Raw genomic sequence first — 56,025 nt, forward strand, 5'->3', positions numbered from 1 at the left:
TTCCGGGGTGTGGAGATCCCTAGGAGGAGGGGCCATCGCGAGCCTCGGCAATCCTGGTTGGAGTTGCGATCCGTCAACAGGCAAGATCGAGCAATGGGGAAGTGGCGGTGCATTGGGAAATGACGGCACCAGATGGGAATACTTTCCCAGAGTCATGACTGCCGTCTATAACGCTTCAGTCACAGCGATAAACCTGCCAGATGGAAGCCGTAGAGGCGGAGATATGGCAGCCTATTACCTGTCTACAAACCGCATGTTAGTCGTCAACGATGACTATGCAATTGACGGCTACTACTGGCGGGTGATTGGGTACGTCTCATCATGCACCTGATTGCCAATCCGGGGTGTGGCGCAGCGGAGGTTCCGTTATAGGCGATCCTGACGCTGGTTGGTCTGAGCTCTCTAACGGAATGATTATGAACTGGGGAACCACCCCGGTATTAGGACGGGACGCGAGAGTTAACATCTACTTCGCTCGACCATGCAGAAACAGTTATCCAAGCGTATCCACATCAACAGCACGCGATACCACTGATTCAGCTTCGACAACACATGTCGTACCAGTTGTTGGTCTGAATTATTTCCAAGTTAGAATCTCTGGCGATAGCCAAGCAATACGTTGGACAGCGATGTGCAGTTAGGTTTGCCAATCCGGGGTGTGGCGAGAACTCGGAGGAAATGAGTACACATACTCTATGGGCAGCCAAGGATGGCGCTGCAGTAAGTCATCAAAATTACTTGAGCAGTGGGGCACTGCCAGATACGAATTTGTTTCTACAGCGTCCACCAGCTTTCATGTGCGCTTCTCCGGTGTCTATTCAGTAACTACACAGCATCTTGGTACTGCCGACCAACATTACAGCTTGCCAAACGTAACATCAGATGGGTTTACAACAGTGCGGCACGGAGGCGCCCAGCATCAGTTCTTCTGGTTCGCGATTGGTCGTGGAAACTGCTGATAAAATAAAGGGGCCTAAGGCCCCTTTATTTTTAATTGTCAATTCTTCGCGCATTGGTAGAGGGTACATGGATAGCAGCCACCAACTGCAATACTGAATGCCGTATATCTTGAAAAGCCAACGGGGCAACTGCATGCGCCTGTAAGGGGGTTTTCCAACATAGCAGCCCCCATGTCCCGGGCTATAAAAGTACGACCCTCCCCAAGAGCCTCCAGCACTCGGTGCTGACCACACCCCGGATTGGCAAACCTAACTGCACATCGCTGTCCAACGTATTGCTTGGCTATCGCCAGAGATTCTAACTTGGAAATAATTCAGACCAACAACTGGTACGACATGTGTTGTCGAAGCTGAATCAGTGGTATCGCGTGCTGTTGATGTGGATACGCTTGGATAACTGTTTCTGCATGGTCGAGCGAAGTAGATGTTAACTCTCGCGTCCCGTCCTAATACCGGGGTGGTTCCCCAGTTCATAATCATTCCGTTAGAGAGCTCAGACCAACCAGCGTCAGGATCGCCTATAACGGAACCTCCGCTGCGCCACACCCCGGATTGGCAAAATGAACTTACAGCCGTTTAAACCAGGCGATGCGCTGTGAGCTGGTTGCGACGAGCGATCTGATCATGAAGCAATCGCTTGCTGAAAGGATCGTACTGGTTGATTGGTAGCTATACCAACCCTCTGTGTCCGCTTTAGAAGCTACCTCAACTGCTCCGTTGACCACGATCTCCACGCCCATTGAATCGCGCACGTCGCCCCGTATCTGGGCATATACCAGGGCATTTGTACCGAGGCAGTAATTGGCGTTAAAGCTCAGAGGAGTCCGAGCGCCGACATCAATGCCTCCTCCTGTAGACCACACCCCGGATTGGCAAGATAAGGTGAGGCCAGCAGCGGTGCGGCCTACAAGCCCGTTAGGGCTACACGCGGTGCCCTCTGTTGCGACTCCGCCGAGCTGCAAATACTCGCCGACAGCAGTGCGTCCCTCCGACCGCAACGTGCCCCCGCGAATCTCCCCACCTGAGTAGACGTTTTTGTCACCGTAGGATCTGACCCAGGTCGGGTCATTCATGTACCAGCCACCGTTCCACTTCTGGTTGTACCAGCCAGTATCTCCCGTGGTGCGAAACCACCCTCCAGTTGTCGTCTCGCCGGTTGCACTGATGTTTCCACTTGCTGTAACCGTGGCAGCGGAGACTGTCCCTGCGCTGTTGAGATTGTTCCCGTTCATGTTGATGGCGGTGTTCATGCGATTTACCTCTGGCTTACCAGGAACCGCATTCCGGTAGAGGTAGTCATTGACCAACGCGCCGTCCTCAAGGAATAGAGCGGTGGCGATATGCCCTGCACCCGGAGCCACACCGAAGGAGGCGAGCGGAACTTGCCAGCCGCCGAAGCTGCCTGTCGCGATGCTTGTGTCGGTGCTAGAAATGAAACCGCCTCGTGCGCCCATGTACTGAGCCACTCGCCGGCCATCCAATTCTCGTATCGTTTGGCCACCGGTGCTGACGACCAATGCTTGTAGCTGGTTCGGCTGTGGCTCGATCACGCGTACCGTATAGTCTTGACCAAAGGCGTTTTTGTCTGAAAAACCAGAGGGCAGGTAGTTCGTGGTTTTCAACATTGCGGTAGTTATTGTCGCCGGCGAAGTTGGGCCAGCGATCGCAACAACAGCCGCATAGTTATCCTTCAGATACTTGGCGGCTGCATCGGCAACGATCGTTGCGTGTTCTGCTGCCTGCTTATTCGTGATGTTGTCCAAGTACCGCCCGTACTGCTGCAGCGCAACAGAGCTCGCTACGGCGGCGAGTATCAGCACGAACAGCGCCTCCATCAGGGCCAAGCCGCGTTGCTGCTTTGAAGAAGAAGAGATCTTCATGGTCGGTTCTCCAGACTCTAGTCGTCGTTCCACTGTGCTGAGTTCATTTGAAGCAGGACGTCCTGCATCACATTCTGTGTTTTACCCTGGCGGATCTTTTCGCGAATCCCAGGCGCGTCGGATCCATTAAGAACCAGTGGCTGAACAGTCATTCGGGTGAATACTTTGTCGGCTCGGTGATCGCGGTGAAGCGACTGCCAGATCACCATTCCGAGACCTGTGGCCAGCACCTCGTTAGCGTTCTCGAAACCGGCTCCTGCCAGAGTGACAATGCGATCGAGCGCCTGAGCCACGTTACCCGCATGGAGCGTCGCCAGTATCAGGTGTCCATTGATCGAGGCGGTCAGCGCTTCGCATGCTGTCGCCTGGTCGCGAATCTCCCCCAGGAAAATCAAGTCCGCGCCTGTCCGCATTGCGTGGTACAGGTGCTCTGCGTATCCACCTGTCTTTTTCGAGGCTTGGATCTGCACTACTCGGCCAGGGCCGTGTTCGCCACTCAGCTTGGTTTCCGGCGGATCTTCGATAGCGATCGTAAGCCCACCATGCCTCTGCATCCGGTCTACAACCATTCCCGCTGCGGTTGACGTTTTGCCGTTGGCCATCTCGCCGGCGACGAGAACCAAACCTCGCAGCTCGTGGCTACGCCAGGCATTCAGCACGTGGTCAGGAAATCCGAGGTCATCGAGCTTCCGGATCTGCGCGCTTGATCGGCGGACAAAAAAGACGTCCTGCAGGTTCACATCAGTGACTTTAGTGACACGAAGCATCACGTCTTCCAATGTCACTGAAAATTCTGGCTCTCCGTGTTGCGCATAGGTAGTGCGGCAGCGCTGACGTAACTCAGCAACTTCGTCTTCCCACGCCGCCGGTGCTGGAACACGGGGCGTCGCCGCCCCGTGAAGCCCTTTGACATCGCAGAAAGTCTCGCCAAGAAACAGATCTACGAAATTCGCTTGGGCAATCAAACTCACGAGCTCACGGTCCATGTGATGGTGTTGGTGGTACCGCTGCAGCTCGTGGTCGCAGTGGCTGCAGTCACCTCTCCGGTGAGCGCGGTTCCCGAGTTGATGCGGGTGGTGAACGCCTGGTTTTTCGCTACCTTGGTGGCCAAGGCGACACACGCATCTTGTGGTACCGACTGATAGGTAATGGTGAAAGCAACACCAGCCGATACAACCGTGACCGCACCGTTCCAGGCGTTATAGGGCACGTTTGACGCAACTGTCAGGCCGTTTGGAATACCGTCAGTTGCGAGCAATTGAGGCACGAGGTTTGTTCCCGAAGCACCATAGCCTTGGGAACTCTTCAATGCGCGAGTATTGATAATGAGTTCGGCTACGTTGGTTTGCTCGGTGTTATTGGTTTGCTTGCCGAAGAGTTTGAAACCCATCTGCACAACCACATAAAGAACCAGAGCCGCAACGATGAGATAGAAAAGCACTTCCATCGTGGTTGCGCCGTTTTGCTTGCGGGAGAACGAACGGTTGTTTTTCATAGATTACTCCTAGGTATTACGTGTGGTTAAGTTCTTGCGTTTACGGATTGTTCGAGTGCGGTTTGCATGTCAAATGTCCCGAGGACTACCAAGGCCATGAGTCCAGCCATAAAGCCGGCACTAATGATCAGGCTTAACTTGGCACTGTTCTCAACCTGCCGAATACACTGCTCAAGCCACTCTTGTGAGTAGTTGTTGATCGCGTCCTCGAATCCGTCGCGGGAGGCGAGGATTTTGAGAAATTGAACAGCGCGCTTATCGGGAAAGCGGTGGCCAGCGCGATCCAGTGCTACGCCAAGGTTGCCACCCTGACGGGTGCCATAAATTGCTGCGCTGATCCGCTCGTATAGCCAGGGTTGGGCGCCTTTCCCTAACAGAAGTAACGTGTCATGAAGCGGGATTCCAGCTCTGATCATTACCGAAACATTCAGGAGAAATGTCGATCCGTGAAGAACCCTGTAGGTGGTGTAAATGGGCGCTCGATCAAGCCATATCCGAATCTCACCCGTCAGCCGTGGCAGGCTGTAAAATATCGCGGTTAAAAGAGCTACTAGAGTGATAACTGCATAGATTCCGAAGTTGGACGCCGACCAAGCGATGATATTCAGTGCATAACCAACGCCCTCCCATGTATCAGGATCGCTGAGCTTGGCCATTTTGGGTACGAGAAGAGTGGAGATAACCCAAAGGAGGACACCTGCGATCGAATACAGAAACGCCGGATACAGCGTTGCACTGAGTACGGCAGCGGTAATCCGCTGCTTATACGCAATAGTTCTGATTGCATCTTTTAGTGCTTGTGAAAGCGCGCCTGACTGCTCACCGGCGGCGAGAAGCGTAACCTCTTGATGCGGAGCCCAACGCTTTAAGGCTTGACTCAATTTCTGGCCGTTAGCGAGCGCCTGATAGCACTCCATACAAACAACCGCCAAGGGCTCACCTTTACGCTGTTGGTCATCGCTAAATACATTGAACAGTTCATACAAGGCGTCATCCAACCGAACACCGTTGTCCAGCAGCAATGCGATGGAACGGTACAGTTCGGTACGCTGCCCCGCACCGAACTGCGCACGAGTTACAAACTCGTCAAAGGTTGTCCAAAGACTTTTAAGGTTCATTACTTGGTCTCGCCAATGGTCATGTAATCCTCGTCCAGCGGGCCAACATCACCTTCAACCATGAAAGGATCAATTAGGCCTGCGTTCAGTTGACGAATGGCGTGAGCGTTCTTAGTAATACCGCCCATCTTCTGTACCCAGTACGCTTTTCCTTCCGCTTTGCTCTGCTTGAAAACACGCATGAAGTCAATGTTCGGTATTAGCACCTCTGCAATTACTGTGCGTCCAGAGATACCTTTCCCCTTGCAATGAGTGCAGCCGGGGCCTTTTAAGAATACGGTGTCCGGTGTACAAAACCGGTCTACTCGGTCTTGCAGATCAGGTGTTAGATTTTGACGTCCATCCCGATATGGAACTTTGCACTTTGGACAAAGTACGCGAGTTAGCGACTGGTTGATGAACCCTTTCACCAACGAGGGATCGAGCACAAGCGTTGGATCGACACCCAGATCAAGCAGGCGCTGAACGCTTGAGATAGCATCAACAGTGTGCAAGGTTGTCCAAAGCCCATGGCCAGTCAGCGCCCCTCGGAAGCCTGCCTGGGCAGATTCGAAGTCCCGCATTTCACCAACCATTAAGACATCGGGATCCAAACGTACAGCATTCTTAATAGCTGCTGCCCAATCATCATTTCCGAGCTCGGTTTGGTTGGCTCCGTCGATTTTGTATTCAGGCGGATCTTCAACTGTGAGCAGATGAATGCGTCGTTTGAAATGCTGAAGCAGTTCCTGCAATAAAACTTGCAACGTGACTGATTTGCCCGATCCAGTTACACCAGAAACAACGACAATTCCTTTTTTCTGGTGAATCAGTCGGCGAAGCTGAAGCAACTGCTCGGGAAGATAACCGAGCTCCTCAAGTTGCCGGTGTTGACCGTTATCATAGAGAAGGCGCATTACCATCAGAGGGCCAGACATCATTGGCCTGGTCGCTACACGGGCACCAAATAGGCCGCATTGCTGGACATACTCTTTCTTGAGTCGTGCGTCCTGGCTGACATGGGGCTTAAAGATTTCGTCAGACGCCTCGCACATGGACTGGTAAATGGTGCTTAGAAAAGCCTCACCTTCCTTACGCAGCAGTTGGCCAGCCGGGTCTAGATCACCGTGGATGCGGAATTTGATCTCCAAAGCATTTTCTTCAAGCATGAGGTGCACATCACTTGCTTGAGATTCAGCAGCCTTGGTTGTGATCTGCATGACCAGGCGCTGAAAGTCGCTGGTACCCTGGCTTGAGCGCGCAGCAACAGCGCCTGAGCTTGCGTTTTGGGCAGTACGGTAGAGCCTCTCTATTTCTTCAACACGAACACGTTTAATTGTGAATTCGACGTTGTTGTATTCCAGCCGATCAATGTACGAGAGCACATGCATGTTGTTTGCGTGCGAGTCGGAGACGTAGAGCACCAGGTCTTCTGTCAGGCACAGCATTTTCATGACCTCGGGGCCAGCCTCCCACCGCTGCCCTGGCGCGCTAAGGATCAGCCGCGGAATGATCGGCGAAGGTGTGGCTGTTGCCAGATCGCTGGTTACGTTGAGATTGCTCATGACATGCTCCTAGCGGATCGGTGTTGGCGACATCAGGCCCGGCATACCTGGCAGCGAAGGTGTCGGCTGAATAGAATCTTCGCGACCGCCAGTGGACTGCATTACCTCGATATATTTGCCGTCCTTCAATAAGCGCGCTTTCCCGAGCGACACTGAGTTAACGCGAAAACCGCCGGGAAGAATTTCGCCAGCCCGTGCCTCGACAACGCTGCCGTTGTCGTACATAAACGTTCCATAAAGGTTTTGGCCACTGCCGACCACTCCTCTTAATTGTGGGACGCTATTTCCGGAAGAAACTGGAGCAGCACCTGTTACCGGATCTGTCCCATACTTTGTTGCTTCGGCCTTCTTCTGATCTCGACTCCCTTTTAGCTCCCAATAGATCTTTTGCGCCTGGAGAGCTGAAAGGTCGCCGAAAGTCGGAACATATTCATCGGCCAAGACTGTTTCACCCCGGCCAAAAGCGAAAAGCAGCATAATGAAAACTGCATAAGCTTTATTTCTTTGCATAAATGGCTCCTTTTATGGTCCAGGTAAGTTGCGCCAAGTCATTACGGGTAATGTCGATCTCGGTGATTCGCACACCTCGACCTGGTAAGCCCTGAACAAGGATCTCTGGCGGGATATCGGTATCGAACGAAAAAGTAAATTCAAACCAATCCGGTACAGGTGGGGCCGGAGGTTCGACCGCCGGATCGGCCCCCGGAAGAGGCTCTGGAGCTGGCGGGGGCGTGTAAGGCACCTCGACGAGTTCCGGCTTTATTTGTACTTGCTGCAGGTGGCTGTTAAACGATGCCAGAGCGTCATCAAGAGGACGAAGTTCTTCATCGCCGGCAACGGTCATCTCGATAGGCTCATTGAGAGAAGCCTTGTCCCCACCCTCGGTGAAAGCTGGAGCAAATTCAAACAGGCCCTGTGCTGCCGCAATTAGCTGGTTCACAGTGGAAGATCCAGTCCTTGCGTAACTGATTGCGAAGAGATCCGGCTTGCAATTTGCTGAAATGGCAACCCATCCGCCGAGGGCGAGTGGCTTTTCATGGGATGCCTTACTGCACGATGTAACGAAGTCCCCGACCCCGATCATGGTTGCCCATGGATGTTTCAAAGCCGGCGCCTGCTGTTCCGCCCTGGTCTTCGCGTTCAGCTCCTCCAAACGCTTGGCCTCGAGTTGAGCGGCTAGAATGCGAGCCTCACGCTCAGCGCGCTCAACTGCTAGTTGCCATTGCCATAATCCGAACATCGCGCACGCTAGAACGCCCGCTGCAATCCCAACGCCGATCCATTCTTTTTTGGTCAGGCCAAAAGTTAGAGGCTTGAGTGTGTATTCCTTTTTCAGATTAGAGGGTTTGAGCAAATCCTCGATATCACGCTCAATTCCGCCAAACTCAAGTTCGGCGGGTGCAAAGATATTGTCTTTGAAGTCAGTAGTGCCCCTAGCGAAGATTCGCCGTAGCTGCTTCTGAATAGCGTCCTTATCGCCGATTTTGTCTGCGCCAGGAATGATTGCACCACTGTCGACGGCAACCATCGCATAACGATCATCTGGCAGTTTGAAGGCACCGATCCAGGTATCGCCGAGCTGTCCTGCAAGTGCAGCGGCAAGGGAATACATCCCCTTATAAGCACCGTCGGCCTTGCTCACAAAACCGGCCTGCTTTACTTCGGCGGTATCGCGAATCGCGACAATATCCAAACCTTCTCGTTTGCCAATTTCTTTGGCTTCTTTCATGTAGCCGCGCGGACGCGTCAAGGCCTGCCATAACAGCCCGGAGACAAACCTGTTTCCATTGATGGAGACGATTGTTGCGGCGGGCCTTTTGCGTGGCGCCGGGTCTTGCGCAATTTCGCTGAATACGTCCATTTTTAGCTCTTGATGATCGGTGTGATCAGAACGACGATTACATCGCGAGTGGTATCGCGGGTGGCACCGCCACCGAGAAACATATTCCAGCTACTGCCGGTGCCAGCTTTGGTTCCTTGCTCAGAGGTCTGATCGAAACCGGAAAGAACTAGCGTTTCTCCGGAGCGCATGCGTACGTTTTGACTGAATATGCGGTTATCAATCTCGGGCACTTGGATGCGGTTCTCACCACTGGACTCAGCCCGCAAGCGAATTAGCGAACTGATGTTGATTGAATAACGCAATAGCAACTCATTATTTGGCATAACCAAAGGAAGCAGATCCATATTGAAGCCACTGGTAACTGTTCCAGGTGTAAGCGAAGTAGAAGAACCAACATCCGGGGTGTTAGTAGTCTGGATGGACGCGAGATAGCCGGTTTGCCGTGCAACTTGCACAGGAACTGGCTGCAGGTTGAGTGTGGTCACAGATGGCGAAGTTACGACCGATACTCTGCCCTGCTCGGAAAGAGCCTTAAGTACGGCGGTCGAGCCTGCGAACGAGCCATCCAGAATACCGACCTGTCCGCTTACCGAGTTGTTGGCAGCATCTTGGAAAGTGTTGGCTAGATTGAAGTCCCAGTTCCCGTTTGCAGCTTTGTAGACGAGGTTCCAGTCGATCCCCGCGCTATCTCTGTCAGTAAGCGTCACCGAGTACACTTTTACATTGAGCAGTACCTGCTTGGTGATGTTGGTGTTTTCAGCATCCAGGTACGCACCGATTTGTTCGAGCACCTCTGGCCGGTCGGTAACTGTAATGATCCCGGTAGAGCGAGACAGTGCCATCCGGCCTACTGGGCTCAGCATGGTCTTTACGTTCTGCTCGATGTCGTCTGCGATAGAGGTTTTGAGGCTCAACGTCGTGGACTGGCTGCTTCCGGAGTAACCAGAGATACCCGAGCTTGAGCCCGTGCCACTTCCGCCTGTGCCGGTACCGGCGGTGGATGTGGTACCGGACTGGACGACCGACTGCATGTCAGTTGCAGAGGCGAATGCATAGAAGTTGAAGGTGCGAGTGTCGAGATAAAAGATCGTGATCGAGCGATCCCTGGCGTTGTATTTCCAAGACAGGCCGAGCTGTGCGGTTGCCTGGTTCAAGAGGCCGGTCAGCCGTCCCTGATACTTGAGATCTCGAAGGCGGGTATTCCGTGGCACATTGGTTGAGGACATGCCCGCAGCCTGGACGCCAGAACCACCTGGGAAAAGCCCCGCCATGTCGTTACCAACCGGTGCTGGACCGCCAACTCCCGACGCCTGTGCCTGCCGCGCACCTCCGTCGATGACGTCCGGAGTCACTCGGACTGGCAGCGAACACGCACGAGTGACCACCTGAGCGAAATCCATTACGTCCATTTCTTTATCGAACGTGATAGAGCAATCCAGGTGTGGTGGAATGCCGCCCACGGCAGCAAGCGGTTTCAGGTCAACCAATGGCTCATCTTGGAATTTCACCGAGTCGTTGGGGCGACCTTGCAGCGTTGGGTCGCGCAGCACTTCTGCGTATTTGCTTGCCTCTTCAGCCTTGCTGTCGACTCGGTCGACAGTGCGGTGGACGCGCATAACTTCGCATCCAGCGGTCATGGAGATCAGCAGGAGCGCGACAGTCAGCCTGCCCAGTTTTTCGATTTTCATGCAGACTTCCTCGGTGGAGTGAGTTCCATTACTTTCAAGAGTTTTTGCTGGCGAGAACCTGTCACACGGAACGGGCGTTCTGCGGCGCGGTAATAGGAAAAGATCTTTTGAATGGCTTCTTCAAAAGTGCCCTCGATCCGGATAGGGGCTCTTATGGGGTAGTCCAACCCTTCTGCTTGCCAATCAACGTTCCACCCAGCTTTGGAGACCCACCCTTGGATCGTTTCGCGCAACGTCGAACCGGCCTGGGCAGTCCAGATAGGCAACGGAGCAGCTTTATTATCTGGCTGCGGCTTGGTCATTTTCGGTGGTTCAGCTTCAACAGGAACTGGCTTGCTGACTACGGAGGTTGGCGCCGGTGAGGCCGCGGTGACTGCCGTTTTTGCTGTGTTTGCCCTTGCAGCCGCGGCAGGCTGAGCGGCTGCAGGCCGCGCACTGCTCGTTGCCTTTACAGGCGCTGCAGCTACTGGAGCGGTGGCGTTTTCAGCTGGCTTTGGTTGCAGGGGAGATTTCTTTTCAGCCTCTCCTTTGCTGATTGCCGTTTCCGGAGGCGCAGCGATCGCCTTGGCTTGCTGCGGTGCAAGCTGCTTGGCCGCAGCCGGAACCGGCTTAACTTCAACCTCAACCTTTTTGGGGATCTCTCCGATCTTGATTGTTGGCTTCCATTTGCTCGCATCGGTTTCAAACTCGGCACGACCAATGATCCGTCGCACTCGATCACCTAATGTCAGCTCCTGGCGGGTTCCGGTTACAGTCTGCTGCGCTTCGGTGATAGTGCTCTGACCGATAAGGTCATGCTGAACAAGCGTGGAATAGAGCAGCATGCCGGCATAGTCGCGAGTCAGCCGGTGGAAATTCGCTTCTAGGATGGCTTGGGCTTGCTCTTCGCCTTCCTTCCAGCCTTGCTGGACAGCCTCCTGCCAAACCTTCATTTCAGCGCTATCAACCGGCCGAGCTTCCATAATCGGAAGCTCAACGTCAGTATTGAGGGGCAGGCCGACCAGAAGATAGTCGCGCCAAGATGGTGGAACGCTGACGAAGCGCTCCTGACGTTCAATCTTGTAGACGCGGTCTGCAGTTCGAATTTGGTCAGGTGTAAAAGCTGCTACATCGCGCGCCTCGACGATGACTGGCGGCAACACGCCTGCCTGACTGATCAAGGAAGCGAACTCATACTGAACATCCAGTGCTCGTGCACGATGCTGCAGCCCAACCACAAGCTCACGCGCACGAGATGTCAGCCCCCCACGAAAACCTACTGTGCGCCCCCCCTCCGACAGGAGCTGAGCTCGGATACTGCTAACACCGGTTACAGCCTCTGAAGTCGGGTTCATCAAAGACTCAAGAGACGGAACCTGCCCCATGGGCGTAAAGCGAGGGTCATCAGCAAAGCTACCGCCGGCGGCTTGGGCATGAAGTGAGAGGTGAGCCATGAAGATGGCGAAAGCGAGGCGCTTCATGTCTTTCTCCGTTACGGCTGCGGGCGGTTGTAACGAAGCGTCAGGGCACCGCCTCCGGCGGTGAGAATTGCGCGATAGCCTACCTGGGAGCGGATCTGATCAAGGACTACTGCGAAGGGCTGGTCCTTGACATCCATGTTCAGAGGTAGCGGCAATCTCAGGCCCTCCACTACGAAGCGATAACCGCGCTCGTTAGCGAGTACCTGCACCAGGTTGTACGCATCCCCTTTCCAGATGAACGTAAGAGGCTGCCGCTCATCAGTGATACGAGCCGCGGCTGGCTGCGCTGGCTTGTTCAATGCTGCCGCCCGGTAGAGGTCTGCTTGTGCAGCTTGGATGGTGCGAGCAGAGTCCAGAATCAGCCGATCAATCTCGGTCTGTGCATCGCTTGTTTTCTGGCTTGAAGCGCAGCCAGTCAGCAGCACTGCGCATAGGCCAAGGAGAGGTGAAAGTCGGCGCGAATCCATATAGACCCCCAAATTTTGTATTAAGGGTACTATACGGAATCGGCTTAGGCAATTCTACTGCTATGTGCTGTTTCGTGGCGTTGCGGCCTTCTTAGAAGCCTTAGCCTGCATTTCCGCGTATGCGGCCTGCCGCAGAAGCTCCTGTTCCGGCTGCTTCAACGTCACACTCATTTTGTATTCAGCCATGATTTCAACGGCAAGACGTTGGAAGGCATGCGATCCGGTTAGCTCGAAGGAATTGCCATACTTCTCGACTGCCAGTCGAAGAGCTTGCGCCACGGCGTCTCTATCCATAGATGCACCAGGTGCGAGGTGCACTGTTCGCCCGCGATCGATAAACCGGTCCTGACCCTGAGCGTTACGGTAGTGCACCGCACCATCGCGCCGCACTTTGTAGGTCAGCCCATCTATCGTGCTGATTGCTTTCGGATCGTATGCCTGATCTGCCCGCGCACCGTCGAGCCCAGAATCTTCGTCAAGGCGATCCAGCGCTGTAGCTTTGCGCTTGTCTGCGTAGGCCCAGCCTCTCATTTGGCTAACAGCCGCGTTGTTTCCAGATGCAGCCTGTTCTTCAACCCACTCACGAAACGTCATCGCTTTATTCAACGGGTCTGCCCGGAGCGCTTTTCGCTTTGCCGCGATTTCTGCTTTTAGCTGTTCACGTTCTCGAAGCGTCTCAAAAGCAATGACGCTGTACAGTGCCTTTTTGGCAGCGGTTGAGGCGCCGGAATTCTTGACCGCGCCTCTTCTATCGCGGGCCTTGGCGGCGAGCTCGGCGAACAACTTACGAACATCGTCTTTGTTGAGCTCTTTTCGTACGAACGATTTTTTATAATCGGTGTATTGCTCGCGTAGCGCTTTACGTGCGCTAGCACGTTCCTGGCGGCGCTCCTCGCGTACTTTCGGATCACGCTTAACTGGGCGGTGCTTGTCATAGCCAGCCTGCGGTTCTACAACAATATCGATGGCTGGTTTGAACTCTCCCAGGCGCTTTTCGAGACGCGATCGAGAGAGCCCTTCATGCAAGTCGCTGGCCTTAACTGGTGTCACATCAGGGCTAGACTTCGAATAAATCGCAAAGCCTTGTCCCTTTGGCTCCAGGTAGAGGTCGTACTCAGCAAGAAGGCGATGGACTGCCTGCCACGTAACAGATTCCCGCTTAAGCAGTTTTGCAACTGCCTTGCGCGGCTTATCTCGCACGTAGCTAAACAGGCTCTCAACTCCATCGTGTCGCTCCATATCCGATGCTTTTGAGGGGCGCTTACCTTTGCTGTTCGGAGAAGCACTGGTCCAGTCGATTACGGTTTTCCCATTACGCTCAAATATGGAGTAAACGCCGTCGACACGTTGCCAGTCATTAGCAAGCTCCAGTTCTCGCATAGCGTAGTCGAGCTTGTAATAATCACGCTCAGGGTATACAGCTCGGAATGTCTCCGGATTGACACGATTTACTGCAATATGAACGTGCACATTGTCTGTATCCCGATGTATCGCAAAGACGTATTGGTGGTCATGCATGCCTACCGCGCGCAGGGCATATTCCGCACTCGAGAATGCTTCATCGTCAGTAGGGTTTTCACCGGTCGCCCAGGAGATAACGACGTGATACACCGGGTCGTTTACCCGAGCGTTTTGAGCTGCTACGGCATTCATTTCAGCACTGGCTGTTTCTAGCGAGATACAGGTGTGCTGACAGACGATCCCCGTCGGCGTCGTTATACGCTGCGGGGTGTCGCCCAGCAGGCTAGCTAAATCTATGGACTCTCGGTCAGAGCTTGCTGCATCTCGTCCATCTCTTCGTTCAGAGGCTTCAGCATTAAACGCAAGGTTGGCTCTACGGGTTCTGGCTCTCGCTTGAAAGTCTCTATCAGTTTCTGGAGCTTGTCGGAGATAAGAAGCTGCTGCTCGTAGATTGTGTTTAATGCGGGCAAGGCGTCGCTTAGCTTCAGTTCCATCGTTTATGTCTCCAACCGACTCGCCAGCGTCGTGGCTATGTCGGACATGTTTTGCTGCATCGGGAGCAGCAGACCTTCCAATACTTTCAAGACGGATTCGGACGGCATCTGCATCAAGAGAATCAACTCGTCCAACTGCGCGCAGATGGTCAGCTGCTGTTCTGAGATTGACTCCAACAGTCCTAAGAACGTCGATGCTTCTTCGTTGGTCGCTTGTACTGAGCTCATCGCTCACCTCGTGGCTATCAGGGTCTTTGTTTGTGATGTACTCGACCAGATCCTTGAAGGAAGAGTCACCATCGCTCCGCTTGTCCGGGATCTTGGCAATCATTGTCCGTCGATCCTTGCGATCGCCTTCTGGATCTCAACCAGGATCTGCGCGTACTCCTTCGAGAGAACGCCCCTCCCCTCATTGAACAGATGCTTTTGTAAGCCGCCGAGCTTTCTGAGCTCATTGACCAGGTGCTTGTCGGCTTTGCTCGTGACTCTCTTGTTGAGGCCAAGCGCCCTCAAGAACGCAGGTGCGGTTAGACCGGCGTCCAGCGCCTGCTCCTCAATGGTTTCCTTCTCCTCGGGAGAAACGCGAACCATGATGTGCTTGGTCTTAACTCTTGTTTCGCTACTACTCATATACGGTCTCAAGGGGTCTCGGGGCTTGCCCTGAGCAGGGTCGGTAGGAGGGTGTAGGGAGTGAAACGACTGGAATCCCTCCGGTTGCTAGGCCGCCATTTATGGCGGTATAGCAAACCCTACCTTGTCCCGCCTTTTAAAAGCACTGCTGTCAAATCATAGGCCTTGTGTGTTGACTGGGCAACGTTAAAAGCTAGAATGCAAAAAAAATGAATCATGGGTGGATCGAATGTCGATCACGCTGGAAAGCATAGAAAAGCTTCAGGAATCGCTTCGCGAGCTTCCTGAGGTAGAAGACAAAAGCAGAGAGCTCAACAAGCAAGAAGCGGTAGCGCTTCTTGTTGATGAGGTAGAGCAGCTGAAGAAAAAAGGCTATTCACTGGAAAAAATTGCCGAGCTGCTGACTGAGGGTGGCCTGGAGATAAAGCCTCCGACGCTTAAAAGCTATCTCTCGAAGGCGAGGGCTGGTCGAAAGGCGAAACGGAGTGTTAAGCCTAAGGTTGCACGTAAACAGGCAATGCCTTCTGCAGGAAAAGAAGCATCATCGAAGAGCCATGTAAACCAAACCGGAGTGCTCTCAGGCAAGATTTCTGATAATCATCAGGGGAAAGCCTCGGAGAACAATCCAGGTGAAAATCTATCAAAGCGGAGCGACACGATTTCGCCAGGCCGCTTTGTACCGAAAGAAGACAGTCCAGAAATCTGAGAGGCTAAAAAATGAACGAATCCATTATCGTCGTTGGGGGAAGCAAAGGCGGTGTCGGTAAAAGCGCGGTTAGCATCGGTGTGATTGATACGTTGAGACACAACGGCAAGGACGTGCTGTTGATTGAATCCGACACCTCCAATCCCGATGTTTGGAAAATGTACAAGGATGAGGTCACGTCAGCCCTGATTGACCTTGACGATGCAAACGGCTGGATCGATCTGATCAACGTCTGCGATGAGCACAGAGACAAGGTGGTGGTGGTCAATACCGCAGCCAGAAACAATAAAGGCGTTGTTGCCTATGGCGAAACACTTAATTCTACTCTTGATGAGCTCAACCGTAAGTTGATTACCCTGTGGGTTATTAACCGTCAGCGTGACAGCCTCGAACTGCTGAAAGAGTATATGGATTCGTTATCCGGCTCGATGGTTCATGTTGTGCGGAATAGCTATTTCGGAGATGAACCAAAATTTGAGCTCTATAACAACTCGAAAATTCGGAAAACCGTCGAAGACTCAGATGGTCTTTCTGTAACCTATCCTGATCTTGCAGATCGTGTCAGCGATGATCTCTATAGTAAGCGGCTGTCGATAGATGCAGCTATGAAAGAGCTACCTATCGGTAACCGCGCTGAGCTAACCCGCTGGAGAAACGAAGTTCGAAAGGTTCTTGGGGCTGTTTTAGATGTCTGATCTTGAAAGTGCGTTTGAAAAACTGTTGGGCAGACAACCTTCCGAAAGGGAGGTTGAAAGCTTATATAGGGTCAAGAATGCACTGGGCATCCGCGACAATGATTCGCTGTGGATGGTTCTCATGGCGCTGGAGTCCTACGACACGTTATACAGAAAATATCCGTCGATGATTTCAAGCCAGGTGGACAATGTTCTATCTGAATTCCGCCTTACAGCGTCTGCTGTGGCGGATGCGGAGTCGAAGAAAGCCCTTTCGACTCTGGCTAATGCTGTCAGCAATATCAGCGACAATATCGCTAAGAAGACTGTTGATACTCAACGTCTTCTTGCGATGGGCTTCTTCATGTTCTGCATGATCATGTTCGGTGCTCTTTGTACCTTTGTGGGTTATGTCCTTGGTAGCGGAAACATGCCGTTTTGGGCAAAATATGATTCGTCGTCCTCCCCGGCAATTATTATCCTCACTGCTATTGCACAAACCCCCGCCGGGCTCATTGCTTCACTCGCAGGCGGGATTACTTCGACAGCAATAATCTTCAGACTCAGAAACAACCTAAGATCGTCGGGTAGTAAAGCCGCGGTCGTCGCGAGCATTGTTCTTTTAGGTCTTTCTGCTGCTCTGCTTGCCCCTTTACTTTACTGATTTCATATAGGCCTATTCGGTTAGGTCTAGCCCTCTCTAAATCCATAAAGGGCGGCACATCCGGCCCGCCCTCCCCTCCCCCAACTTCGCGTATCCACTGGCTTCTATAGTCCGGCGGCGGTACCGGCCAGGCCGGCGCGGCGGTCGAGCTGCTGCCGGCCCGCCCCCTCCCCCCGGTGCGGTGCTGGATCCTGGGCGCGATCGACGTCGACCAGGTGCTGTTGATCGGCGCCGGCGGCGCGGATCTGGTTGTGGAGTTCCTGCAGGGCGCGGTGGCCATCACCAGGTGCTGACGCTGCGCGCGTGCTCGAGGCTGTCCGCCGGCGGCGGTACCGGCCAGGCCGGCGCGGCGGTGGAGCTGCTGCCAGCCCTCCCCCGGGCGCGGTGCTGGATCCTCGGTGTGCTCGACGTCGACCAGGTGCTGTTGATCGGCGCTGGCGGCGCGGATCTGGTTGTGGAGTTCCTGCAGGGCGCGGTGGCCATCACCAGGTGCTGACGCTGCGCGCGTGCTCGAGGCTGTTCGCCGGCGTCGGTACCGGCCAGGCCAGCGAGGTGGTGGAGCTGCTACAGGCCTCCCCTGGGCGCGGAGACGGATCCTCGGTGTGCTCGATGTCGGCCAGGTGCTGTTGCTGATCGGCGTCGGCGGCGCGGATCTGGTTGTGGAGCTCCTGCAGGGCACGATGGTCATCACCAGGTGCTGACGCTGCGCGCGTGCTCGATGCTGCCCGCCGGCGGCGTTACCGGCTAGGCCGGCGCGGTGGTGGAGCTGCTGCAGGCCTACCCCTCTCCCCCAGGCGCGGAGACGGATCCTCGGTGTGCTCGATGTCGGCCAGGTGCTGTTGCTGATCGGCGTCGGCGGCGCGGATCTGGTTGTGCAGCTCCTGCAGGGCACGATGGCCATCACCAGGTGCTGACGCTGCGCGCATGCTCGAGGCTGCTCGCCGGCGTCGGTACCGGCCAGGCCAGCGCGGTGGTGGAGCTGCTACAGGCCTCCCCCCCTCCCCTGGGCGCGGTGCTGGATCCTGGGCGTAGGTAAGTTCGTAGAGAGGAGGATCGTGCAAAATGTAATCAACTGATAGCAGGTCCCGGAGCCTAGTGCTTGGGCGAACCTTTCAACAAAGTTATCCACTGTTACTGTGGATATCTGTAGAGCCTCGTTCGGTCTGAGTTACCAAGCCCGTACCGGTTTTCCTACCTGGACTCGTAAAATGCGCAAGGAGCTTCCTTGGGGGGGACTCCTATCCGTGGCGGTCGCGGCTGTCGTCTTTGCAGTATTGGCGCGCGTCGGTGTCTTCGTCCCAGCTTGCCAGCGGCGTTTCGCACTCAGAGCAAAATGCACGCTTGCCGGCTTTGTGACGCAAGCCGTCATACATGCCGCTGTTGTCGGTCGTGAAGCCGTCAAAGCGGCGATGATAGACCCCCTTGCCGGCGTAGGCCTGCATGACATAGAACGTCTCACTACCACAGTGCGGGCATGCGGTAAGGGTATGGATGGGGGGCAGCTTGGCCATAATGATGCGGGTTCCTTTCGTTATGCGCAGTCGGCTGGCCTGGCTTGCGGCGGCGGGAACATCGCCAGGCCGGCGGCGGTCGGCTCGTTTTGTTCGTCGATCAGTCCGCGACAGCGCAGGGCAATCAGGGTCTGCACTCTCGCGCCGTACTCAGAGCGGCCGGAACACCCGTGGTCGTGCGGTTTGCCAGCGCAGATACCTTGCAGCACCCAACGCATATTCGGGGTCAGACGGGCGGATTTCTTGGTCGTACTCATAGCAGGGCTGGTTCCTTTCAGTTCGTGACGGTCACGGCTGCCGCCTCGGCGGCCTGCTTGCGCTTGTACTCCAGCACCGCCCGGTCGCGCACGCGGGACAGGTCGGCGTGCTGCTCCAGGCGGCCACCATCCGCCGGCTGGTAATTCCACCAGCTCACCGGGTAGCACTTGGCGAAACTGGCGCGCCCCATCAGCACACCATTTACAGTCACGGGCCGGTCATAGCCGGTACGGGTGCGGCCTACGATGGCCTTGGGTTCGGTCTGGCTCATAGCGGGGCGGGTACCTGAGACGCCTCAACTCGGGCGTTCACAGCCGCTAAGTCCTCAGGTAGGGAGACGCCGGCGATCTTCAGAAGTGTGGCAGCAGTGGACTTCGTACCGTCGGTAGTCTTCTGCATCTTCCCGAGCACCACGCAACGGTTTTCCCACATAGCGTCGCCTTTGCTCGTTTCTACAGCAGCAAGGCGCTGCATGGAATGCCACCGGGCGCGGCTCGGATCGATGACTTTCGCATCGCGGTCGATTGGCGTCAGGTAGGTGCCTGCGAACAGCGCTTCCCGACCAAAAATTCCCAGCGCCTCCAAGAACACCGCATGACCAATGACCATGATTTCTCGCACATCTGCCGCGGGAATCCCGCCACTGATCATGTGTGCCCATTGAGGCAGATGTTTTCCGCACTCGTCCAAAAATTGGCGTACCAATCCGGCGATACCCTGCAGGCGTGTTTCATCGACCTGGCCGATGGTTCGCTCGCTGACCCCTGTGAGAAGGGTGACGAACTTCTTGAATGCCACCAGACTCCACAGTTTGTACGAGCGCTGCCCGGGCGTAGCGTTCTCGAAGTCGATGCGCTTCTTGATGCTGGGCATTTCGTTGAGCAGCTGCTGGATCCAGGCGTTGTAGGGGTTGCGATGGTCATACAGCGCGTTGATAGCAGACGACGGTTTGACGGCCTTGCTGTTGATGTCGGCGAAAATCTGCTGCGAGCGCTTGAGGCCCTGGTCAAAATGAATTTGAACCGGCGCCGTCTCGTTCTGGAGCGTGGAGTCGCCCTTGAGAGCCAGCTCGATCGCGTAGCGACGATGTTGGCCATCATTGATCAGCATGGTTGCGCTCATCGGGATATGGAGCATGCCGAGCTGAGGGATTCCCTCGAACGGCTCGAAGGCCATTGCAATGTCTACGCTTGCAGTCAGCGCTGGCAGGACGTATTCGTCCCTGTTGGCCAGCATGTATTCGCTGATGTCCTCGGCACGCTTCTTGTTGAGGGCACGTTGCGCCCTAAGCTCTGCCGGTACCGCCTCTTCCTCATCGAAAACGAAAAGTTTGGCGAGTATCGGGTAGGGAATCTGGGCCAAGTAGAACTCGCCCCGTGCCTGCACGCCGCGAACTGCTGGAACGGAGAAGCATGGCTCGTTGCGGATCAGGTCTATCGCCTTTTGCGCTTCGTACCCACGCGCCCGCAAGTGTGCAGCCTCCTGTTGCTGAAGCACCCGCTCCTGATGCTCTTCGCGAACCTCTTGCTCATAACGCTCGCGCAGCTCTTCCAGAGTGAGTCCTTCTTGCTGCAGGTAATAGCCGGCTTCATCGGCCATCCGGTCAGGCTTGCCCGTGAGCTCCATCGAAAGAATTGCCGCCATCAGTCGCTTGCAAAAGGCCCGACGTTGTTCCCGGTCGTAGTCATCAATCAGATGCTCAGCGATCTCGCCCTTGCGAAGCGCATTTTCAGAATGCACGGCGATGAACGCGCTCTCGCTATGAATAGCGCGCTTGCGCTTGTTCAACTTGTCCCGGGCATTCATGGCAGCAACCATGTCGCGGTGGACTGACACGACCTCGCCCCGCGAAAGGGATTTATCCAGGAAACAGGCTTCGCGGGCTATTACTGCATCGTACATAGAGCACCTCGGATTTTCGATGTTTCAAGACTACGCACACACAGGAGTAAGTACGTACGCACGTACGCGATTACATAACCGCCACGCACAATAATTATATACGTACGTACGTAAGTACGTAAACACATAATTACGCCAGAACCATGCATCTGCCGAACTATTGCTGCTTAGCGCAAACCTACGTATATCGCCGACACTTCGGCAGGCCTGGAGCCCTGTCCAATATCGGATCAACTAGACCTAGACCTAGGCCCAGGCACCCGCTCCCCTATCTCCCACATAACGCAACGGACGCGCCTTGCGCTGAAGGACGTATATCGCCGACACATGCCCGGTCACGTAACTACGTAGGTACGTAATTAAATAGGTCTGTACTTAACGCTCATGTAGTTCTGCGGCTCTGAGCCTCAGCCCCTGCGTTTGGCCACAAACCAAGCTGTATGTATGTACGTAACCATTGGGTCAAGGGTCTGCCCGGAAGCCGCATGCGGAGCGGATCCAGCTTGCTGGAGAGCACCGAACGGGTGAGGACAGAAGCGAAGCGCGCCCTTGTACCAGGAGCTTGAGAAGTAAGGCTCCGCCAGCGGTTCAGGGGTTTTGCTTTTCCCCCTGGGCCGTTGGGGACAGAGGCCGACTCGCTCCCTTCCCTAGGAAGGGCGGGGGGATGGGAGTGTCGGCGATATACGAAACGGGCACGTTTACCCCTGGTAGTCCACGTCGAACAGGCCGAGCCTGCCCTTGCAGGGAATGAACGGCAGTGGCTTGGCGTTGGCCAGTTCGAAGCCGTACTTGCCAAAGAACCATAGCGACGGGCTTTCGTCGATACAGCCTGTGACAGTGGCCTGGCCGACGATGCCGCCGCGCTCGAGGGCGTCGAAGGCAGGCAGGGTGATTGCCGCCTTACTGCACAGGCTGGCGGCATCTTCATACTCGGCACGGGTCATACCCTCGGCAGCGTGGATCAGCAGGGGGCCACGGTAGGACGTGGCCCAAGAACGGTTTTCCAGCGGCTTATGCCCGCGGACGATAAGCCAGGCCTAGGGCTGGCGAATGCTCAATGCCTTCATGCTGTCAGCTCCTGCTGCAGGCGGCTCATGCTGATCGCCATTGCCAGCGGCTGGCACCATACGGGCATGGCGTTGAGGGTGAAGGTTTCGCCCATTTCGGAGAGCATCAGCGTGCTGAGCATGACGTCGGCGATTGCCTTGCCGGCCTTTCGAGGTACGGCGTTGCCGATACGCTCTCGCCAGGCGCCGTCGTTGTTGCCGTGCAAAATGAACGGCTTGCCGACCAGTTCCAGGGCGCCGGTTTCGTCGTTGGGCTGCCAGATGTCCTCAGGGTCGAACATAGATTGCAGTGCGGCCAGTTCCAGGGTGGTGAAAGGCCGGTTCCAGGTATCGTGCATACTGCGGATGACACAGGTAACACGGTCATTCGCTGCCGGAAGGCGCGTGTCAGCGACCGACCAGCGGCCATTATCGTGACGCGCGCTGGCGGATACAGCGCCGGCCGAACTGTACCAGTTCACCACGCCATAGTGCCCGCCGGTAAGGTATGAGTCGCCCTTCTTGCGATTGAGTACACGCGGGTCGGCCACCGACTGCCAGCCTCCTTGCACGCCCTTACCGCCGGCGATGATTGTGCCGGCTGCGCGGTCGAAGGGTACAACGCGATAGTTACCTGAGTGGCGATTCCAGTCCGGGCGCGGGTCCGCCACACTGAACGGGCCCTGTCCGGGACTGCGCTGTCCAGTTACTACACCGGAATGGCGATCCCAGGGAATCACGCCGTACTGCGCGTATTCCGCTTTGCTGACTGGGCGCGGGTCGGCGACAGAGAAGGCGCCATTGGTCGGGCCGCTGCGGCCTGCGATGGTACCGGTGCTTTCGTCCCAGCCATGCACCCCCAAGTACCCCGCTTGGTACTCCGGCACGATGATCAGATCACGCAGATAACCGTCCTCGATCGCCAGGCGGTTGAGAGAGCGCCAGTCCTTACCCGGTTCGACCAGGGCGAGACGTACCCAGGTTTTCCAGTGCAAAGCGGGTACCCGGTGCATCGGCCCCGCGAGGTCGATATCGCCCGGCATCGGCATGCGGCCAAGGATCTCGCCGACCCCACGCAGATTGTGTGTCTGCGGCTGGTAGAGGAAGGCCGGCACGCGTTCGACATGTCGGGCGACCAGCAAGAAGCGTGGCCGGCTCTGCGCCAGGCCGGCGATCTTGCCGCAGTCGTGGACGGTCTCTTCCACGGCGTAGCCGTAGTGGCGGAAAAGACCGACGATCTGATCGAGGAGGTAGCGGCCCCGGGAGGCAAGGCGCGGGACGTTCTCGAAAACGATCAGCTTGACCGGGTTATGCGCCCAGGCTTCCAGCATTAGCCAGACGCAACGGAGCGTCAGCTCGTTGAGGGCCATGTACTTCGGTGTCACGCTCATGGACTCGGGAAGCAAGCCAGAGGCACCCTTGCAAGGGCTGCTGATGAAGACCGCGTCAGGATCCTCACCGCCAGCGGCGCGGCGGATATCGTCGAGGCCCGCCTCTTTCCAGTCGGCAGGTGGTTGTTCACCGTGGAAGGCGATGTACTGCTCGCGTGTGAACAGATCCAACATTGTGCCCTTGGTGCCAGTGAGTTGTTCGAAGTCCGCTAGACCGGCTTGATCGATGTCGACGCCTCCGATGCAGCGCCAGTTACCGATCATGTTGGCAATCTGCAGAACGCTGTCATTGAAACCGGCCGCACCCGAGCCCAGGCCACAGCAGAAGCCGAAGTGTTTGTAGGTTCGCTTGATGCTTAGCCCTGTTGGGCTCCCATTACTGATCATCGAATGCTCCTAGACGTTTTATTTCTACCTGGTAGCCGCCAGGTACTTAAATACAGGCGTAGCTAAGTACGTACGTACATAACTACGCAGAAAGAAACTTATAAAGCCCTTCACGGAAGCACTTGGGGCAAGCCGCGATGGCCTCTTCGATCTGCCAGCGGGCGAGCCGCTTGATCTCGACAAGCGGAAGGGAAGCGATCTGGGAATATTTGCAGTGCATTGTTCAACCCTCCAACCCAGCGGAATGCTGGTAAAGGGAATTCTATACGTAGCTACGTACGTACGTAAACACGTAATTAAATATTTACAGCCTTTGGCGCGCCTGGTGCGCTTAGGGGAGCACCCCGGTATGCACGTGAGTTCACCGCCGTCGGCGGTACCGGCCAGGCCGGGCGGCGGTGGAGTTGCTGCGGGCCTGCGCTCGGGCGCGGAGTTAGATCCTCGGTGTGCTCGAGGTCGACCAGGAGCTGTTGCTGCCGATCGGCGCCGGCGGCGCGGATCTGGTTGTGGAGTTCCTGCAGGGCGAGGTGGCCATCACCAGGTGCTGGAGTTGGTGGGTGCGTATATCGGCGACGTTGTACGTCGGTGTCTGGGTGGGATTGTTGGTCAAGGGTCTGCCCGGAAGCCGCAGCGGAGCGGAACCAGCTTGCTGGAGAGCACCGAACGGGTGAGGACAGAAGCGAAGCGCGCCCTTGTACCAGGAGCTTGAGAAGTAAGGCTCCGCCAGCGGTTCAGGGGGTTTGCTTTTCCCCCTGGGCCGTTGGGGACAGAGGCCGACTCGCTCCCTTCCTTAGGAAGGGCGGGGGGATGGAATCATAAAAGGCCGCTGCTGCGGCCTTTTGTGTATTTACGTACGTAGGTACGTAATTAGGTACTTACGCGCGTTTGTCCAGCTTCTTGAAGTAGGCCTCAAGCGCCTCGTCGATCAGGTCTGACTCAGTGACCTTACGACCTTCAAGCTTGCTTCGGCTGAACGATTCATCCCTCAGGCGAGCGTTGTAGGTCTTCCGGATCCGAATAGTCTTGTTCTCGCGCTCGGTGGAATTACCAGGCGTAGCAACAGGGGTTGGCTGCGGTGCGGGCGCAGGAGTCGGCTCAACAGCGCCTTCTGCACCGCCACCACGGAACTCGTCGAGAGACGGCTTCGCTTTCATTTCTTCACCTCTTCGTAGAACGCCTTCATCTCAGCAATGGCCTGATGGTCCTTCGCAATCTCTTCAATCGTGCGACCTTCGCCAATCGCCCGGCGGAAAACAACGCGCTCACACACTCTCGCGTCTAAAACCGTTAGAGAAGACTCTTCAAGGTACTTGAGCATGTCCTTGATATCTTTCGTGCGAGGATCAATACGCGTCAGTAGCACCTTTACCTTCAGCTTGGGGTTGTAGTCCTTGGCCAGGTCGACCACTTCAAGCAGATCCGTCATTGCGGCAGCATCGAGCCCTGAAGCACCAACAGGAATGACCGCAACATCAGCGAGGAGAAGGGCGTTCCGAAGCCCTGGGGCATCCCGGCCACCAGCATCGACGACTGTATTCTGATAGTTACCAACGAGCTCCTTGCCCTCGTCAAAAATGGCTTTGCCCCGAAGGCAGATAGTCGTTGGCATGGGGCGCCCTTTTGCTTCCTCACACTCCCGCCGCCAAGCAGCCCAGGTCGCAGCACTTTCTTGAGGGTCACCATCAATCAGCAATGATGGGCCTTCTGCAGCAAGGTCGCAGGCTAAATGAATGGCGGTCGTGGATTTGCCAACCCCACCTTTGGTGTTAACGATTGCATAAACAGTCATCTCATGCCCCTTACATACCGGCGTACGTACGTATTTACGTAAATAATGAATTAAGTAGGCTAGGAAAGCAACCAAAAGGCATGTACCGCAACCTTGTCTTTGCCTACGCCAAGCTCGTCTGCAATAGATCGCTTTGCCTTTGACAAAAGCCGATCCTCAACCTGAATCTCGGTTAACCCGCTCACATCTAGCTGAACCAACTGCTCCCGCGGCTCAGGCCGCTCTGCCGTCATGTCCACATAGAGAACCATGTAACGCCGTTGCATTATGTACCCTCGCAATTAAATACGCACGTACCTACGTACTTACGTAATTACGTAATTACTACCAAGATTCACCGGCGTGTTCGCGTTCGAGCAATGCTTTCAGGTGCTCGATCGCGTCCTGGTTGTTACGGATGGCGTAATCCGGGAAAGCTGTTTTCCCGCTCTCGCCACGCTTGATCAGGTCTTCAATGTGGTCGAGTTCGAACCCCATCGAGGTAAGAGTCTCTTTGTCGCCATTGGCTACGGCCTGATTGGCGTCAAGCATCATTTGCTGCGCATCGGTCAGCCGACGAATTTCGTACTCAAGTTGACGGATCCGCGCAGGATCCGGCTTCTTAGGCGGATTGAACATGCGAACGCTCCTAGACGGTTTTTCGTTACAACGAGCCTTGGTAGCCGCCAAGGCATCGTTGGTTTTCCTGAGAGGAAACCGGATTATAGTCATACTACATACTTACGTAAATACATACATACGTATAACGGCGCGATATTGTCGGCGAAAGACGTCCCTGCGAACGGCACCCTGAGCAGCGCTCAACGGCGCCTCTACGCACCGCTTCGTCGGCGCCTAGAAAAAGACGAATTCCTAACGAACGCCTCGCTACGCAAGGGAATGGAATCCGTGATGCTTGTTCAGAAGGGGAGGGGACAGAAATAGCGCGGGTGTCGGTGAAATACGCTGAGCGTCAAGCCGGCGCAGTGCGCTCGAGCTTTTCGTACCATGCATAGCCATCGGGCATTTTTGAAAGCTCCTCCATGAGTGCCTTGTTATTGCGGGTATAGAAAACGACTCGTTGAACCTTCTTATTGCTGCTATCAAGCGCAATACGGTAATCGGGTAGGGAGTCGCGCTTGATGATGCTGCGTACCTCTGATCGAAAACGTCTCAGATCCTGGGTAGAACCGGTTTTCTGACGAAGGATCTCGATATCGCATTTCCACAGTGCCTTTTCACCAGTGTGCTTTCGCGCAAGTTCGTAGAGGCGACGCTCGAGCGCTTGGCCGAGCTCGAAGTAGCGGCGGTCGATGGTCAGCACTTCGTAATGGATCAGAGCGTTGTACAACCATTCAGAGATTGTGACGCTGACCTCAAGAGCACCTTTCCCGTTGGCCGTGTGTCGATCAATTTCATAGTCATCGATCAGGCCAAATCCGCGCACCTGCTCAACACCCCCTGTTTGGATGTTGGTCTCCAGGTTGGTGCCCTTGAGCCGTCTGAGCATGTCGACTACCAGGTAATAGGAATTTCCACCAGGCGACCGACAGGTACCGGTGAGGAATCTGTAGATATCAACCTTAACCTTTCTGGCAATCGGCAAGCCTGACTGGCGAGCTTCAATTAGCTGTGAGCCAATGAATAGAAGCAGATCCTTGTCGAAAACCGTTGCAGCGCCAACAACTGACGGGGTGATTCGGATTCGCTTTTTGGTCGAGGGGTTCACGTATTCCCGAATCTCTGTATCGTGCTTCTTCGAAAGGGAGAAGATCGGAAACTCCATGCTCGCAAGGTCGTCCTTCACCGGCCATTGCGTGATGTTGGCCTGGAAAAGCTCGGTCTGCTCGTACGGCTGAGTTCCTTTTTTTGAGCTGGTCACCAACTCCCCCTCTTCGCAATTTTGCGTGGTTTTCGCTTGACGTTTGGCGGCGCTACCTGCCGGCGCTTGCTGGATTTCTAGGTCAAACGGTATCATGTTCAAGCCCATTAATGCTCCTAGACGGACAGTGCTGGGTAGAAGCCCGGATCGGTAGCCGCCGTCCGGGCTTCGTCGTTTCTGATGGATGCATATTAGGTGCGTTACGTATATACGTAAAGCCGTAATTACGTAGTTATTTGATGTTGGTCAAGGGTCTGCCCGGAAGCCGCAGCGGAGCGGAACCAGCTTGCTGGAGAGCACCGAACGGGTGAGGACAGAAGCGAAGCGCGCCCTTGTACCAGGAGCTTGAGAAGTAAGGCTCCGCCAGCGGTTCAGGGGGTTTTGCTTTTCCCCCTGGGCCGTTGGGGACAGAGGCCGACTCGCTCCCTTCCTCAGGAAGGGCGGGGGGATGGTGACAGGCAACGCTCAGGTTCCAGGCTAGCCGCGGCGTTCAGCTACCGGTATACCTGATTACTCGCTTTTGCTTTTCAAAGCTGTTGTTGCAGTCATTGTCACGTCCATACCTGCACCCTTGAACCACTCCGGTTCCTCATCCTGCTCTCTTAGTAGTTAAAAGATTCTTCTTTGTTAAGAAGAAGTTAATACGCGCGCGCGTGTTAACCGGTAAGGAATATGGCTCAAGCCCTTGATACAAGAGGCTTTGTGCTTCCTCGTTGTCGGCAATATACGAAACGGCCGTCGGCAATAGACGAGAAACCGTCGGTGATAGACGACGATGGATGTCGGCGATGTCCAACGTCAGGCAAGCCTTATAGACAGCTTATCCACACCTGTCGGCGATATACGCGGGGGAGCGCGAGTTGTCGGTGATATACGTTACTGCGCGCTGGCGTACGTCCATAGCCGCCGGCGCTTGATTCTGAGCAAAAAACACACAAAACCCCCGTTGTAAGCGGGTTTTACCGAATCGCAGGTCGATCCTAAGCGTCGGTGAAATACGAAACGCCATTCAGAATGTCGGCGAAATACGTCACCGATTGAACTGCCCAGATTCTGTATCGCTGCCAGCCCGACAAACCGGCCGCTCTTTGGAACTCCCTCTGAGCTTCCGCAAGCGGGGGCTCTGCCGTCTTGTCGTTTTTCGCATCATGGTTATAATACGGAAAAATGACCATGGAGGCTCTATGAGCAGCGATCCTATTCGGCATGATCCAGGTGCCGGCACATCACGCGACGCAGAGGTGGTTGACGCCATCCTACGTGAGGTCGTGGCAAAGCTACACAGAACTGCTGATGCCGTAGATCCAGCGGTACGCGACGAGCAACAGCGCCGGAAGATTGCCCTGATCGCTGCGTCGTCTGTGAAGCTCAATTACATCCTTTCAGTAGCTGTAGTCATTCTCGTGGCACTGGCCAGCGTGCTGGGCTGGTTTGCGGTTCATCCGGATCGCCAGTATTTCGCTTCAGACAACGGCCGGATCTTCCCGATGATTCCTTTATCCGAGCCGTATCGGAAGCCAGGGGATGTCATCCAGTTCGCGAAGGACACCCTCAGTCGCTCATTCACGATGGACTTTCAGAACTGGCGACAGCAACTCGAGGACACCCGGGCACGCTACACAAGGCCTGGCTTTAAGTCATACATCGAAGCGTTGCAAACGTCAGGCGTTCTCGAAACCGTCAGACAACGACGAATGAACATGTCTATCACCGCCGGCACCGGCGTACTGGTGAAGGACGGCGTCGAGAACGGGGCGTTCATCTGGATGGTTGAGGTTCCGATCGAGGTCAAGCTGACCGGCCAGGCTAATGAGCTCCCCGCTCAACGCTTCATGGCCACCGTCCGCGTTGAACGCATTCCAACACTGGACTCCATTGAGGGTATCGGTGTTGGCCAACTTGTCACGCGACCGCTGTAGGTGAATTCGATGAAGCTCTTTCTTGCACTGGTTCCCATCGCAGTGATGTTTTTCACTACAGGTGCGTCAGCCGAAAATTCCGGACAAAACGTTGCTGCAGCCAGCTCCTCTCAGGCACAACAGCCGCTGGAATGGGTGCCGATATCGAGTGGTGGAAGTTCTGCAGCTCCTACTGCACAGCAGCAGATACAGACTGCTTTTCCCGCTTCGGCGTATGGGGCTCAGAACTACCCTGTGCAACAGCAGACACCCCCTGGCTATTTCCCGGCAGCTCCAGGTGCTCAGACAATCGCCCCAGCCCCCGGCATGGCCGTTCACGACGACGGTACCAGAGGATTGTTTCCGCCAGGCCAGCTTTCAGCGTTCGAGGTTGCCAAAAGTCAGGTATCGCCATTCAAACCCGATGAAATCCGAGATCTGGCAGTAACCTTTGACGAGTCGCGAGAGGCAAAGGCCTATAAGCCTGTTCGAGCTCTCCCACGAATCAGTAGCGTATCGGTCGACCTGGCTCCCGGATCTTCTATGCCAGTTGCTCGGATGCTGCCTGGTACGCCGAGCTCACTCATATTTATCGACGCTACAGGCGCTCCCTGGCCTCTTGCGGCTCCGCCACGCATTTCGGATGCTCGGGTTTTCTTCCCTGAGTGGCTGAAAGGCACTCACGTCGTTGTCGTTTCTGCGTTGTCTCCTTATGAGAGCGGCACCTTAACCGTGTTCCTCCAGGGATTGCCGACACCAGTAGTCGTTCAACTCTCCACCGGTGAAGAAGGCACAAAGGAATCAACTCGCGACGTTGATGTTCGCCTTGATATACGAGTTCCTGGCCGCGGGCCTAACGCCAAGGCTCCAGTTGTTGGCCCAGGTAAAATCGAACTCTACGACGATACGCTGCAAGCCTTCCTTGATGGGTTGCCGCCCATGGAGGCAAAGCCTATCAAGGCCATTGGATCGGTACCGGCTGGGACAAAGGTTTATCAGCTATCCAATGAGCTTTATGTCCGTACGACTTACGACCTCAAGTCACCATTCGATCAAACAAGCTCAAGTGCTAACGGCACCCGTGTTTATCGAATGCCTCTTACCCCTTATGTCACTTTTTCGGACATGGGCAGATCCGTAACTGTCCAGCTTGATATTTTTTGAGGATCGGCAATGAGCGGTGAAATGCAAGCTGATGTAGGGAGAAACTGGATTGCTATTGCTGCAGTTGTCAGCGTAGTTCTCATCGGTGTGGGGTACGTTGCTTGGACGTATTTCGCGGACGACACAACTCCAAAGAAAAGTGTTGTCGCCGTCAACACATCTGCTCAGGGAAGTAGCTCAAAAGAAAGTGAGCACTATCAAAAAGTATTGAAGGAGTACAACAGCGAGAATGCAGAGAAAGCGCAGGGGCAAGGGCAAACCTATGTTTCTGTTATCTCTACTCGGGCCCAACCAGTAGAGGAGGTAAAACCAACTGCTCCGGTGCAGCAGCAGCCCCCGGCGCCGCAGGTTGTCTATGTTAACCAGGGCAATCAGCAGCAGAATCGTCAAGAGGTGACGGAGCAAGAGCGGGCTAGGCAAAAGCTTATTGAGGATCAGGCCAAAGCACTTCTGGCCAACTGGGTGGCACCGCAACATTCTGCCGCGACTGTGGCGGCGGATATGGATGCTTTTGCAATGTCCATTAATGTTCCACAGCCATCTAGCACACTACCTGCTAGCGCCGCCGATGTAAGCCCCAGCGAGCGAACTTCGGAAAAACCTGTTGTTAAGATTATTGAAGACTACGCGCGGATCGCTGCGTTGTTGGAAACCAATATAGACACGGATGAAAACTCGCTGGTTGTAGCGTTCGTTCCCAGCGGCCCTTATCAGGGTCTCACTGTCTATGCGACTGGCTATAAGCGTCTCAATGAAAGCGTCGACATGACTTTCACTGCCATGAAATGGAAAGGAAAGTCATACAACATTACAGCTAAAGCGATAGACAAGGACTCGCTAAGAAGCGCTCTATCCGGCGAAGTCAATAATCGCTATTTCACCCGCATCATTCTCCCGGCAATCGCTGCAGGCATTGGTAAGACCGGTCAGTTGTATGAACAGTCAAACTCCCAAAACATCATTACCCCCCAGGGCGGCGTGATTCAGACCTATCCGTCTACTCCAGATGGAACTGCTGTGCTGGGCAGCATGATCGGTGGGGCAGGGGAGCAGGCCGGGAAGGTCTTGGCGCAGGACGCTGCGCAAATTCCGCCCAAACAAGTGCTCATCCCGTCGAAGGAAACGATTGGTATCCAGTTTATCGGCCCAGTCTTGTCCTCCGATGAGATCGCCCCTGGGGCCGCGGCTGCCTTAAGCGGTGCTCGCGCGGCGGAAGACGCACCACAGCAGCAATAGGCCCCTGGCTGCTTGCAGTCAGGGGCTTCCCTGTGACGGCCAAGGTGGCTATTCTTCTCTTTAATTCTGTATAATTGCCACTATACGAAATGGGCGCGTTATGAACGAATCGACACCAGCACCTGACATCTTTGATATGACGCAGGGCGAGTCCCAACTGGACAAAGAGCCGGAGCGTGAGTCGCTCTCGGCTGACGTCGATCAGCGTCCGTCAAAAGAGAACAAGCCGAGCGGGATGAAAGATCTCATCGTCAAAGGCGTGCTCTGTGCAGCGGTAGTTGTGGGCGGGGTGCTGATTTTTATGCCCGACCTTTTAGGCGGTTCGGGCCCGGCAAGGCCCTCGACGTTGCAGACGACTTTCTCTCCAGCGGAGGCGATGAAAAGCGCCTCGGAGCATGCTGCCGAAGCATCTCATAGCACTGTAGACACTCGGAGCGATGGTCATAACGTCCCCAACAGCGATGTTGATGCTTTGCTCGGTACCGTGCCTAACCCGTTAGAGAGCGTTTCCGCTGCGCGATCGGCAACAGCTTCCCAGCCACCTGCCGTCGAGGTTGATCTGAGCGAAGACCGCAAGCAGCTCCTTGCCATGATTAGCGAGTTGAAGGCTACAGCGGCAGACTCCAACAGTCGGCTCGCTTTGTTAGAGGCCGCCGTTCTGTCTAATCAACGTCGCCTTGAAGAGGCAATTAAAGTTGGCAGCGCGCCGGCTAGTTCAAAAAAGGTTGTGACTCCGCTCTATAAGCGTTATCGCCAGGGCTCCAATCGCGGCCATTCGTCCGCAGTCCTACATGAATACAAACTGAACACAATTTATCCGGGTATGGCTTGGGTTCAGAAGAGCGGGGAGGTTTACCTCATTCAGGTCGGTGACCGGCTAGGCGAGTTGAATGTATTAGGTATTGACGTGGCTGGCCGAGCCGTTCGCACTAACCGTGGCCTGATCAGGTAGGGAAGCATATATGGATTTGGCTTCGATGATTGTCCATTTTGCGAACGATTTTTCGGTTGCATTATGGCGTTTACTTTGGGCGCTTGGCGGGCTGGTCGGGGTCATCTATGTGGCCAGCGCGATACTACGGCTTCAACGTTCTGTGCGTATTCCCGGGGGCCCTCCGGTGACATTCGGGGATATTGTGCCGCTGATGCTGGTTGGCGGACTTATGGCCAACCTCTCGAGCTTTATTAACGCAACCTGGAATACCATCGGCACCGGGACCGTAACTTATGGGCCCATTGCTTATGAGGGGGCTGCTGATTTTGGGCGATTTGCAGCTGCTATCAACGCGGTTTTAACACTTGCAAGTGTCTTTGGCGGTGTTTTCTTTTTTAAAGGCGTAATGCTGTTAAAAAAAGCAGCAATGGACGGTCAGTCTAATCAAGGCGCCGATGACTCTGTCTGGCGCGCACTTACCCACATGATATTCGGTGCGCTGCTAGTTCAGATACCTGACGCAATCGAAGCGTTCAGGGTCTCTTTCAACCTCTTCTGGTAAACGATCTCAAGGGAGATAATCATGGCGTTCAAGATCAATCCGATCGAGGCGGTAGGGAACCTGGGCCGTCAGGTTCTGGTTCGTGCTCAGGTGTATATCGATCAGTACACGGTAGACCCTCGTGAAAAACGGATCATGTTGGCAACCGCTGCCATTACTTCCGGCGCACTGTTCTTCAGTACAGCTGCAAGTGCCGACGGTGGTTGGGCAGGTATGGTCAACACCGGTGCCAACCAGGCCGATTCCATCAAGAATAACTTTGGCAAGTTTCTTGCCCTGGCGGGGCTTGTTTCTGGGTCCGTAGGTGGATGGAACTGGTACAAAAAGGGCTCCGAAGGCGACCGAAGCGATATCAAGCCGAAACAGATCTTCGGCCCCATTGTCGCCGGCGCCGCACTCGGCAGTATCAGTTTCATTCTGATGCGTACTGGCGAGACCGTGGGCATTTCTGCATCCGAATACGGCCAAGTGCCCAACTAATCCAGGGGGGTGGCGGTCTTCGGGCCGCCACGAACTATGACTAACGACCGCGATTATACCGATCCAGCTTCTGTTGACCTTGAAAAGGTGCAACCGCTACCAGGGCTTGGTAGCGGCCTCGAACAGGCCCCTTTTCCATCCCTGTTTTTCTCTACGAAAAGCAGGGTTTGGGGTGATAAATCAGGTAAGTCGTGGGAGCCCGATGTAAAGGAATTTAAGTCCGGAGGACTAAAAGAAAAGACGTTGAGTCGAGAGGGTTACCGCTGCATGTTCTGCGGTTTTCACTCCTCTCATAATCAGGTTCATAACGTCTCGGATAATCACCAGGATGTTCGGGAAGTTAATTTGAAAGCCGTTGATGTGATCTGTCACGGCTGGAACCATCTTGGGGAGCTGAATGACGGCGAAGCTGTCATTGCATATCTTCCTGGTGTATCGCCTCAAGATATCAATCATCTTCAGCGTACTCTCATGGTAGCGCTGCAAATCGGTGACAAAGGGCAACAAGCGGATGCGAAGAAGTTGCTCAATTGGCTCGGATCGCACATGACCTATGCAAAGAATGCATGGGGTACATGTTCGCCTGCAGTCTTCGCGCAGGCTTTGCTTCGGCAAGATGGCTCTGAGAAAGAACGTCGAGAGGCTGTATTTGAAGACTTGGCCGTAGTCTTCAATCCAGGGCCGATGAATAAAGTCGCTGCGCTTTGGGCGCGTGAATATCAAGTTTCGTATCCCTCTACGAAGTGGAGGGAAGTATTCCATGGCGTGATTAATCCGCCGGCATAGGGAGGGCGTATGGCTCTAACAAAGATTCTCGATAGCCTTCTCGATGCTACTGAGGCGGCCTTTGCGTATATCTCTAAGTATATGGTCGGAAAAGATCTTGCCGGCTATTGTGAGCTGGCTACGGCTATTGGCCTCACGGATGACGATATTGCTCGAAATCCCGCGCTTAAAGACCCTTATACGCTCGTTGCTAACGACGGCTCTCTGCTTACTGTATTTGATGTTCAGGGGACGTATCAGATCCTTTCTGAAAAAGATTTCGATAAGCTGATCGATAACCTCCGGGTCAAGATGAACGGCTACATGCGTGAGCCGGGTCATACCTTTTCTGTTTCCTTCGAGCGGGATCCAGATCGTGCATTGGACGAGCTCATGCGTTTAGCTGAGCCGCAGATCAATGCCGCCCGCCGGATTGGTTTGAAGTCCGAAGACCTGATACTCGACCGCGTTAAACGTAACGCGCCACTTGTCGCCTGGGAGCAGAACCTGTTGGTTGTATACACGCATCCAAGCGCGATCGGCACCGATCTAGAGCGTGAGCGCAAAGAGCGTGCACTAGACGCGGAAAAGTTCGAATTACCCCGGATTGAGTTTGGCCAGTCTCCAGCTCTCGTATTGATGACTCTCAAGTATCGTCACGACACCATGATCGAGAGAGTTCTGAAAGACTTTGAAAGCTGTGGCGGGGAGGGTAGGGGAGGCATTCTTCTCAAACAGCTCAGCGCGCATGAGGCCGTCAAACGTGTGCGCATCATGGTCAATCGCGAAAGAACATCGCAAAAGTTCAGGCCTGTTCTACCAGGTGATCGGTTCCAACCCCGGGGCCGAGAGGACGCTAAGGATCTTTCTGACCTTACAGCTCCTTCGGTCAATTATCAGATCGTTACGAATGACGTTGACGTACAGCATTCTCTAGTCAAGACCGACGAACTGTGGCACGGCAACCTGTCGATGGAGCTCGGCCCTCAAGAGCCACAACTGTTCTCCTACCTGTTCAATACAGTGTCACGAGAGATTCCTTGGCGACTGAAGATCGACCTTACACCTGGAGGTCTTTCGGAGACTCGTGGTCGCCAGATGATGCTCAGCTTCGTAGGAATGATCGGCAGCAACAATCAGATCCGCCAGTCTTTCCTGGATCTGCAAGAGCGCAGCAAAACCGACCCAATATGCTGTATGAAAATTACAGCTTCTACCTGGTCTCCCAGCGAGCGCGAAACAAAGCGGCGAATGGCTGCTCTTGAAAAGGCCATCCAGGCGTGGGGGATATGTGGCGTCACGTCGACGCATGGCGATCCGGTTGCCGGCTGGGCTTCAACAATCCCAGGGTTCACGCTGAAGAATCCTGCCAACCGAATGGTGCCGCCGTTACCCGACGCGTTGCGCATGATGCCTTTCCAGCGACCAGCTACGCCCTGGGGTGAGGGTTCGTTTGTTGTTAGAACGCCTGATGGAAAGATCTATTCGATTCAGCTCGGCAGTTCTCTGCAAGACACATGGATCGAGGCACTATCTGCGCCACCAGGCTCTGGTAAGTCTGTCCTGCTCAACACGATGAATAGTGCAACTGTTCATCGACCAGGCAACGCGCGGTTGCCGTTGATGACCATTATCGACGTTGGCCCATCATCGTCTGGCCTTATTAAACTGCTTCAAAGCGCATTGCCCGAGAATCGCAAGCATGAAGCCATATACATGCGGCTGCAAAACACTCCCGAGTTCGCGGTTAACCCCTGCGATACCCAGCTTGGCGCGCGCTACCCAACAGCTCGTGAAAAGGAATTTCTTGCCGATTTCCTGACGTTGTTTTGTACCAATGCTGCCAAGCGCGAGGCACCTGAGGACTGTGCTCGTGTCGTGGATAAGTTGATCGATCTTGCTTATGAGGCCAGGGCGACGCGCTCCGCTCTTCGATATGAAGAACATGTTGAGCCTGTTGTGGACAAGACTCTTCGCGAGGCAGGTCTTTTTGATCTTCACGAGCCGGACTGGTGGAGCGAAGCCACTTGGTGGGAAGTCACCGATATCCTGTTCGCAGCAGGTTTTGTCGCTGAAGCGGCCATGGCGCAGCGCCAGGCGGTCCCTGTGTTCTCTGACTTCGACGCATTCCTGAACGATGAGTCGGTGCGTGAGCTCTATGGTAAGGCAAATATCCCCGGTGGAGAGCCTGTACTCTCGTATATGGCGCGTTGTTTCAGTGTCGCGTCATCCAAATACTCATTGTTCACCGGGCGTACCCGCTTCCAATTGAGTAGCGAAACCCGAATCGTCGCTATCGACCTCAACGACGTAATTGGCGCTCAAACGGCAGAAGGCAGCCTTAAAACCGCAATCATGTATATGTTTGCAAGGCAAATGGCGGCAAAAAACTACTTCCTTAGGGAGGAAGTAGTTCTGCCAGTCTGTCCTGAGCTTTATCACGAGTATCACAAGAAGCGCATCGCTGACGTTCAAGACGAAAAGAAAACCATTGCTTATGACGAGTTCCATAACACCAATGGGCAAGAGTCATTTGTACAGACATGCATTAAGGACGCGAGGGAAGGGCGTAAGTGGGGCATTAGAGTCGTGCTTGTCTCGCAGTATCTCGCAGACTTCCCAATGCCAATTCTAAATGCGGCAACTGCTGTCTATGTCATGCGCGGCGGTAATACCGCAGATGAGAAAGTTCTTCGCGAAGTTTTCGAAGTTTCCGAAGAGGCCATAACCAGATTGCAGCGTGAAGCAACTGGCCCTGATCCTCGACTGGGCGGTAATTTCCTTGCATTGTTCAAGACCAAAGTCGGATACATCGTCCAGATGCTTACCAACACTGTCGGGCCTATTGAGCTTTGGGCTTTCTCAACCACGTTGGAAGACGTTGCTCTTCGGAATCGGCTCTACGCCAAGATCGGTGATTATGCAGCCCGTCAAGTTCTGGCCGAGAAATTCCCTACTGGATCTGCTCTCGCAACAATCGAGCACATGAAGAGCCAGGCAACTGAACGGGACGAGATGTCGGCGGTTGATGTTTTGGCCCACCGGCTAGCAGAAGGATATCTCAACAAAATTGCGGAAGGCGTGGAGGTCATCGCATGAAAAGGTCACCGCTAACTATTGCCTTTCTTTTGGCCGGGCTCTCGATGAGCTCGTCTGCCCATGCCGGCGGATGGCCCGTTTATGACGCGTTGGTTCATCAAGGCGTTCTAATGGTGAACATGTCCGTACAAGCAGTAACGGCTGCAGTGAACGGCACCACCGGTGCTGTGAATGCGATGAACCAGAACCTGGCGAGGATCCTCAATGACATCGGAACTGCGGTCAACGAGAATGGCCAGAAAGTCGCGAGCACCATTGAGGCCGACGGAAAATCCACGCGAGAGTACATTACCGAGCAGGAACGGCAGCGCAGGCTGGAGGATGCAAGGCAGCGTTATTACGTTGGCTCGAATATCTGTAGTGAATCCGCATCCGGCGGTGCTTATGAGATTGCCGGGTCGGCGCAATCCACTAAAGGCTCTATGCGTCCTGGCGGTGCGCGTGTAAGCAATAAGCAGATTGCTCAAGCGATTAACACGCCTCCTGTAAGTCCTGAGATTGATACCTCACGAGCAGCGAAGATCCATGCTCAGTTTTGCGATGCTGATGACTATGCGTCCTATGGCGGGTCACAGGCTTGTCCAGGTATTTCGCAATCGATGCCTGGAGCTGACAAGCGAGTAGACTCGGTGTTAGCCGGCGCGGGGCCAAATGGCAAAACTCCAGATCTCACATTCAACCAGGAGCAAACAGATGCCGCTCTGATGTATGTGCAGAACTCGGCACGACGCTCAATTGCACCGCAACTTAAGCGTGGTGAAGCCGACACCGTTGCTGGTAGTCAGTATGTCGGCCTGATGAATCAATATAACGCCGTAATATCGGCTGCTGCGGATCCACAAGAGCAACGGATCGCTAATAGCCAGCCTAGTGAAGCTACCAAGGAGCTCATCAAGGAGGCTGTTATCTCTCCAGCCGCCAAGGCCTATTTTGACCAGGTTGCATCTCAAGAAGCCCGTAGAACTGGGATGATGTCGGCTCGAGAATTTGAGTCATTCGAGGTTGGTAGGCGGTATGCGAACACCGAATATCAGGCGGATCTACAGGCCATGAGCGGTGACAACCTGCTTCGTGAACAAATCCGAATCACCAGTCTGCAGAACTGGCTCATGTTGGGTATCAAAGATCAGCTAGAGAAGGCGAACATTATTAACGGGCTAACCCTTGCAAGCTCCGCACGTACTGAGTTCGAGCCTGTATTAGCAGCCAAATATAGAGCAGTATCCGGGCGCATGGGGGGGCAGTAATGGACACTAGTTCCTTTTTTAAAAAGATTGGTAAGGGTAGTTGGCTAGTTCTTTGGCGGGTCATTCTACCGTTTAGCGCGATCCGCCAGAGCGTAAAGCTTGCAAAGAAAGAGGTTGATCGTAACAAAGAGAATCTCGTCTACCTGAGAGACCTAAAGAACCAAGCTTTCAAAACGCTCAAATCACCTGAGAATAATCCGACCGAGAATGAGGCTAATGATACGCAACAGGTGGAGGTGGGCTTTGAAGAGGCAATGCGTAGTCGTTCGGAAGGCGCGCTTCCCGTGCCACAACTATACCGGCTGTTTCTGATAAAGAAGCGCTGGGCACTCGCTGCTGCATTGTTTTTTGCTGTTATATCAATTGTCGGTGTAGTCGGTGGCTTTGCGACCGCTCAATATAAAAATGTCATATTAGGTGCAGTGTCTCTTTTCGTAACTCTTCCCGGGTTTTTTCTTGTTGCGCTGGGTGCGCAGTTTAGAATGTGGCAGTTGAGTACAAGGCGCCTTTCAAAGTCTGAGAAAGGCGGTTTTAACGATTTCATTTGCGAGACTCCACATTGGATATCCATGACCCTAAATCCGGAGATCTCTAACCAAGTAGGTAAGCATCATGATGAATCGTAAGCTTGCAGCCTGGTTTGTTGGGATCTGGGCGTGGGGGATTTCCATGTCTGTATGGGCGAACAGCTCAACGACTCTGGGTGAAATCTCCGAAGCGGCCAAGCGGTCTGGCGATAAGTCCCGCGAGGCCTTGGTCGCCATCTACGGTAACGTCGTGAACAACCCTCTGGCGACAGGTGGGGGAGGCGGGGGCGACACGATCCTTGCGAGCGTGTTCCAAGTCACCAACGGTGCCCTGCTGGTCGTTGGCGCGATCTTCGCCATTTACATGATGTTCAAGAAGCTTACACAGACAGCTCATGACGGCACGATCTTCGACCGCCAGCGCAATATGTTGTGGGATCCCATTCGTTTGGTATGGGGTCTTGCTGCCCTGGTACCCACAGCAAATGGTTGGGCGCTTTCCCAGCTCCTGATGCTGTGGGCGGCCTCGCTCATGGGCGTGGGCATCGCGAATCTCGGCGTGGACGCTTCGGTTGAAGCGTTTAGCGACGGAGAATCCATGGTTGTTCAGCCTGTTATGCCCAGTACAGTGAGTCTTGCTCGCAGCGTTTTCGAAATGAACCTGTGCATGCATTCAATCAACGCTGGCCTGGCGCAGGCCGAGGCGAGTGGAGCGCTGATCACCCAGGACGGCTACATCCAGCAGGCTCCTACCAGCTCGGGTTTTGCGCTCAAGAATGCCAGTTTTCTGTGTGGCGGCGCCGACATTAACACTGACCTGGAGCCTCAGCCCCAGTCCACGAACTTCTTTAGCGGTACGATCGATGTTTCGGAGCTGCGCCAAGCGCACCTCAACGCTTTGCAACAGATGCAGGGATCCCTCAATAGCGCTGCCCAGAGTTTCGTGGTTGGAGTGCTTCAGAAACAGGCCGGGGGCGGCTCCGTTCCAGATGCTGAGATGGCTATCCAAACAGCCGCTCAGCAGTACGAGAACACGATCAGTTCAACCGCGGCTACAAAACAGGGAAACATCGCTAGGTTGGCCAACCAGCTTGCAAGCTCTATCAAGGAAGGAGGATGGCTCACCCTCGGTGCGTGGTACCAGACGTTCGCTCAGGCCAACACCAAGCTATCTGATGCAGTAGCGGCGAAGGCTTCCGTTTATGGCATGTCTGCCCAGGGCGATCCCGCCATGCTCTCCGTGTTCAAGGTCACCAGTGAGGCCTTCCAGGCTCAGCAGAACAACAGCTCGTACACGCCCACGCTCGGCAGCAGTAGTGCTGGCGATTATTCAAAGGGGGCTGCGGGCGCCGACTCCAGCAAGGTGATTGGCAGCATCTTCAACGCACCTGGCCAGCGCATCGTGAACTACCTGATCGATGTGAATGCCGGCGGGGAAGGGCGAGGACAGGTAAATCCCCTGATCAAGATGAAGAACCTGGGCGACTACACAATGACCGCTGGAGAAACTGCTCTCGGCGCCTACATCGCCGCCAAGGTGCTGATGAAGGCCAAGGACGGACTTTCTGTAGCTGGTATTGCCGCTCGCATTGGCAATGCGCTTACCTCGATCGGCGATGCGCTTGAGGGCGCTTTAGAGGCTATGTCGCCTTTCCTGGTAATGGCGATCGTTGCGTTGTTCATTCTAGGAGGCACGCTTTCGACCTACATCCCGATGGTTCCTTTCATAGTCTGGTTTGGGGCGGCGGTGAACTGGTTAGTTGTTGTCGGCGAAGCCATCATCGCTGCGCCACTGTGGGCAATTACGCACTTGGGGGGGGAAGGTGACGGCATGGGCGCCCGGGCAGGCCATGGCTATATCTTCCTGCTCAACGTCATGGTGAGGCCTATTTTGATGGTGATCGGCTTCTTCCTCGGCGGTGCCGGAGTAATCGCAGGCGGTACTCTGCTGAACCAGCTCTTTGGCATTGCCCTGGCTAACGCGCAATTCGATTCGGTCACAGGGCTCGTGAGCATCATCTTTTACCTGTCGATCTATTGCTCGATGTGCCTGAACCTTGTTCACAGCAGCTTCAACCTGATCTTCATCGTTCCTGACCAGGTCATTAACTGGGTTGGTGGGCATGCGTCCGCGACTATGGGGCGTGAGGACAACGATAAGTTGAGGAATGCAATCAATGTCTTCGGCGCGAAGCTGGAGCACATGAATCGTGGCGGCAAGCCGGGAGGCAAACCAGGCGGGCAGGGGGCGGAAGGCGACGGTATGCGCGCGTAAGCCATAGAAGGGCCAGCCTGCTGCTGGCCCTTTCTCTATAGGCCTTTGCGCTGTCATTATCACGTGCTAGTATTGCCTCAAGAGTCCGTATAATGGCTATGATACAAAAGAAACACCCCGCACGAGGAATTCTCATGAACACGCTTTGGTATCTGTTGCGCACGTTTTACGCACTGGGCCTGGTTCCAGTGATTCCGCTTTTCGTTGTCTGCGCCATGAACTATTCCAGGGATCCGGAGGTGTCCGGGTTTGTGCTGGTTGGCTCCTCTGCCTACTTCGTCCTTGGCTATCTGATGTTTTCGTGGTTGCCGGCACAATTCAAATCACGGCTTCTCCGCTCCGTTCGGCGTGTTGCGCCTGATTTCAAGCCGACCTTCGAGACGTTCTCTGTTTTGCTCAACCGCTACGTTGGAGTTGATCGCGCTGCGGGCAAGGTTCTCTTTATCGATCTGGAGGCCGGCGTTGAAGCGGTGCTTGATGTTCCGGAAGTTCGCTCTTGGGAAGTCGAGACATTCAAGCGTGAACCCGCGTTGTTGAGGATGTCTACGAAGGTTCCTGAACTTCCACTGATTGGGTTCCGTTTTAACAGGCGTGAATCGGACGTTCTTATGGCGCAACTGGGGGCCACGTTCGGCTGAGGATGATGCTGATGAAATACCTCGTACCCTTTTTCTTTGTGCTCGGCCTCGGCCTCGCTGGCTGTGATCCTGAATCACCTCAAAAGCCCTTGGCGAATGAAAACCCATCGAAACCGGGGCCGGCTGCAGCGCCTGATGCTATTGCAGACCGTAGCGTCAGCTTGGATCGCTATTCCGATCTGAACGCGGAGCCTCATGGCCTTGCCCTGACGTATGTCCTGACCGCTTGGGATAAGCAACTGGAGGTGCTCGATGATGACCAGCTGCTGTCTCGTCTATCGCCGACATTTCATAACGAGGCTGACGCATTCAAGCGCAGATCGCTTGCCGAGACTGAGCGGCCAAAGGTCGAGAAGAAGCTGGAGACCTACGGCGCCCAGCAGTATTTCAAGTTGCCGGTAGGCGGTCAGCTTAGCGATACCTTCGCGCTGAACGCTTTGTCGATTGGTGCATATGATTTTGAGCGCCGCGGATTCCCCATAGCGAGTTACGGGGCTTCCTGTTGGTCAGCTTCGCTCCGTAATCCCCAAGGGGCTTATCTCAAGATCGAGCAGGGCTCGGTCGACTGCCTTCTGCCCGTAGAAGATGAGGCCGAGGCGCAGGCAATCGAATCGGCCAGAGCTAGCGGCGGATTGAAGGTGAGGGGAGATCTGTACATTTTCGTCAGGTCCGTCGCCGGTGGTACCGCGCATGCGATACCCGTTCACGCGCGTATCGAATTGGTTGACGTTCGCACCGAAACGCTGCTGGGCACTGTAGTGCTTTGAAGTTCACAGATCCTGATTTCCCTGAGGTGGCACATGGCAACTGAAATTCGTCCCGAACTGGCTGCTCGTATAGCCGAGATGGATGCTATCACCGATCGTTATCGGGATCTGGATTCATACGACGAACCCAGCATTTATGCTCGCAAGCAGACCATGTCCCAGGTCTACGGCGATTTCGACCGTATTGCCGAAGGCGTTGTGGATGAGCGGAATATTCGCTATCTCGCGGACGATCACGTTCGGTTGCTCGAACAGTTGCCTGGCAAGCCAGAACAGCAAGAGCTCGCTTATTACATCGGCAACGCGATGAGCTCGAACGGCGAGTACAAGCAAGCAGTTGAGCAACGTGCTGCAGCGCTCGCATCCAGCTTTGGCTGGGCGCTACCGGGGGAACAGTTTCAACTGACCATCGACGCAGCTTCGTTCATTCATGAGCGGAACATGCTCGCGAAGGAAGACCGGAAGGCTGCGGATGCCGCTTCTATGGGGTTGCTGGATGGTCTCGATGAGGATGATCCTCGTTTTGCCGAATTCGAAGCTGCGTATTTAGCTGGCGACGCAGGTAAGCCAATGCCCGCTGGCACAGCGTCGGATGCTGAGCTGTTGAAGGCTTACGAAGACGGTCTACTCGACCATTCGTGCGAATTGCATATTGCTCGTGACATTGATCACGAAGAAGTTCCCGAATCCGCTTGGGCCAATCTAAAGGATCTCAAGGCTGAGGTGTCCGACGCGTTTAAAGAGCTCCTACGGGACAGCCAGCCGGCAGACCAGGATCCTGAGCTTTTGGCGTTAGCAAGCAAGATCGAGAAAGGAGCCGGGCTTGCGGGAATCCGCGAGCGTGCTGAGGCTTTTAATGGATCGGTCTCTCTCCTCGGTCTGGCTGCTGCGAGGCAAACCATAACCCTCGACGTTGCTCGAGATTGGGTTGCAGCGGATGTTCGTGATTTCGGAGGAATCGACGAGCCATCGCAGATCAACGAAGCCGCGACGGTGATGTTGATCAATGCCGGCAAGGTTGGTTTATACGGCCAAGAACTAAAATCGTCCGAGCCGGCCCTGTCTGCTGAGCTCAAGGAGCTGGCCGCGCCACTTGACCAGGTGTCTTCAATTGCGCAGCGCTACCAGGCTCAAGGTAAGCCATCGTCAGCTGGAGAGGCCAAGATCCGAGCGAATGAAGATGCGCTGGAGATCGTTCTTGGTTGTGATGTCAGCGACCAAGGGTTGGCTGTCGTTTCCCGGAACATGAACAACAAGGACTACCGGGAGAGTTTCAAGGAAACGGTTGCCGAGTTTATTGCCCTCAACGAGGACGGTCCATTCTACGATGCTGAGCGCTTCTGGGCGGCTCAGCGGATCATCCAGGTCTCGGAACGCAAAGAATATCTGCGCCAGGGTGGTGAACCGGAGCTTTCTGACTGGGCAATTCTCCTGGCGGAAGTGCTGCAGAAACAGCGCAGACCGCTCAGCGGGGCCGAGTTCAAAGAGCTTGTAACTGCCCTAGAAGGTGCGGCTCGTGATGCCAATACGCAGAAGGCTGAGATTCACCAGGTTGTCGGCCTACTGGCGAAAGTACATGGTTCCTCTGGCGAGTCCCTGTTTCGCGACAATGAGCTGCGCGGGGCCTATCGGGATGGCTTGCGCGAGCAAAGCGGTGCCGAGCCGCAATTGCTCAGAGCGCCATCCGCAGACGTGGCCCAGGACGTTAAGAAGAAATCGGCGCCGGCGATGCGCGCCTGACTGGTGGTGTTTGCCTCGACCTGACAAATCTGCCTAACGGCACCCAATAGAACCAGGCTATCAAATAGCCTGGCGTGATACGCATAATGTATCTTATGTTAAATCGCGATAAGCAGTGCATTTTTAATAGCAATAGGAAATAACCGCCTCGCGCTGACACCGAACGGCTCAGGCCATTCAGCACAGGAGTAATTTTGATGGGGACGCCACCACCCTTCCGGCTCGTTGAGCTGAACAATTCGGCTGTACCGCCGAATATGACGGTTTCGTCACCCGAGCGGATCTATACAGCGCTGTCAGCTCTTCAACGCCAAGCGCGTTCCGCCTCGGAACTGATAGGCCACATGCGGGAGGCTAAGCACAGTGATCGGCTTGATGTGATCAGCGAAGCCTTTGAGCGCCTTGAAGGTTCTCAGTCAGTGATCCGCACCATGCCTCGCGAGTGTTTTGTAGTGATCGAGGCCGCCAGGATGCTCGGCAAACCGATCCCGGACGTCACGGTGCAAGACCTGGTTTTTACCGGGCTCATCGCCCTGGAGATTCATGCGTGGCCTCTTTTCGATAATGAGATGTTCAGGCCATAAGTACGTACGTATGTAATTTTTGTTGGTCAAGGGTCTGCCCGGAAGCCGCATGCGGAGCGGATCCAGCTTTGCTGGAGAGCACCGAACGGGTGAGGACAGAAGCGAAGCGCGCCCTTGCACCAGGAGCTTGAGAAGTAAGGCTCCGCCAGCGGTTCAGGGGGTTTGCTTTTCCCCCTGGGCCGTTGGGGACAGAGGCCGACTCGCTCCCTTCCCTAGGAAGGGCGGGGGGATGGGATTCAACAAACGAAGGTGGGAATCATGGTGCAGGAAACGAATACCTATAAATGCGGGCAGTGTCACTTCGAGTTTCAAGATGGGGCAAAGGTATGCCAGGGCTGTAATGGCGATATCGTCTACGGGGCCACTGAGCATGAAATCAGCGAAGCCGGCAAGACCGGTGCGATCCTCTGGGGAGTTGGGACGATCCTGTTGTTTTACCTTCTCCCAGCACTCCTCAACGACTGGTTCGAGCTCGACCTCGAGGCAGGCTTCGGCTTCGGCCTCTGGCCGTTCGCGTTCGCTGGAGGTGCCGCCATGGTCGGCTACGTCACCAGTGCGGCCAAAGCAACCTCGAAGCTTGCGGGCCAATGCCGCACTTTCCGGCGGTGAGGTAGACCACACATGATGCTGAGCAGCCAGCAGGCCGAAAAAGATCGGCTCAAATCGAACCGCACGTACTTCGAAGATGGCTGCGCCTGCATCCATACCACAAAAACATTGGTGCCCTGCCCCTCCAGCGTGCCGGATGCCGAAGCCGTGCGCTTCTATGAGCTGAACTGCAGGTGCACGCGCAACTACGTCAGAGGTAGCCAGTCAATGAATGACGATCGCCGCGCCGAGTTGGAATATGCCTTCCAGTGGGGCTCCGAATCCGTTGGGCAGGGCCTGGACTTGGATCAGGCCGTAGCGCTGCCCGAAGTACAGGCACGTATCGGCCAAGACGAAGAAGCCCTGGAAGAATTTTACGCGGGTTGGCGTGCTAACTCCTCGGCGCGCTATAGCGAGTACGAGGCCTGGATACCTCTCAACAAGCCCGATGCGGTTAAGGCTCGTCTCGAAGCGCTGCAGGGTTATAACCGGGAGAGCTTCTCGTTGGCGATCATGACCGAGATCGCCAATGGCAACTCGATCCTCAAGTCAGCATTCCCTGAATACGCTCATGCAGATCCTGCAACGTCGTTTACTTGGCCGAAGGCTGAGTAGGAGACGTCCATGACAACAGAACAGATCAAAAGTGACTTGGGGCCAAGCTGGTCCAAGGTTCTGGCAGAGGTTGAACTTTGGGCGGCTCAGATGGCCGAGCTAGCACGCTCAAAAATGACCGGAAATATCAGCGCGACCGTTTGGGCTTACCGTCTTCACCGCACAGAGTATTTGGCCATTGATATGACCGGCCAGGACGGTGGCGGTATGTCCATCACTCTGGCCACAGGCGCTGATCGTACCGACTACAGCTTTGAAGACCTGCAGACCACTTGCTTTGAAGTGCCCGACATGGTGGAGGCGCTGACCATGGCTTCTCGCTTTCTCCATGCTGCTGACGCAACGATTTCGTTATCGGTTCACTGATCAGGGAAACCAACATGATCGACGTATTTATCCGCGCCAACACAGCTGTAGCCGACATTGCAAAGGCTCTGTCTGGCTTTGACTGTAACCGAGTCCAAATACGCAATGGCGGGCCCACCGAGATCTGGCAGCGTACAGCGGAGGGATGGGTAAAAGACCAACCAGGAATGACCCTGTACGAAGACCTTTCGGCAAATTACATCGAGCTTTATGGCTATGTGACCCAATGTGGTCTGACGGAGCCTATCAACGCCCCATCACTCAGACTTTCTGGAGGCGAAGCCGAGGAGTGGCTGATGTCCATGGAGCGCCACCGATACCTCGTTGAGGATGGTATCGGCTGCTCCGTAAACGCGGATGTTGATGGGCGTATCATTAAATGCGCAGTCGTGACATTTGCTCTGTCAGAGTTCAAGCAGCGGGCCATCAAGCCAGGTACTGAATTGAACGACAGAATATTGCTCTGGGCTGATGACATGCTGAGGGCCGGTGCCGATGCTATCGACGTGTGTATAGCAAAGCGTAACTGATCTGGAAAATCTGATGGCTATACATGAATTGAAATTCTCGCTGAGCACTCCAAGGCTATTTGCTATCGCTTTTGGCTTGGGTCTCTGTCTCGGCGCACCTCTCGGCATTGCATTTATGGCTCTGTCAGGCTCTGAGAAGGTCGGCTTTGGCTTGTTCGCGGATGACGAAACCGTGTGTGTGAATGGAGTTGCGTATGCACCTCGTAAAGGCGAGTGGGGATCCCCTTGGAATGGAGTTTACGAGCCGGTTCAGAAAGCACAGCCCTCCCTGTTGGGCGAAGACGGCAAACGGATTCTCCGGCCGGTAATACCAACCCCCTGCAAAATCGCACGCGGATAGGAAAACGCCCGTGCCTAGCGAAGAACACAACACACTCACCGTTCTAGGCGCGAGATGGCTCAAGCGCAACGGCTTCGCCGTGGTGGCAACGGAGCTCACGTGCATCGGCAGCCGAGAGCAGCCAGACGTTATCGGTTTCCGTAGCTCTTGCTCGGCAATCATCGAGGTCAAAGTGAGCCGGGCGGACTTTTTCGCCGATCGGAAAAAGCCTGAGCGCGCGCGGGGGGGCTTGGGCATTTACCGCTTTTACCTGTGCCCCGAAGGCCTGATTAATCCGGAAGAGGTGCCGCTTCGCTGGGGGCTGCTGTATGCGAAGGGACGCAGCGTTGAACCTATCGTCAAACCAAGCGGCAATCTGTGGCCGTCTCTATCGATGCATCCAGAGCTGGCTGTGATCGCCGACGATTGGGTCGCCTTCCAACATACGCCTGACTATTCAGCCGAAAGACAGGCTCTGTTTTCGATTGCGCGCCGGCTTAGTGGCGGTCGCACTTAGGAATAGGTAATCAGTCATGCTTCGCGCGCCGATGTTACATGCTCACAGTTTTCACCAGCACGCTGTAGACGAAACCGGCATGCCGAATATGGACTACGAGATGTTCTACCAACAGGGCATTAGCTGCTACTGCTGGGGGCTTCCAACGCCGTATATCCGCCGGGCATTGCGTGCAGTCTGCAAGCGTTATGCACAACGTTTCGGCCCAATCGCGTTCTGGCAGTTGCGCGCTTTTGCATATGGGCTTCGAGGCTGGAATGATGGAGGACAACGGCAGCGATTCGTCAACACTGACTATCGCTGGCCATTACCTCCGGATATAGCTTGGGAGGTAGTCGTGTGCCTTTACCCCGATGGTATGTGTGACCTCGATTTTGTGCATCCAGTAAGTCGCCGCTTCTGGTCCGAAGACAACGGTTTTCTTGAACTGCCATCGTATGACCGGTCAATGCTCGGTGGCTGGTGGTTTGAAGAAATGGGCTTTGAGGTGATGCAGATGCAACCTGCTATGCAGGTACGCGTTACTGAAGAAACTGAAAAGCCATCTCACTTAGCCATTGTGCGGCGAAAGCTCCAGTAACTTGCGGAAGCCGCTGGCGAAGTGCGGGTTGAAGCTGTGCTAGTCTGAGCTCGTCGAATCGATCGGGAACGAGCATGACGAAAGATGAGCTACGTGCAGAGCTGGAGCGCCAGAAACAACGTTTTGAGGCGGTCTATGGCGGTGAGGTTGTCACTTATGCGCCACAGCCTGAGCCGGAGCGGAAGCCGTGGAGGAAGCGCCCTAGCCTGCTGGATGAGGCCTTCCAGGAGGAGCTCCGCAAAGAGCGGAAGCGCCAGGCGGAATGTTCCTGATCCAAGCGCCCCGCCATACGATCAACGGCCAGCATCTTCGTTCTTTGACCACTCCAGCACATCGGTATTGAGGCTGCTGGTCACCTTCTTTTTCCCGGCTTTTCCCTCGGTGCGCTCGACGTCGACCAGGTGCTGTTGCTGATCGGCGCCGGCGCAGGCGGCGCGGAACTGGTTGGTGAAGCCCTGCAGGGCGCGGTGGCCATCACTAGGTGCTGACGCTGCATGCGTGCTCGAGGCTGTCCGCCGGCGGCGTTGCCGGCTAGGCCGGCTTGGAGGTGGAGCTGCTGCAGACCCGCCCCTTTCCTGGGCGCGGAGCTGGATCCTCGATCTGCTCGACGTCGACCAGGTGCTGTTGCCGATCGGCGCCGGCGGCGCGGATCTGGTTGTGGAGCTCCTGCAGGGCGCGGTGGCCATCACCAGGTGCTGATGCTGTGCGCGTGCTCGAGGCTGTCCGCCGGCGGCGTTGCCGGCCAGGCCGGGGCGGTGGTGAAGCTGCCGCAGGCCCTCCCCCGGGCGCGGAGTTGGATCCTCGGTGCGCTCGAGGGCGACCAGGGGCGGTTGCTGCTGATCGGCGCCGGCGATGCGGATCTGCGCGCGCTTTCTGCCGGTGCCAGATGTACTATTTTTTCGGGACACTGGGCTTCTTTGCGGCGGCGGGCTTGGGGCCTGCAGCTCCGCCCGTTTTCTTTAGCGCGGCCTCAAGAGCTTTAACCTGGGCCAGCGCTGCATTTTCTCGTCCTGTGGCCTCGGCGGCGGCGCGCTCAGCGGCCCTCACATCATCCCGAAGGTTTTTCAACTCAGCTTTCGCTTGTTTCAATTGTTCCGCATTGGATTCGAGCTGGGCAGTGGCTGTAGCCAATTTATCAGTGGTCTGACGAAGCTCGCCACGCAGCCTCAACGCGACTTCTGCGTCTTCGACGTGCTGCCTTTCTGCTTGAGCCATAGCACCTCTGGCCTGGGCTTCATTTTCGCGCGCAGCCTGTTCGGCGCGGCGACTAGAGGCAACCTGTTCCTTAAGCTCCTCCTCACGTTTTGCGAAATCCGTCGCTGCTTCCCTTGCTGACTTCTCTGATGCAGCTAGCTGTGCTTGCAGTTGAGCCATCTCAACGTGCTGTCTTTGCTTCGCCGATTCTGCATCGGCGAGCTGCTGCTGCAGCTCAAGCACTCGAGCCTGAGCCTCATCGAATTGCCGCTCTAGATCTTCTACCGTCTGTGACGCGTCAGCCAATTCCCTTTCAGCCTGCTCGCGTTGCTCGCCCGCGGCGCGAACAACCTCCCCTACTCGCCTTTCCGCTGCTTTGACTGCCCGATCATTTAGGTCCGTGGCCAGAGTCGAAAGGCGTTCAGTTAGAGCCTGTGTAACCTGCGAGAGTTGTTCCGCCACCTCAACTGGAAGCTCAGCAACAGGTTCTGCTGACACCACTGACTGGCTTGCCAGGTGCTGCTCCCAAACCTGCTTAAGTCGGGTTGGGTTTCCACCACCAACTTTCTGACGTAAGGCAAAGCCTGTGACGTTGCGGCCGGACGCCTGCAGAGCTTGGCCTGCTTCAATGATCTCTTCGGCTGTGAATTCTGCAGGGCGCATAGGTGTTGCTCCAGTGAATGTAATGCAGAGACCTTAGCTCAACCGGATCAAATAAACAAATAAATAAATAAACGAACTAACAAATAAATAAAGCCCTGCCCTATGCACGGTGATTGCATGATGCAAGTCTATGAGCCAGAAGCTGCAGCTTGGGGCCCGGCATGGTGCCACGCGGGCCTTTGCGAACCGACCAAAAAGCATCATTTTTGTTGCGCAGGCATCAGAAATGTTGCATACTGCTCCTGTCGAAACGAACAAGGACTACACATGAAGTACAGCGAGTTTCGGCGGTGGTTGAAGGCTCAAGGCGTCAGCTTCGAGCCAGCTAAGGGAAGCCACTTCAAGGCATACTTTGGTGACCGCCAGACCATCGTCCCCGACCATGGATCCAAGGAAATTGGCGAAGGGTTGAGGAAGAAGATTCTGAAAGACCTGGGGCTCAAGGAATGAGCCTCAGGGTTTCCCAGCGAGGTGACGAGGTGAACCATGTTTGATTACCCAGTAATCGTGCACCAGGAAGATGGCTGCGTGTGGATCAGCTCTGACGATGTGCCGGAGCTGAACAGCGCCGGTGACAACGAGGCCGAGGCGTTGCTGGATGCGGTGGACGGGCTGGAGTCGGCCCTGTCTCTCTACGTTGACCAACGCCGCGCGGTACCGCTGCCTTCGCCGGCAAAGCCTGGCCAGCCCGTGGTGCGCCTGCCCGCGCTGACTGCCGCCAAGGTCGCGCTGTGGAACGCAATGTGTGCCCAAGGTGTTGGCAAGGCCGAGATGGCGCGCCGGTTGGGTGTAAATCGCCCGCAGGTGGATCGGCTGGTGGATCTGCTTCACCGCTCGAAGATTGAACAGGTGGAGCATGCCCTCGCCATCCTGGGGCAACGGCTGGAGATCTCGGTGATCGCAGCCTAGTGCCTGAAAGTATGAAGCCCGCCACCAGGCGGGCTTTTTCATTGCTGAACAAGCGTACCGTTTCCGGGCGCGGTGGCCATCACCAGGTGCTGACGCTGCGCGCGTGCTCGAGGCTGTTCGCCGGCGGCGGTACCGGCCAGGCCGGCGCGGCGGTGGAGCTGCTGCAGGCCTGCCCCCTCCCCTGGATGCGGTGCTGGACCCTCGGCGCGATCGAGGTCGACCAGGTGCTGTTGCTGCCGATCGGCGCCGGCGGCGCGGATCTGGTTGTGGAGTTCCTGCAGGGCGAGGTGGTCATCACCAGGTGCTGGAGTTGGTGGGTGCGTATATCGGCGACGTTGGACGTTGGACGTCGGTGTCTGGGTGGGGTTGTTGGTCAAGGGTCTGCCCGGAAGCCGCAGCGGAGCGGAACCAGCTTGCTGGAGAGCACCGAACGGGTGAGGACAGAAGCGAAGCGCGCCCTTGCACCAGGAGCTTGAGAAGTAAGGCTCCGCCAGCGGTTCAGGGGGTTTGCTTTTCCCCCTGGGCCGTTGGGGACAGAGGCCGACTCGCTCCCTTCCCTAGGAAGGGCGGGGGGATGGGAACAAGCCGGTGGCAGTCGTAACAATGGCTATCATTTAGCGCATGCGCTGCGCGGTCCTGTTTTTCGGTGCTACTGATACAGCAGGATCAGCATGTACTTCGGCAGGAGCGTCTAGGGTGATCCGAATATTCGGATTTAGTCGACAGGTTGCTTCTTGTATCGATCCCCAGTGTCTATATGGCACAGTTCCTACGTTCAGCGGTCGTTCGCTGAACTCCAGATCCGCCGGATGAGCAACAACTTTGAAGTGCTGCCAATCTTCCTGATTCATAAGCAAGGCAACAAGATCCGGTCTTTGCATTATTACTACATGGGGTTTGAACACGCCCAATGTATCAGGGTCGGTTCCTTCTTGTATTAAACGCTCGCGCAATACGTCTTGAACATCCTCGGCCATAGACTTTGATAACCTTTGAAAGGTTATAAAGTCATGATTGTTGATATCCTCCGGCTTCATCATTAGTGGATTTTGCTTTTGATCTAGCTTTACTAGGAAATCAATGACAGTAAAGTCCATGCGATGCTCATTCGCATAACTGCGCGCCGCCATAAAAGCTTCCTGCTTACTTTGGTATCCATATAATGCAGAAAAAGCCCCAGGTATGGGGCTTTTGGTCTTTAGGCCACAGTCCTTTAATGCAATCGTTTTCGGTGCGTTTCCCTGATAAAAATAAACAGTCGATAGCTCGATAATATGTTCATTCTTCTCGTTCGGGTTCGCCGCTTTCACCATTTTTAGTCCAACCCTGAATCAGAACTTTTTCAACGCCTTGGTGGTCCGCTACCGAACTCACCGCGTTGCGCATGAAGGTGTGACTCTGCTTTGAAGTCATGTTCAGTCTGCGCACAGCTTCGATCCATCGTATTACCGGTCGGCCTGGCTTGCCGTCATGCTTGATGAGTCGGTAAGCCGATGAGGCTGATCTGCCTGTAAGTGTGGCGAAAACTTCCAAATCCTGGGGGTTATCAGAATCAAATCCCAGAAATTCAAAAAAATCCTTGACGCTAGGTGGAACGCGAACGGGCGATGACTCCGGGTGGTTCCGGTAGGCATATAAACAAAGCGCCACTGCCGGATCCGTGATCGGCTGTGTTGAGCGCTCGGGGCTCGTCAGCTCCTCCCACTTTGCCTTCTGCAGCCCGAAGGCGTCAGCAGCAGCGACCTTTGAAAGGCCATTTTCCAGCCGCCAGCGCTCCAAGTCGGTACCGCAGATAGGCTCAAGGGGCTTTTTCGTCATGTCCACACTCTTCTGTTAGTCGAATAGTAGCAAAGAAGCATCACTTGGTCTGGCGCGCGATGAAATTCCCTCAACAGCAGGGCTCACGCGCACCTTCACAAGCGCCGATTTTTTGCATAGTATACACAATACAAAAGACGGTAAGCACGCAAACAACACCGCCTTCGACCCCTTTGCTCAGCTGTAGTTCAGGACGGATGGGCAAGGACGCAGGCAGCGTAATCACCACGCTACATAAGGGAATGGCCATGAGCGCAGAGTCAGACGCACAAATGCAGCATTTCGTAAGCGCTGTCTACAGTCAAAACGACGCGAGCGGCGCCGATGTGAGCCAGGTTGCGCTGGCTAGCATCGAGTCGAGATCGATTAGCTTCTCTCGCTGGAAGGAATCGGCCGATGAAGCGGGAGAACCAGGTGTAATCCCAGAGCGGTTGCTGCGTCACTGGGTCGATGCCGATATCGCCAGTTTCCGCAGCTTGGAAGGTGATGTTGATGCTGAGATTGCGGCGGACAACATCGCTGCAAACTATCGGCTTTACGACGAATACTGCAAGGAAATGCAAGCCCTCGCAGGGGATGTAGCCGCGCGAGTAGACGAGCTGAATGCCGCGAGCCGCCGGCGCGGGATTGAGCAGGATCGGGTTTCAGCAAGAGACCTGGTCGCGCGCTTACGCGACACCGAGTCTCAAAGGAACCTACCGGCAGATACATCGGATTTGGATGGTTTCACCGGAGGCGGTTCGAGTGCTACCGACTCGCCGGTTGAGCCGATTGTTGTTCGCCAGATCCTCGAGAGCATCACCTATAAGACCCAGGTTGATGGCAGTGTCATGTACCTAGTGCACGAGCGCCCTGCCTTTACTGACCACGGTCGTCACATTCTCTTAGATAAAAAAGCACTGCTCGATGATGAAGCAATTCTCGCGGCGGTGTTGCTTGCAAAGGAAAAGTACGGCGGTGCCTTTTCTCTGACAGGCTCGGAGGAGTTCAAGCGCAGGGCGCTCGAAGTGATCGCTAAGAACAATATCGAGGTCAAGCTCAAAAGCCCCGCACAAGAAATGATGCTGCGAGAAGTTGCAGAGAAGTACCCGGATTACAAGTTCAAACCCAAAATGCCAATGGAGCTGCAGGCGACGAGCGAAGCTGAGCCCGTCGATCAGCCCCTCGAAAGCGCGAGTGCAACAGCGCAGTCCGAAAGCGAGAGCACAACAGCCAGCAAAGCTCTTCGCAGCTACGCGGGGCGTGTACTGTCCCATGGCGCGGCTAATTATAACAATGATCCAGACGAGAACATGAGCTACTTCGTGAAACTCGAAACGGATGAAGGCGAGGAAACAGTTTGGGGGGTCGACCTCAAACGGGCGATGTCTGAAACCGTTGCCGGCGTAGGTGACATCGTTGCGCTTGAGTTCCAGGGCAAGCAGCCAGTTACAGTTACCGGTCCTGATCGCGACGAGACAGGCAAGATTATCGGTACGAAGCAGATCGAAACGAGCCGCAATACCTGGGCGGTATCGATAACACAGAAGTGCCAGGCAAGTGATGATTCGTCCACTTCTGACTCAACGACTATTCACAGCTCCGATAGCGTTGAGGACATACGTCCAGTTAAAGCGATTCATTGGTGGGAAACTCAATCCTCGATAATCAATGAGCATGTCGCAGATTCCAATGAGCGTTCGCTGCTGCTTCAAGAACTTGGTGAAAAGCCAAGTGAAGATGCTGTGTATTGGTTCGACTCTGCTGGCAATTACGTAGAGAACCCAAGTATCGACGCATTGCGTTCTTATGAACATAAGCAGTTCAACAAACAACTTCATAGTCAGGAGGCGAGCCAACCAGATACCCGCGAAGTAGAGGCAATTGATTCAGCAATCAATCACATGAGGGACTACAGCATGTCTGATACCGAGAACAAACATCCGGTGCTTCGCGGGGTAGCGAAAGACCCCGAGACTGGCGAGTTTGAAACCAGCGTTTTGCTTTTCAAAGGCAAGGGCGATTACCTGCAGGGCTTTATCAAAGTCGACGGCGTAAAGCAGCAAGTGTTGGCTCATCTGAACGAGCGCAAACCCGACGAATCCACCGGTGAGATCAAACCCAACTTCATCAAGCTTTCCAAGGCTGTTGGCCAGGGCGACGACACCCAATGGCAAGAACTCGGCTTCGGCAATGCCGTGAACAAGCGAAACGATGGCAAACAAGTCTACTTCGACGAGGTGCTGTTCAACGTCGATGGTAAGACCATCGGCGCGCGGGTGGGCAAGTTCGTTGACGAAGAAATGCATCGCAAGCTGGGCTTCCTGGAAGAGCGGATCGCGCGCCCCGAGAAGGACAAGGCTCCTGCAGAAGGCACTCAAGACCCAAAGCAGAAGGCGCCGGCGGCAACTCCGGAGCAGGCCGCTCCGGTGGAAACAGCCGGCGCCCGCGCACCGCGAAAGCCTAGGGCTGCCCGCGCTTAAAAACGTCGTTCTTAACTCTCAGGTACCCGTCATGAAAAAATCAATCTGTAGCGTACTTCTCCTAGTGCTCTTTCTGGCCGTAGATGCTCAAGCGGCTACTTGCCGTGCAGGCGAAGCGGCAGTACGCGGCAGTCAGACGGGATACGAAGAGGACAAGACCGCCGCCAACGAAACGTCGGAGAAGGAGCTCTCCTTCTCCGACGCCCTGGAGCAATGTGTCGGTGGTATCAGTGGCGCGCAAACGTCGCCTTCTTTCGGCGGGGGCGGTGGACTCAGCGACATGCTCGATCAGCTGGTCAACAGGGTTTGCCGTATCGCCA

Annotated in this window: 57 protein-coding genes (1 of these 57 only partly in view); 32 read left to right on the top strand and 25 right to left on the bottom strand. The window is 55.1% G+C overall.

The window, feature by feature from the left end:
- Positions 1 to 1,525 precede the first annotated feature (1,525 nt).
- From pilV to mobA, 12 genes are read right to left on the bottom strand one after another with little or no spacing between them, the layout of a single operon-like run.
- The gene (gene pilV / locus KCX70_RS22815; RefSeq protein ID WP_212620446.1) at positions 1,526 to 2,839 is read right to left on the bottom strand and encodes a shufflon system plasmid conjugative transfer pilus tip adhesin PilV; all 1,314 of its coding nucleotides are present in this window, start codon (positions 2,837 to 2,839) and stop codon (positions 1,526 to 1,528) included.
- 17 nt (positions 2,840 to 2,856) lie between these two features.
- Positions 2,857 to 3,810 (bottom strand): ATPase, T2SS/T4P/T4SS family, encoded by a 954-nt coding sequence (locus KCX70_RS22820; protein WP_249121759.1) that lies wholly within the window; start codon positions 3,808 to 3,810, stop codon positions 2,857 to 2,859.
- A complete protein-coding gene (locus KCX70_RS22825; protein ID WP_195883075.1) occupies positions 3,807 to 4,334 on the bottom strand; it encodes a type 4 pilus major pilin in 528 nt (175 codons plus the stop codon). Before KCX70_RS22825 ends, KCX70_RS22820 begins: the two co-directional genes overlap by 4 nt.
- 26 nt (positions 4,335 to 4,360) lie before the next feature.
- Positions 4,361 to 5,452: a type II secretion system F family protein gene (locus KCX70_RS22830; RefSeq protein ID WP_208218873.1), complete on the bottom strand. Its 1,092-nt coding sequence runs from the start codon at positions 5,450 to 5,452 to the stop codon at positions 4,361 to 4,363.
- Positions 5,452 to 6,996, bottom strand: coding sequence for a GspE/PulE family protein (locus KCX70_RS22835; protein ID WP_212620448.1), 1,545 nt, complete (start codon positions 6,994 to 6,996; stop codon positions 5,452 to 5,454). The genes KCX70_RS22830 and KCX70_RS22835 overlap by 1 nt, the downstream gene beginning before the upstream one ends.
- Before the next feature lie 9 nt (positions 6,997 to 7,005).
- Entirely contained in the window at positions 7,006 to 7,506 is a 501-nt protein-coding gene (gene pilP, locus KCX70_RS22840) for a type IV pilus biogenesis protein PilP (RefSeq protein ID WP_212620449.1), read from the bottom strand.
- The gene (gene pilO2, locus KCX70_RS22845; RefSeq protein ID WP_212620450.1) at positions 7,493 to 8,857 is read right to left on the bottom strand and encodes a type 4b pilus protein PilO2; all 1,365 of its coding nucleotides are present in this window, start codon (positions 8,855 to 8,857) and stop codon (positions 7,493 to 7,495) included. Before pilO2 ends, pilP begins: the two co-directional genes overlap by 14 nt.
- A gap of 2 nt (positions 8,858 to 8,859) precedes the next feature.
- Entirely contained in the window at positions 8,860 to 10,527 is a 1,668-nt protein-coding gene (locus KCX70_RS22850; protein ID WP_212620451.1) for a PilN family type IVB pilus formation outer membrane protein, read from the bottom strand.
- Positions 10,524 to 11,987, bottom strand: a complete 1,464-nt coding sequence (locus tag KCX70_RS22855; RefSeq protein ID WP_212620452.1) for a type IV secretory system conjugative DNA transfer family protein — start codon at positions 11,985 to 11,987, stop codon at positions 10,524 to 10,526. Before KCX70_RS22855 ends, KCX70_RS22850 begins: the two co-directional genes overlap by 4 nt.
- 11 nt (positions 11,988 to 11,998) lie before the next feature.
- On the bottom strand, positions 11,999 to 12,454 hold the full coding sequence (locus KCX70_RS22860) for a DotD/TraH family lipoprotein (RefSeq protein ID WP_212620453.1): 456 nt from the start codon (positions 12,452 to 12,454) through the stop codon (positions 11,999 to 12,001).
- Positions 12,455 to 12,514: 60 nt separating this feature from the next.
- Positions 12,515 to 14,740, bottom strand: coding sequence for a TraI/MobA(P) family conjugative relaxase (gene traI, locus KCX70_RS22865; RefSeq protein ID WP_212620454.1), 2,226 nt, complete (start codon positions 14,738 to 14,740; stop codon positions 12,515 to 12,517).
- A complete protein-coding gene (mobA, locus tag KCX70_RS22870; RefSeq protein ID WP_212620455.1) occupies positions 14,737 to 15,039 on the bottom strand; it encodes a plasmid mobilization protein MobA in 303 nt (100 codons plus the stop codon). Before mobA ends, traI begins: the two co-directional genes overlap by 4 nt.
- Positions 15,040 to 15,268: 229 nt before the next feature.
- Between mobA and KCX70_RS22875 the strand changes: the two genes are divergently transcribed.
- From KCX70_RS22875 to KCX70_RS22890, 4 genes are all read left to right on the top strand, one after another.
- Positions 15,269 to 15,745: a hypothetical protein gene (locus KCX70_RS22875; RefSeq protein WP_212620456.1), complete on the top strand. Its 477-nt coding sequence runs from the start codon at positions 15,269 to 15,271 to the stop codon at positions 15,743 to 15,745.
- Between the two features lie 11 nt (positions 15,746 to 15,756).
- On the top strand, positions 15,757 to 16,440 hold the full coding sequence (locus KCX70_RS22880) for a P-loop NTPase (RefSeq protein ID WP_088193973.1): 684 nt from the start codon (positions 15,757 to 15,759) through the stop codon (positions 16,438 to 16,440).
- Positions 16,433 to 17,083, top strand: a complete 651-nt coding sequence (locus KCX70_RS22885) for a hypothetical protein (protein WP_088193972.1) — start codon at positions 16,433 to 16,435, stop codon at positions 17,081 to 17,083. Before KCX70_RS22880 ends, KCX70_RS22885 begins: the two co-directional genes overlap by 8 nt.
- A gap of 286 nt (positions 17,084 to 17,369) precedes the next feature.
- Positions 17,370 to 17,579: a hypothetical protein gene (locus KCX70_RS22890; RefSeq protein ID WP_212620457.1), complete on the top strand. Its 210-nt coding sequence runs from the start codon at positions 17,370 to 17,372 to the stop codon at positions 17,577 to 17,579.
- Between the two features lie 742 nt (positions 17,580 to 18,321).
- Here the strand turns inward: KCX70_RS22890 and KCX70_RS22895 are convergent.
- The 6 genes from KCX70_RS22895 to KCX70_RS22920 all read right to left on the bottom strand — a co-directional run bounded on the left by KCX70_RS22895 (position 18,322) and on the right by KCX70_RS22920 (position 23,578).
- Positions 18,322 to 18,594 carry a hypothetical protein gene (locus tag KCX70_RS22895; protein WP_212620458.1) on the bottom strand — a complete coding sequence of 91 codons (273 nt, stop codon included), beginning with the start codon at positions 18,592 to 18,594 and terminating at the stop codon, positions 18,322 to 18,324.
- Between the two features lie 20 nt (positions 18,595 to 18,614).
- Positions 18,615 to 18,851 carry a hypothetical protein gene (locus tag KCX70_RS22900; RefSeq protein WP_212620459.1) on the bottom strand — a complete coding sequence of 79 codons (237 nt, stop codon included), beginning with the start codon at positions 18,849 to 18,851 and terminating at the stop codon, positions 18,615 to 18,617.
- Positions 18,852 to 18,868: 17 nt separating this feature from the next.
- Positions 18,869 to 19,123, bottom strand: coding sequence for a hypothetical protein (locus tag KCX70_RS22905; protein WP_212620460.1), 255 nt, complete (start codon positions 19,121 to 19,123; stop codon positions 18,869 to 18,871).
- Positions 19,120 to 20,754 (bottom strand): DNA sulfur modification protein DndB, encoded by a 1,635-nt coding sequence (locus tag KCX70_RS22910; protein ID WP_212620461.1) that lies wholly within the window; start codon positions 20,752 to 20,754, stop codon positions 19,120 to 19,122. Before KCX70_RS22910 ends, KCX70_RS22905 begins: the two co-directional genes overlap by 4 nt.
- A 698-nt stretch (positions 20,755 to 21,452) precedes the next feature.
- Positions 21,453 to 21,698 carry a hypothetical protein gene (locus tag KCX70_RS22915; RefSeq protein ID WP_336512538.1) on the bottom strand — a complete coding sequence of 82 codons (246 nt, stop codon included), beginning with the start codon at positions 21,696 to 21,698 and terminating at the stop codon, positions 21,453 to 21,455.
- 119 nt (positions 21,699 to 21,817) lie between these two features.
- Positions 21,818 to 23,578 carry a DNA cytosine methyltransferase gene (locus tag KCX70_RS22920; RefSeq protein WP_212620462.1) on the bottom strand — a complete coding sequence of 587 codons (1,761 nt, stop codon included), beginning with the start codon at positions 23,576 to 23,578 and terminating at the stop codon, positions 21,818 to 21,820.
- Between the two features lie 446 nt (positions 23,579 to 24,024).
- On the opposite strand from KCX70_RS22920, the gene KCX70_RS22925 reads away from it, so the two are divergent.
- Complete coding sequence (locus KCX70_RS22925) at positions 24,025 to 24,249, top strand: hypothetical protein (protein WP_212620463.1); 225 nt, start codon at positions 24,025 to 24,027, stop codon at positions 24,247 to 24,249.
- A 204-nt stretch (positions 24,250 to 24,453) separates the two neighbouring features.
- On the opposite strand, the gene KCX70_RS22930 is transcribed toward KCX70_RS22925, so the two are convergent.
- The 4 genes from KCX70_RS22930 to KCX70_RS22945 all read right to left on the bottom strand — a co-directional run bounded on the left by KCX70_RS22930 (position 24,454) and on the right by KCX70_RS22945 (position 27,336).
- The gene (locus KCX70_RS22930; RefSeq protein ID WP_212620464.1) at positions 24,454 to 24,732 is read right to left on the bottom strand and encodes a hypothetical protein; all 279 of its coding nucleotides are present in this window, start codon (positions 24,730 to 24,732) and stop codon (positions 24,454 to 24,456) included.
- A complete protein-coding gene (locus KCX70_RS22935; protein WP_212620465.1) occupies positions 24,729 to 25,367 on the bottom strand; it encodes a ParA family protein in 639 nt (212 codons plus the stop codon). Before KCX70_RS22935 ends, KCX70_RS22930 begins: the two co-directional genes overlap by 4 nt.
- 324 nt (positions 25,368 to 25,691) lie before the next feature.
- The gene (locus KCX70_RS22940; RefSeq protein ID WP_212620466.1) at positions 25,692 to 25,985 is read right to left on the bottom strand and encodes a hypothetical protein; all 294 of its coding nucleotides are present in this window, start codon (positions 25,983 to 25,985) and stop codon (positions 25,692 to 25,694) included.
- A gap of 334 nt (positions 25,986 to 26,319) precedes the next feature.
- Positions 26,320 to 27,336 (bottom strand): replication initiator protein A, encoded by a 1,017-nt coding sequence (locus KCX70_RS22945; RefSeq protein WP_249121760.1) that lies wholly within the window; start codon positions 27,334 to 27,336, stop codon positions 26,320 to 26,322.
- 1,076 nt (positions 27,337 to 28,412) lie between these two features.
- Here KCX70_RS22945 and KCX70_RS22950 point away from each other — a divergent pair.
- From KCX70_RS22950 to KCX70_RS23055, 22 genes are all read left to right on the top strand, one after another.
- Positions 28,413 to 29,147 carry a DotI/IcmL/TraM family protein gene (locus KCX70_RS22950; RefSeq protein WP_230090121.1) on the top strand — a complete coding sequence of 245 codons (735 nt, stop codon included), beginning with the start codon at positions 28,413 to 28,415 and terminating at the stop codon, positions 29,145 to 29,147.
- A gap of 9 nt (positions 29,148 to 29,156) precedes the next feature.
- Positions 29,157 to 30,290 carry a DotH/IcmK family type IV secretion protein gene (locus tag KCX70_RS22955; protein WP_212620467.1) on the top strand — a complete coding sequence of 378 codons (1,134 nt, stop codon included), beginning with the start codon at positions 29,157 to 29,159 and terminating at the stop codon, positions 30,288 to 30,290.
- Positions 30,291 to 30,299: 9 nt separating this feature from the next.
- Positions 30,300 to 31,526, top strand: coding sequence for a conjugal transfer protein TraO (gene traO, locus KCX70_RS22960; RefSeq protein ID WP_212620468.1), 1,227 nt, complete (start codon positions 30,300 to 30,302; stop codon positions 31,524 to 31,526).
- Positions 31,527 to 31,626: 100 nt separating this feature from the next.
- Positions 31,627 to 32,478, top strand: a complete 852-nt coding sequence (locus KCX70_RS22965; RefSeq protein ID WP_212620469.1) for a hypothetical protein — start codon at positions 31,627 to 31,629, stop codon at positions 32,476 to 32,478.
- Between the two features lie 10 nt (positions 32,479 to 32,488).
- Positions 32,489 to 33,022, top strand: a complete 534-nt coding sequence (gene traQ, locus KCX70_RS22970) for a conjugal transfer protein TraQ (protein WP_212620470.1) — start codon at positions 32,489 to 32,491, stop codon at positions 33,020 to 33,022.
- Between the two features lie 21 nt (positions 33,023 to 33,043).
- Entirely contained in the window at positions 33,044 to 33,502 is a 459-nt protein-coding gene (locus KCX70_RS22975; protein WP_212620471.1) for a DUF6750 family protein, read from the top strand.
- Positions 33,503 to 33,538: 36 nt separating this feature from the next.
- Positions 33,539 to 34,288 (top strand): HNH endonuclease, encoded by a 750-nt coding sequence (locus tag KCX70_RS22980; protein ID WP_212620472.1) that lies wholly within the window; start codon positions 33,539 to 33,541, stop codon positions 34,286 to 34,288.
- 9 nt (positions 34,289 to 34,297) lie between these two features.
- Positions 34,298 to 37,366, top strand: a complete 3,069-nt coding sequence (locus tag KCX70_RS22985; protein ID WP_212620473.1) for a conjugal transfer protein TraU — start codon at positions 34,298 to 34,300, stop codon at positions 37,364 to 37,366.
- A complete protein-coding gene (gene traW / locus KCX70_RS22990; RefSeq protein WP_088193951.1) occupies positions 37,363 to 38,613 on the top strand; it encodes a conjugal transfer protein TraW in 1,251 nt (416 codons plus the stop codon). Before KCX70_RS22985 ends, traW begins: the two co-directional genes overlap by 4 nt.
- Positions 38,613 to 39,239 carry a hypothetical protein gene (locus tag KCX70_RS22995; RefSeq protein ID WP_212620474.1) on the top strand — a complete coding sequence of 209 codons (627 nt, stop codon included), beginning with the start codon at positions 38,613 to 38,615 and terminating at the stop codon, positions 39,237 to 39,239. Before traW ends, KCX70_RS22995 begins: the two co-directional genes overlap by 1 nt.
- 43 nt (positions 39,240 to 39,282) lie before the next feature.
- The gene (locus tag KCX70_RS23000) at positions 39,283 to 41,415 is read left to right on the top strand and encodes a DotA/TraY family protein (protein ID WP_195883144.1); all 2,133 of its coding nucleotides are present in this window, start codon (positions 39,283 to 39,285) and stop codon (positions 41,413 to 41,415) included.
- 134 nt (positions 41,416 to 41,549) lie between these two features.
- The gene (locus KCX70_RS23005; RefSeq protein WP_212620475.1) at positions 41,550 to 42,053 is read left to right on the top strand and encodes a hypothetical protein; all 504 of its coding nucleotides are present in this window, start codon (positions 41,550 to 41,552) and stop codon (positions 42,051 to 42,053) included.
- An 11-nt stretch (positions 42,054 to 42,064) separates the two neighbouring features.
- Complete coding sequence (locus tag KCX70_RS23010) at positions 42,065 to 42,820, top strand: hypothetical protein (protein WP_212620476.1); 756 nt, start codon at positions 42,065 to 42,067, stop codon at positions 42,818 to 42,820.
- Between the two features lie 33 nt (positions 42,821 to 42,853).
- A complete protein-coding gene (locus KCX70_RS23015; protein WP_212620477.1) occupies positions 42,854 to 44,560 on the top strand; it encodes a hypothetical protein in 1,707 nt (568 codons plus the stop codon).
- 197 nt (positions 44,561 to 44,757) lie between these two features.
- A complete protein-coding gene (locus tag KCX70_RS23020) occupies positions 44,758 to 45,144 on the top strand; it encodes a hypothetical protein (protein WP_088193945.1) in 387 nt (128 codons plus the stop codon).
- A gap of 258 nt (positions 45,145 to 45,402) precedes the next feature.
- Positions 45,403 to 45,753 carry a hypothetical protein gene (locus KCX70_RS23025; protein WP_088192782.1) on the top strand — a complete coding sequence of 117 codons (351 nt, stop codon included), beginning with the start codon at positions 45,403 to 45,405 and terminating at the stop codon, positions 45,751 to 45,753.
- Positions 45,754 to 45,765: 12 nt separating this feature from the next.
- Positions 45,766 to 46,347, top strand: coding sequence for a hypothetical protein (locus KCX70_RS23030; RefSeq protein WP_212620417.1), 582 nt, complete (start codon positions 45,766 to 45,768; stop codon positions 46,345 to 46,347).
- 9 nt (positions 46,348 to 46,356) lie between these two features.
- Positions 46,357 to 46,713 (top strand): hypothetical protein, encoded by a 357-nt coding sequence (locus KCX70_RS23035; protein ID WP_212620418.1) that lies wholly within the window; start codon positions 46,357 to 46,359, stop codon positions 46,711 to 46,713.
- Positions 46,714 to 46,727: 14 nt separating this feature from the next.
- Positions 46,728 to 47,243, top strand: coding sequence for a hypothetical protein (locus KCX70_RS23040; RefSeq protein WP_212620419.1), 516 nt, complete (start codon positions 46,728 to 46,730; stop codon positions 47,241 to 47,243).
- Between the two features lie 350 nt (positions 47,244 to 47,593).
- On the top strand, positions 47,594 to 48,079 hold the full coding sequence (locus KCX70_RS23045) for a hypothetical protein (protein WP_212620420.1): 486 nt from the start codon (positions 47,594 to 47,596) through the stop codon (positions 48,077 to 48,079).
- A 16-nt stretch (positions 48,080 to 48,095) separates the two neighbouring features.
- Positions 48,096 to 48,659 (top strand): hypothetical protein, encoded by a 564-nt coding sequence (locus KCX70_RS23050; RefSeq protein WP_249121755.1) that lies wholly within the window; start codon positions 48,096 to 48,098, stop codon positions 48,657 to 48,659.
- Between the two features lie 74 nt (positions 48,660 to 48,733).
- Positions 48,734 to 48,931 (top strand): hypothetical protein, encoded by a 198-nt coding sequence (locus KCX70_RS23055; RefSeq protein ID WP_088192775.1) that lies wholly within the window; start codon positions 48,734 to 48,736, stop codon positions 48,929 to 48,931.
- Positions 48,932 to 49,550: 619 nt separating this feature from the next.
- Here KCX70_RS23055 and KCX70_RS23060 read toward each other — a convergent pair.
- Positions 49,551 to 50,516, bottom strand: a complete 966-nt coding sequence (locus KCX70_RS23060; protein WP_212620421.1) for a DNA-binding protein — start codon at positions 50,514 to 50,516, stop codon at positions 49,551 to 49,553.
- 267 nt (positions 50,517 to 50,783) lie between these two features.
- Between KCX70_RS23060 and KCX70_RS23065 the strand changes: the two genes are divergently transcribed.
- The 3 genes from KCX70_RS23065 to KCX70_RS23075 are packed head-to-tail and all read left to right on the top strand — an operon-like array spanning position 50,784 to position 51,901.
- A complete protein-coding gene (locus tag KCX70_RS23065; RefSeq protein ID WP_088192771.1) occupies positions 50,784 to 50,966 on the top strand; it encodes a type II toxin-antitoxin system HicA family toxin in 183 nt (60 codons plus the stop codon).
- A 36-nt stretch (positions 50,967 to 51,002) separates the two neighbouring features.
- Positions 51,003 to 51,425 (top strand): type II toxin-antitoxin system HicB family antitoxin, encoded by a 423-nt coding sequence (locus KCX70_RS23070; RefSeq protein ID WP_088192770.1) that lies wholly within the window; start codon positions 51,003 to 51,005, stop codon positions 51,423 to 51,425.
- A gap of 11 nt (positions 51,426 to 51,436) precedes the next feature.
- On the top strand, positions 51,437 to 51,901 hold the full coding sequence (locus KCX70_RS23075; protein WP_212620422.1) for a hypothetical protein: 465 nt from the start codon (positions 51,437 to 51,439) through the stop codon (positions 51,899 to 51,901).
- Between the two features lie 138 nt (positions 51,902 to 52,039).
- On the opposite strand, the gene KCX70_RS23080 is transcribed toward KCX70_RS23075, so the two are convergent.
- The gene (locus tag KCX70_RS23080; RefSeq protein WP_249121756.1) at positions 52,040 to 52,738 is read right to left on the bottom strand and encodes a hypothetical protein; all 699 of its coding nucleotides are present in this window, start codon (positions 52,736 to 52,738) and stop codon (positions 52,040 to 52,042) included.
- Positions 52,704 to 53,243, bottom strand: coding sequence for a hypothetical protein (locus KCX70_RS23085; protein WP_088192768.1), 540 nt, complete (start codon positions 53,241 to 53,243; stop codon positions 52,704 to 52,706). Before KCX70_RS23085 ends, KCX70_RS23080 begins: the two co-directional genes overlap by 35 nt.
- Positions 53,244 to 53,491: 248 nt before the next feature.
- On the opposite strand from KCX70_RS23085, the gene KCX70_RS23090 reads away from it, so the two are divergent.
- Both KCX70_RS23090 and KCX70_RS23095 read left to right on the top strand, forming a co-directional pair.
- Entirely contained in the window at positions 53,492 to 55,705 is a 2,214-nt protein-coding gene (locus KCX70_RS23090; RefSeq protein ID WP_212620423.1) for an LPD7 domain-containing protein, read from the top strand.
- Between the two features lie 31 nt (positions 55,706 to 55,736).
- Positions 55,737 to 56,025 carry the 5' portion of a hypothetical protein gene (locus KCX70_RS23095; RefSeq protein WP_212620424.1) on the top strand. The gene runs 239 nt beyond the window's last position, so the window shows 289 of its 528 coding nt (coding positions 1–289); its start codon is at positions 55,737 to 55,739; its stop codon lies beyond the right edge, outside the window.

Source organism: Stutzerimonas stutzeri, from assembly GCF_018138085.1.
Classification (GTDB): domain Bacteria; phylum Pseudomonadota; class Gammaproteobacteria; order Pseudomonadales; family Pseudomonadaceae; genus Stutzerimonas; species Stutzerimonas stutzeri_AI.

What these genes read in the sequence shown, in the direction of transcription:
- pilV (WP_212620446.1), bottom strand. Translation starts at nt 2,839, where the DNA reads ATGAAGATCTCTTCTTCTTCAAAGCAGCAACGCGGCTTGGCCCTGATG.
- KCX70_RS22825 (WP_195883075.1), bottom strand. Translation starts at nt 4,334, where the DNA reads ATGAAAAACAACCGTTCGTTCTCCCGCAAGCAAAACGGCGCAACCACG.
- KCX70_RS22830 (WP_208218873.1), bottom strand. Translation starts at nt 5,452, where the DNA reads ATGAACCTTAAAAGTCTTTGGACAACCTTTGACGAGTTTGTAACTCGT.
- KCX70_RS22835 (WP_212620448.1), bottom strand. Translation starts at nt 6,996, where the DNA reads ATGAGCAATCTCAACGTAACCAGCGATCTGGCAACAGCCACACCTTCG.
- pilP (WP_212620449.1), bottom strand. Translation starts at nt 7,506, where the DNA reads ATGCAAAGAAATAAAGCTTATGCAGTTTTCATTATGCTGCTTTTCGCT.
- pilO2 (WP_212620450.1), bottom strand. Translation starts at nt 8,857, where the DNA reads ATGGACGTATTCAGCGAAATTGCGCAAGACCCGGCGCCACGCAAAAGG.
- KCX70_RS22850 (WP_212620451.1), bottom strand. Translation starts at nt 10,527, where the DNA reads ATGAAAATCGAAAAACTGGGCAGGCTGACTGTCGCGCTCCTGCTGATC.
- KCX70_RS22855 (WP_212620452.1), bottom strand. Translation starts at nt 11,987, where the DNA reads ATGAAGCGCCTCGCTTTCGCCATCTTCATGGCTCACCTCTCACTTCAT.
- KCX70_RS22860 (WP_212620453.1), bottom strand. Translation starts at nt 12,454, where the DNA reads ATGGATTCGCGCCGACTTTCACCTCTCCTTGGCCTATGCGCAGTGCTG.
- traI (WP_212620454.1), bottom strand. Translation starts at nt 14,740, where the DNA reads ATGATTGCCAAGATCCCGGACAAGCGGAGCGATGGTGACTCTTCCTTC.
- mobA (WP_212620455.1), bottom strand. Translation starts at nt 15,039, where the DNA reads ATGAGTAGTAGCGAAACAAGAGTTAAGACCAAGCACATCATGGTTCGC.
- KCX70_RS22875 (WP_212620456.1), top strand. Translation starts at nt 15,269, where the DNA reads ATGTCGATCACGCTGGAAAGCATAGAAAAGCTTCAGGAATCGCTTCGC.
- KCX70_RS22880 (WP_088193973.1), top strand. Translation starts at nt 15,757, where the DNA reads ATGAACGAATCCATTATCGTCGTTGGGGGAAGCAAAGGCGGTGTCGGT.
- KCX70_RS22885 (WP_088193972.1), top strand. Translation starts at nt 16,433, where the DNA reads ATGTCTGATCTTGAAAGTGCGTTTGAAAAACTGTTGGGCAGACAACCT.
- KCX70_RS22895 (WP_212620458.1), bottom strand. Translation starts at nt 18,594, where the DNA reads ATGGCCAAGCTGCCCCCCATCCATACCCTTACCGCATGCCCGCACTGT.
- KCX70_RS22900 (WP_212620459.1), bottom strand. Translation starts at nt 18,851, where the DNA reads ATGAGTACGACCAAGAAATCCGCCCGTCTGACCCCGAATATGCGTTGG.
- KCX70_RS22905 (WP_212620460.1), bottom strand. Translation starts at nt 19,123, where the DNA reads ATGAGCCAGACCGAACCCAAGGCCATCGTAGGCCGCACCCGTACCGGC.
- KCX70_RS22910 (WP_212620461.1), bottom strand. Translation starts at nt 20,754, where the DNA reads ATGTACGATGCAGTAATAGCCCGCGAAGCCTGTTTCCTGGATAAATCC.
- KCX70_RS22915 (WP_336512538.1), bottom strand. Translation starts at nt 21,698, where the DNA reads ATGACCCGTGCCGAGTATGAAGATGCCGCCAGCCTGTGCAGTAAGGCG.
- KCX70_RS22920 (WP_212620462.1), bottom strand. Translation starts at nt 23,578, where the DNA reads ATGATCAGTAATGGGAGCCCAACAGGGCTAAGCATCAAGCGAACCTAC.
- KCX70_RS22930 (WP_212620464.1), bottom strand. Translation starts at nt 24,732, where the DNA reads ATGAAAGCGAAGCCGTCTCTCGACGAGTTCCGTGGTGGCGGTGCAGAA.
- KCX70_RS22935 (WP_212620465.1), bottom strand. Translation starts at nt 25,367, where the DNA reads ATGACTGTTTATGCAATCGTTAACACCAAAGGTGGGGTTGGCAAATCC.
- KCX70_RS22940 (WP_212620466.1), bottom strand. Translation starts at nt 25,985, where the DNA reads ATGTTCAATCCGCCTAAGAAGCCGGATCCTGCGCGGATCCGTCAACTT.
- KCX70_RS22945 (WP_249121760.1), bottom strand. Translation starts at nt 27,336, where the DNA reads ATGGGCTTGAACATGATACCGTTTGACCTAGAAATCCAGCAAGCGCCG.
- KCX70_RS22950 (WP_230090121.1), top strand. Translation starts at nt 28,413, where the DNA reads ATGAGCAGCGATCCTATTCGGCATGATCCAGGTGCCGGCACATCACGC.
- KCX70_RS22955 (WP_212620467.1), top strand. Translation starts at nt 29,157, where the DNA reads ATGAAGCTCTTTCTTGCACTGGTTCCCATCGCAGTGATGTTTTTCACT.
- traO (WP_212620468.1), top strand. Translation starts at nt 30,300, where the DNA reads ATGAGCGGTGAAATGCAAGCTGATGTAGGGAGAAACTGGATTGCTATT.
- KCX70_RS22965 (WP_212620469.1), top strand. Translation starts at nt 31,627, where the DNA reads ATGAACGAATCGACACCAGCACCTGACATCTTTGATATGACGCAGGGC.
- traQ (WP_212620470.1), top strand. Translation starts at nt 32,489, where the DNA reads ATGGATTTGGCTTCGATGATTGTCCATTTTGCGAACGATTTTTCGGTT.
- KCX70_RS22975 (WP_212620471.1), top strand. Translation starts at nt 33,044, where the DNA reads ATGGCGTTCAAGATCAATCCGATCGAGGCGGTAGGGAACCTGGGCCGT.
- KCX70_RS22980 (WP_212620472.1), top strand. Translation starts at nt 33,539, where the DNA reads ATGACTAACGACCGCGATTATACCGATCCAGCTTCTGTTGACCTTGAA.
- KCX70_RS22985 (WP_212620473.1), top strand. Translation starts at nt 34,298, where the DNA reads ATGGCTCTAACAAAGATTCTCGATAGCCTTCTCGATGCTACTGAGGCG.
- traW (WP_088193951.1), top strand. Translation starts at nt 37,363, where the DNA reads ATGAAAAGGTCACCGCTAACTATTGCCTTTCTTTTGGCCGGGCTCTCG.
- KCX70_RS22995 (WP_212620474.1), top strand. Translation starts at nt 38,613, where the DNA reads ATGGACACTAGTTCCTTTTTTAAAAAGATTGGTAAGGGTAGTTGGCTA.
- KCX70_RS23000 (WP_195883144.1), top strand. Translation starts at nt 39,283, where the DNA reads ATGTCTGTATGGGCGAACAGCTCAACGACTCTGGGTGAAATCTCCGAA.
- KCX70_RS23005 (WP_212620475.1), top strand. Translation starts at nt 41,550, where the DNA reads ATGAACACGCTTTGGTATCTGTTGCGCACGTTTTACGCACTGGGCCTG.
- KCX70_RS23010 (WP_212620476.1), top strand. Translation starts at nt 42,065, where the DNA reads ATGAAATACCTCGTACCCTTTTTCTTTGTGCTCGGCCTCGGCCTCGCT.
- KCX70_RS23015 (WP_212620477.1), top strand. Translation starts at nt 42,854, where the DNA reads ATGGCAACTGAAATTCGTCCCGAACTGGCTGCTCGTATAGCCGAGATG.
- KCX70_RS23020 (WP_088193945.1), top strand. Translation starts at nt 44,758, where the DNA reads ATGGGGACGCCACCACCCTTCCGGCTCGTTGAGCTGAACAATTCGGCT.
- KCX70_RS23025 (WP_088192782.1), top strand. Translation starts at nt 45,403, where the DNA reads ATGGTGCAGGAAACGAATACCTATAAATGCGGGCAGTGTCACTTCGAG.
- KCX70_RS23030 (WP_212620417.1), top strand. Translation starts at nt 45,766, where the DNA reads ATGATGCTGAGCAGCCAGCAGGCCGAAAAAGATCGGCTCAAATCGAAC.
- KCX70_RS23035 (WP_212620418.1), top strand. Translation starts at nt 46,357, where the DNA reads ATGACAACAGAACAGATCAAAAGTGACTTGGGGCCAAGCTGGTCCAAG.
- KCX70_RS23040 (WP_212620419.1), top strand. Translation starts at nt 46,728, where the DNA reads ATGATCGACGTATTTATCCGCGCCAACACAGCTGTAGCCGACATTGCA.
- KCX70_RS23050 (WP_249121755.1), top strand. Translation starts at nt 48,096, where the DNA reads ATGCTTCGCGCGCCGATGTTACATGCTCACAGTTTTCACCAGCACGCT.
- KCX70_RS23055 (WP_088192775.1), top strand. Translation starts at nt 48,734, where the DNA reads ATGACGAAAGATGAGCTACGTGCAGAGCTGGAGCGCCAGAAACAACGT.
- KCX70_RS23060 (WP_212620421.1), bottom strand. Translation starts at nt 50,516, where the DNA reads ATGCGCCCTGCAGAATTCACAGCCGAAGAGATCATTGAAGCAGGCCAA.
- KCX70_RS23065 (WP_088192771.1), top strand. Translation starts at nt 50,784, where the DNA reads ATGAAGTACAGCGAGTTTCGGCGGTGGTTGAAGGCTCAAGGCGTCAGC.
- KCX70_RS23070 (WP_088192770.1), top strand. Translation starts at nt 51,003, where the DNA reads ATGTTTGATTACCCAGTAATCGTGCACCAGGAAGATGGCTGCGTGTGG.
- KCX70_RS23075 (WP_212620422.1), top strand. Translation starts at nt 51,437, where the DNA reads ATGAAGCCCGCCACCAGGCGGGCTTTTTCATTGCTGAACAAGCGTACC.
- KCX70_RS23080 (WP_249121756.1), bottom strand. Translation starts at nt 52,738, where the DNA reads ATGGTGAAAGCGGCGAACCCGAACGAGAAGAATGAACATATTATCGAG.
- KCX70_RS23085 (WP_088192768.1), bottom strand. Translation starts at nt 53,243, where the DNA reads ATGACGAAAAAGCCCCTTGAGCCTATCTGCGGTACCGACTTGGAGCGC.
- KCX70_RS23090 (WP_212620423.1), top strand. Translation starts at nt 53,492, where the DNA reads ATGAGCGCAGAGTCAGACGCACAAATGCAGCATTTCGTAAGCGCTGTC.